This window comes from Cryptosporangium aurantiacum (assembly GCF_900143005.1).
In the GTDB taxonomy this organism is placed as follows: Bacteria; Actinomycetota; Actinomycetes; order Mycobacteriales; family Cryptosporangiaceae; genus Cryptosporangium; species Cryptosporangium aurantiacum.
In genome coordinates this window covers 507274-563763 of record NZ_FRCS01000003.1, presented here as the reverse complement: position 1 = coordinate 563763, position 56490 = coordinate 507274, and the positions used below count along the sequence as shown (strand labels likewise).

50 protein-coding genes and 2 pseudogenes (2 of these 52 cut by a window edge) are annotated in these 56490 nt (G+C 71.5%); 37 read left to right on the top strand and 15 right to left on the bottom strand.

Annotated features, from left to right (window positions below; genetic code table 11):
• Positions 1-506: the 5' portion of an NADP-dependent oxidoreductase gene (locus tag BUB75_RS13515; protein WP_073256684.1), read on the bottom strand. Its footprint begins 445 nt before the window's first position; only the first 506 of its 951 coding nucleotides appear in the window; it begins with the start codon at positions 504-506; its stop codon lies off the left edge, out of view.
• A gap of 67 nt (positions 507-573) precedes the next feature.
• The gene (locus BUB75_RS13510; protein ID WP_073256681.1) at positions 574-1320 is read right to left on the bottom strand and encodes an SDR family NAD(P)-dependent oxidoreductase; all 747 of its coding nucleotides are present in this window, start codon (positions 1318-1320) and stop codon (positions 574-576) included.
• Positions 1321-1537: 217 nt separating this feature from the next.
• Between BUB75_RS13510 and BUB75_RS13505 the strand changes: the two genes are divergently transcribed.
• Positions 1538-2140 carry a TetR/AcrR family transcriptional regulator gene (locus BUB75_RS13505; RefSeq protein WP_084740976.1) on the top strand — a complete coding sequence of 201 codons (603 nt, stop codon included), beginning with the start codon at positions 1538-1540 and terminating at the stop codon, positions 2138-2140.
• 4 nt (positions 2141-2144) lie between these two features.
• Here the strand turns inward: BUB75_RS13505 and BUB75_RS13500 are convergent, their stop codons facing one another.
• A complete protein-coding gene (locus BUB75_RS13500; RefSeq protein ID WP_073256678.1) occupies positions 2145-2996 on the bottom strand; it encodes a patatin-like phospholipase family protein in 852 nt (283 codons plus the stop codon).
• A gap of 209 nt (positions 2997-3205) precedes the next feature.
• On the opposite strand from BUB75_RS13500, the gene BUB75_RS13495 reads away from it, so the two are divergent.
• Positions 3206-4372, top strand: coding sequence for an amidohydrolase family protein (locus tag BUB75_RS13495; protein WP_073256675.1), 1167 nt, complete (start codon positions 3206-3208; stop codon positions 4370-4372).
• Complete coding sequence (locus BUB75_RS13490) at positions 4372-4950, top strand: cysteine hydrolase family protein (RefSeq protein WP_073256672.1); 579 nt, start codon at positions 4372-4374, stop codon at positions 4948-4950. Before BUB75_RS13495 ends, BUB75_RS13490 begins: the two co-directional genes overlap by 1 nt.
• Positions 4951-5001: 51 nt before the next feature.
• Here BUB75_RS13490 and BUB75_RS13485 read toward each other — a convergent pair.
• A pseudogene (locus BUB75_RS13485) lies at positions 5002-5991 on the bottom strand (Rieske 2Fe-2S domain-containing protein).
• A 186-nt stretch (positions 5992-6177) separates the two neighbouring features.
• Between BUB75_RS13485 and BUB75_RS13480 the strand changes: the two are divergent.
• From BUB75_RS13480 to BUB75_RS13460, 5 genes are all read left to right on the top strand, one after another.
• A complete protein-coding gene (locus tag BUB75_RS13480; RefSeq protein ID WP_073256670.1) occupies positions 6178-7389 on the top strand; it encodes an amidohydrolase family protein in 1212 nt (403 codons plus the stop codon).
• Between the two features lie 86 nt (positions 7390-7475).
• Entirely contained in the window at positions 7476-7904 is a 429-nt protein-coding gene (locus BUB75_RS13475; RefSeq protein ID WP_073256668.1) for a Zn-ribbon domain-containing OB-fold protein, read from the top strand.
• Complete coding sequence (locus BUB75_RS13470) at positions 7901-9091, top strand: thiolase family protein (RefSeq protein ID WP_073256665.1); 1191 nt, start codon at positions 7901-7903, stop codon at positions 9089-9091. Before BUB75_RS13475 ends, BUB75_RS13470 begins: the two co-directional genes overlap by 4 nt.
• Before the next feature lie 8 nt (positions 9092-9099).
• Positions 9100-9570 carry a MaoC family dehydratase gene (locus BUB75_RS13465; RefSeq protein ID WP_073256663.1) on the top strand — a complete coding sequence of 157 codons (471 nt, stop codon included), beginning with the start codon at positions 9100-9102 and terminating at the stop codon, positions 9568-9570.
• 27 nt (positions 9571-9597) lie between these two features.
• Complete coding sequence (locus BUB75_RS13460; protein WP_073256660.1) at positions 9598-11166, top strand: class I adenylate-forming enzyme family protein; 1569 nt, start codon at positions 9598-9600, stop codon at positions 11164-11166.
• Positions 11167-11204: 38 nt separating this feature from the next.
• On the opposite strand, the gene BUB75_RS13455 is transcribed toward BUB75_RS13460, so the two are convergent.
• The gene (locus BUB75_RS13455) at positions 11205-11891 is read right to left on the bottom strand and encodes a TetR/AcrR family transcriptional regulator (RefSeq protein WP_218617482.1); all 687 of its coding nucleotides are present in this window, start codon (positions 11889-11891) and stop codon (positions 11205-11207) included.
• A gap of 107 nt (positions 11892-11998) precedes the next feature.
• Positions 11999-13213 (bottom strand): CaiB/BaiF CoA transferase family protein, encoded by a 1215-nt coding sequence (locus tag BUB75_RS13450; RefSeq protein ID WP_073256657.1) that lies wholly within the window; start codon positions 13211-13213, stop codon positions 11999-12001.
• Between the two features lie 185 nt (positions 13214-13398).
• On the opposite strand from BUB75_RS13450, the gene BUB75_RS13445 reads away from it, so the two are divergent.
• From BUB75_RS13445 to BUB75_RS13405, 9 genes are read left to right on the top strand one after another with little or no spacing between them, the layout of a single operon-like run.
• Positions 13399-14559 (top strand): acyl-CoA dehydrogenase family protein, encoded by a 1161-nt coding sequence (locus BUB75_RS13445; RefSeq protein WP_084740973.1) that lies wholly within the window; start codon positions 13399-13401, stop codon positions 14557-14559.
• Entirely contained in the window at positions 14556-15626 is a 1071-nt protein-coding gene (locus tag BUB75_RS13440; RefSeq protein WP_073256654.1) for an acyl-CoA dehydrogenase family protein, read from the top strand. The genes BUB75_RS13445 and BUB75_RS13440 overlap by 4 nt, the downstream gene beginning before the upstream one ends.
• Positions 15623-16486: an SDR family oxidoreductase gene (locus tag BUB75_RS13435; RefSeq protein WP_073256651.1), complete on the top strand. Its 864-nt coding sequence runs from the start codon at positions 15623-15625 to the stop codon at positions 16484-16486. The genes BUB75_RS13440 and BUB75_RS13435 overlap by 4 nt, the downstream gene beginning before the upstream one ends.
• The gene (locus BUB75_RS13430; protein ID WP_073256648.1) at positions 16483-17385 is read left to right on the top strand and encodes a VOC family protein; all 903 of its coding nucleotides are present in this window, start codon (positions 16483-16485) and stop codon (positions 17383-17385) included. The genes BUB75_RS13435 and BUB75_RS13430 overlap by 4 nt, the downstream gene beginning before the upstream one ends.
• Positions 17382-18500: an acyl-CoA dehydrogenase family protein gene (locus BUB75_RS13425; protein ID WP_073256645.1), complete on the top strand. Its 1119-nt coding sequence runs from the start codon at positions 17382-17384 to the stop codon at positions 18498-18500. The genes BUB75_RS13430 and BUB75_RS13425 overlap by 4 nt, the downstream gene beginning before the upstream one ends.
• A complete protein-coding gene (locus BUB75_RS13420; protein ID WP_073256642.1) occupies positions 18500-18949 on the top strand; it encodes a Zn-ribbon domain-containing OB-fold protein in 450 nt (149 codons plus the stop codon). The genes BUB75_RS13425 and BUB75_RS13420 overlap by 1 nt, the downstream gene beginning before the upstream one ends.
• Positions 18936-20084, top strand: a complete 1149-nt coding sequence (locus tag BUB75_RS13415; protein WP_073256639.1) for a thiolase family protein — start codon at positions 18936-18938, stop codon at positions 20082-20084. The genes BUB75_RS13420 and BUB75_RS13415 overlap by 14 nt, the downstream gene beginning before the upstream one ends.
• The gene (locus tag BUB75_RS13410; protein WP_073256636.1) at positions 20081-21202 is read left to right on the top strand and encodes an acyl-CoA dehydrogenase family protein; all 1122 of its coding nucleotides are present in this window, start codon (positions 20081-20083) and stop codon (positions 21200-21202) included. Before BUB75_RS13415 ends, BUB75_RS13410 begins: the two co-directional genes overlap by 4 nt.
• Positions 21199-22329 carry an acetyl-CoA hydrolase/transferase C-terminal domain-containing protein gene (locus BUB75_RS13405; protein ID WP_073256634.1) on the top strand — a complete coding sequence of 377 codons (1131 nt, stop codon included), beginning with the start codon at positions 21199-21201 and terminating at the stop codon, positions 22327-22329. The genes BUB75_RS13410 and BUB75_RS13405 overlap by 4 nt, the downstream gene beginning before the upstream one ends.
• 9 nt (positions 22330-22338) lie before the next feature.
• Here BUB75_RS13405 and BUB75_RS13400 read toward each other — a convergent pair whose 3' ends face one another.
• The 5 genes and pseudogenes from BUB75_RS13400 to BUB75_RS48485 form a co-directional block, all read right to left on the bottom strand.
• A complete protein-coding gene (locus BUB75_RS13400; RefSeq protein WP_073256631.1) occupies positions 22339-23460 on the bottom strand; it encodes an acyl-CoA dehydrogenase family protein in 1122 nt (373 codons plus the stop codon).
• On the bottom strand, positions 23457-24725 hold the full coding sequence (locus BUB75_RS13395) for an acyl-CoA dehydrogenase family protein (protein WP_073256628.1): 1269 nt from the start codon (positions 24723-24725) through the stop codon (positions 23457-23459). Before BUB75_RS13395 ends, BUB75_RS13400 begins: the two co-directional genes overlap by 4 nt.
• The gene (locus tag BUB75_RS13390) at positions 24722-25669 is read right to left on the bottom strand and encodes an acyl-CoA dehydrogenase family protein (protein ID WP_073256625.1); all 948 of its coding nucleotides are present in this window, start codon (positions 25667-25669) and stop codon (positions 24722-24724) included. Before BUB75_RS13390 ends, BUB75_RS13395 begins: the two co-directional genes overlap by 4 nt.
• Entirely contained in the window at positions 25666-26832 is a 1167-nt protein-coding gene (locus BUB75_RS13385) for an acyl-CoA dehydrogenase family protein (RefSeq protein ID WP_073256622.1), read from the bottom strand. The genes BUB75_RS13390 and BUB75_RS13385 overlap by 4 nt, the downstream gene beginning before the upstream one ends.
• Positions 26829-27641 (bottom strand): annotated as a pseudogene (locus tag BUB75_RS48485) (enoyl-CoA hydratase/isomerase family protein). Before BUB75_RS48485 ends, BUB75_RS13385 begins: the two are co-directional and overlap by 4 nt.
• Before the next feature lie 185 nt (positions 27642-27826).
• Between BUB75_RS48485 and BUB75_RS13375 the strand changes: the two are divergent.
• From BUB75_RS13375 to BUB75_RS13365, 3 genes are read left to right on the top strand one after another with little or no spacing between them, the layout of a single operon-like run.
• Positions 27827-29047 (top strand): Zn-ribbon domain-containing OB-fold protein, encoded by a 1221-nt coding sequence (locus BUB75_RS13375; protein ID WP_073256619.1) that lies wholly within the window; start codon positions 27827-27829, stop codon positions 29045-29047.
• Positions 29044-30204: a thiolase family protein gene (locus tag BUB75_RS13370; RefSeq protein WP_073256616.1), complete on the top strand. Its 1161-nt coding sequence runs from the start codon at positions 29044-29046 to the stop codon at positions 30202-30204. Before BUB75_RS13375 ends, BUB75_RS13370 begins: the two co-directional genes overlap by 4 nt.
• A complete protein-coding gene (locus BUB75_RS13365) occupies positions 30201-31280 on the top strand; it encodes a Gfo/Idh/MocA family protein (RefSeq protein ID WP_073256613.1) in 1080 nt (359 codons plus the stop codon). Before BUB75_RS13370 ends, BUB75_RS13365 begins: the two co-directional genes overlap by 4 nt.
• On the opposite strand, the gene BUB75_RS13360 is transcribed toward BUB75_RS13365, so the two are convergent.
• Complete coding sequence (locus BUB75_RS13360; RefSeq protein WP_073256610.1) at positions 31266-32921, bottom strand: APC family permease; 1656 nt, start codon at positions 32919-32921, stop codon at positions 31266-31268. The genes BUB75_RS13365 and BUB75_RS13360 overlap by 15 nt on opposite strands.
• Positions 32922-33217: 296 nt before the next feature.
• Between BUB75_RS13360 and BUB75_RS13355 the strand changes: the two genes are divergently transcribed.
• The 7 genes from BUB75_RS13355 (at position 33218) to BUB75_RS13325 (ending at position 42019) form a co-directional block, all read left to right on the top strand.
• The gene (locus tag BUB75_RS13355; protein WP_073256607.1) at positions 33218-34819 is read left to right on the top strand and encodes a flavin-containing monooxygenase; all 1602 of its coding nucleotides are present in this window, start codon (positions 33218-33220) and stop codon (positions 34817-34819) included.
• A 12-nt stretch (positions 34820-34831) separates the two neighbouring features.
• The gene (locus tag BUB75_RS13350) at positions 34832-35482 is read left to right on the top strand and encodes a cysteine hydrolase family protein (RefSeq protein ID WP_073256604.1); all 651 of its coding nucleotides are present in this window, start codon (positions 34832-34834) and stop codon (positions 35480-35482) included.
• 96 nt (positions 35483-35578) lie between these two features.
• On the top strand, positions 35579-36439 hold the full coding sequence (locus BUB75_RS13345; protein WP_073257221.1) for a 3-carboxyethylcatechol 2,3-dioxygenase: 861 nt from the start codon (positions 35579-35581) through the stop codon (positions 36437-36439).
• A 54-nt stretch (positions 36440-36493) separates the two neighbouring features.
• Positions 36494-38113: an FAD-dependent oxidoreductase gene (locus BUB75_RS13340; protein WP_073256601.1), complete on the top strand. Its 1620-nt coding sequence runs from the start codon at positions 36494-36496 to the stop codon at positions 38111-38113.
• A complete protein-coding gene (locus BUB75_RS13335) occupies positions 38110-39642 on the top strand; it encodes a class I adenylate-forming enzyme family protein (RefSeq protein ID WP_073256598.1) in 1533 nt (510 codons plus the stop codon). The genes BUB75_RS13340 and BUB75_RS13335 overlap by 4 nt, the downstream gene beginning before the upstream one ends.
• A gap of 9 nt (positions 39643-39651) precedes the next feature.
• Entirely contained in the window at positions 39652-41121 is a 1470-nt protein-coding gene (locus tag BUB75_RS13330; protein WP_073256595.1) for an aldehyde dehydrogenase family protein, read from the top strand.
• A 31-nt stretch (positions 41122-41152) separates the two neighbouring features.
• Positions 41153-42019, top strand: coding sequence for a mycofactocin-coupled SDR family oxidoreductase (locus tag BUB75_RS13325; protein ID WP_073256592.1), 867 nt, complete (start codon positions 41153-41155; stop codon positions 42017-42019).
• A 158-nt stretch (positions 42020-42177) separates the two neighbouring features.
• Here the strand turns inward: BUB75_RS13325 and BUB75_RS13320 are convergent, their stop codons facing one another.
• Entirely contained in the window at positions 42178-43347 is a 1170-nt protein-coding gene (locus tag BUB75_RS13320; RefSeq protein WP_073256589.1) for an amidohydrolase family protein, read from the bottom strand.
• A gap of 99 nt (positions 43348-43446) precedes the next feature.
• Between BUB75_RS13320 and BUB75_RS13315 the strand changes: the two genes are divergently transcribed.
• Positions 43447-43773: an acyl-CoA synthase gene (locus tag BUB75_RS13315; protein WP_143175171.1), complete on the top strand. Its 327-nt coding sequence runs from the start codon at positions 43447-43449 to the stop codon at positions 43771-43773.
• 4 nt (positions 43774-43777) lie between these two features.
• Here the strand turns inward: BUB75_RS13315 and BUB75_RS13310 are convergent, their stop codons facing one another.
• Positions 43778-44692 (bottom strand): TIGR03619 family F420-dependent LLM class oxidoreductase, encoded by a 915-nt coding sequence (locus BUB75_RS13310; RefSeq protein WP_073256586.1) that lies wholly within the window; start codon positions 44690-44692, stop codon positions 43778-43780.
• Positions 44693-44860: 168 nt separating this feature from the next.
• Between BUB75_RS13310 and BUB75_RS13305 the strand changes: the two genes are divergently transcribed.
• Positions 44861-45487, top strand: coding sequence for a nuclear transport factor 2 family protein (locus BUB75_RS13305; RefSeq protein WP_073256583.1), 627 nt, complete (start codon positions 44861-44863; stop codon positions 45485-45487).
• A gap of 45 nt (positions 45488-45532) precedes the next feature.
• Positions 45533-47143 carry a bifunctional 3-(3-hydroxy-phenyl)propionate/3-hydroxycinnamic acid hydroxylase gene (locus BUB75_RS13300; RefSeq protein WP_073256580.1) on the top strand — a complete coding sequence of 537 codons (1611 nt, stop codon included), beginning with the start codon at positions 45533-45535 and terminating at the stop codon, positions 47141-47143.
• A gap of 61 nt (positions 47144-47204) precedes the next feature.
• On the opposite strand, the gene BUB75_RS13295 is transcribed toward BUB75_RS13300, so the two are convergent.
• Positions 47205-49460, bottom strand: coding sequence for an acyl-CoA dehydrogenase family protein (locus tag BUB75_RS13295; RefSeq protein ID WP_073256577.1), 2256 nt, complete (start codon positions 49458-49460; stop codon positions 47205-47207).
• A gap of 176 nt (positions 49461-49636) precedes the next feature.
• Here BUB75_RS13295 and BUB75_RS13290 point away from each other — a divergent pair, with 176 nt between their 5' ends.
• The 7 genes in view from BUB75_RS13290 to BUB75_RS13260 are tightly spaced (at most 53 nt apart) and all read left to right on the top strand, a layout consistent with a single transcriptional unit that may run on beyond the window.
• Complete coding sequence (locus tag BUB75_RS13290) at positions 49637-50521, top strand: alpha/beta fold hydrolase (protein WP_143175170.1); 885 nt, start codon at positions 49637-49639, stop codon at positions 50519-50521.
• Positions 50521-51351 carry a 2-oxo-hept-4-ene-1,7-dioate hydratase gene (gene hpaH, locus BUB75_RS13285; RefSeq protein WP_073256571.1) on the top strand — a complete coding sequence of 277 codons (831 nt, stop codon included), beginning with the start codon at positions 50521-50523 and terminating at the stop codon, positions 51349-51351. Before BUB75_RS13290 ends, hpaH begins: the two co-directional genes overlap by 1 nt.
• A 41-nt stretch (positions 51352-51392) precedes the next feature.
• A complete protein-coding gene (locus BUB75_RS13280) occupies positions 51393-52106 on the top strand; it encodes an aldolase/citrate lyase family protein (RefSeq protein ID WP_073256567.1) in 714 nt (237 codons plus the stop codon).
• Positions 52106-53275, top strand: coding sequence for an acyl-CoA dehydrogenase family protein (locus tag BUB75_RS13275; RefSeq protein ID WP_073256563.1), 1170 nt, complete (start codon positions 52106-52108; stop codon positions 53273-53275). Before BUB75_RS13280 ends, BUB75_RS13275 begins: the two co-directional genes overlap by 1 nt.
• 27 nt (positions 53276-53302) lie before the next feature.
• Positions 53303-54328, top strand: a complete 1026-nt coding sequence (locus BUB75_RS13270) for an acyl-CoA dehydrogenase family protein (RefSeq protein ID WP_073256561.1) — start codon at positions 53303-53305, stop codon at positions 54326-54328.
• 53 nt (positions 54329-54381) lie between these two features.
• The gene (locus tag BUB75_RS13265) at positions 54382-55485 is read left to right on the top strand and encodes an acetyl-CoA acetyltransferase (RefSeq protein ID WP_073257216.1); all 1104 of its coding nucleotides are present in this window, start codon (positions 54382-54384) and stop codon (positions 55483-55485) included.
• A protein-coding gene (locus BUB75_RS13260) for a class I adenylate-forming enzyme family protein (protein ID WP_073256558.1) crosses the window boundary here: on the top strand, positions 55482-56490 show its 5' portion. Its footprint extends 506 nt past the window's final position; only the first 1009 of its 1515 coding nucleotides appear in the window; it begins with the start codon at positions 55482-55484; its stop codon lies off the right edge, out of view. Before BUB75_RS13265 ends, BUB75_RS13260 begins: the two co-directional genes overlap by 4 nt.

Sequence of the window (56490 nt, the reverse complement as noted above, 5' to 3'; positions counted from 1 at the left end):
GTGCCGATGACGAACGCCCCACGGGCGAGCGCGAACTGCGCCGCGGACAGGCCGACGCCACCCGCCGCCCCGTTGACCACCAGGGTCTCGCCGGCGGAGACGGCCAGGAGGTCGACGGCGCGGAGTCCGGTCTCGACGGCAGAGGGGAGGGCGGCCGCGTCCGCCCAGGACAGCTCGGCGGGCTTGTGCGCGTAGGCGGCCATCACCGCGTACTCGGCCGAGGCGCCGGTCGCGGTGGAGCCGAAGACCTCGTCGCCAACCCGGACGTCCGCCACGTCGGCACCGACCTCGTCGACGATGCCCGCGGCGTCGAAACCGGGGATGTGGGGGAACACGATCTGGTGGAACGCTGCGGACGCACCGCTGCGGATCTTCCAGTCGACCGGGTTGACGCCGGCCGCACGCACGGCGATCCGGACCTGTCCGGGGCCTGCGTGCGGCTCCGGGGCGTCGGCGATGTGCAGTACGTCCGGTGGGCCGTACTGGTCGAACACGAGCGCACGCATGGGTCTCCTTCACTCGATGTCGGCGGACCGGGGCCGGCGACCGGAGTCGACCGTCGGCGAAACCTGGTCAGTCGAACATCAGGCCGCCGTCGATGAGCAGGCCGACGCCGGTGATGAAGGCGGCCTGGTCGGACAGCAGGTAGGCCACCGCCTGGGCGACCTCCTCCGGCGTGCCGAGGCGGCCGAGCGGAATCAGCTCGGCCCACTCGCGCTGGTTCTCCTCGGGGAAGGCCGCTAGGCCGGGCGTGAGGATGGTGCCCGGGCAGACCGCGTTGACGCGAATGTTGCGGCGGGCGTACTGCAGCGCCGCGTTCTTCGTCAGGCCGACGACGCCGTGCTTGGCGGCGGTGTACGCGGCCATGAACGGAGCGTTCTTCACCCCGGCGTTCGACGCCATGTTGACGATGCTGCCGTGGCCCGCGTCGACCATGACCGTCAGCTCGGCCCGCAGGCAGAGGAACGTTCCGCGCAGGTCGATGCCCATCACCTGGTCCCAGGTCTCGATCGGCATCTCGTGCAGGTCGCCCGGCTGGTGACCGATACCGGCGTTGTTCACCGCGAGGTCGAGGCCGCCGAGGTACTCCACCGAGCGGGCGATCAACTCGTCGACGCTGTCGGCGTTCGAGACGTCCGCCTGCACGAAGGTCGCCGCACCGCCGGCGGCACGAATCGTCTCGACGGTCTGCTCCCCGCCGTCCTCGCTCACGTCCGAGACGACAACCTTCGCGCCGAGCGACGCCAGGTGGATCGCCGTCGCCTGACCGATGCCGGCACCTGCGCCGGTCACCACTACACCCGCACCGTCGAATGTCATGGCGTTCTCTTTCTCGAGAGTCGACGGACGGACCGTCGGCGTATCTCGGATCCGTCGACTGGCGGGTCCGTCCGTCCCCGATCGTCGGCCCCGCGTCGCCGGAGAACGCTCCTGAGCTGCGGGTATCCATTTATGCGACCGTTTCGGTGACGTTAATCGACGATAACCCCGTCTCGCCGCTTTATGCAACCGGCCCGGTGACGTATATCCTCGGCCCATGACGGCGCACCCGGGCAGCGGATCGCGTGGACGCCCGCGCGACCTCGCGGTGGACGATCGCATCGTCCGGGCTGCGGTGGAGGAGCTGGCCGAGGCGGGAGTCGCGACGTTCAGCCTGAACTCGGTCGCGGTGCGAGCGCGGGTGGCCAAGCGCAGCATCTACAGCCGCTGGCCGGACCGCGACGACCTGATCATGGCCGGTCTCGCGTCGCTCTCCGTCGGCATGGCCCCGCCCCGCACCGGCACGCTCGACGGCGACCTGGCGATGCTGTTCGACCAGATCGCGGACGTGCTCGCCGAACCGCGCCGGTCCGTGCTGGCGCGCTGCGCGGCCGAACTCTCCGCCTATCCCGAGCTGTATGCCGTGTTCAAGCGGGACGTGATCGACCAGAGCATGGCGGTGATCGAGGACGCCTTGGTCGACGCCCGCGCGCGGGGCGAGATTCGGTCGGACGACTCGCTCGCCTTGGTCGCCGAGGTCTTCGTCAGCGCGATCTTCGGCCGGAGCACGTACGCGCCGCATACTCAGCCCGGTGGCGTCTCGGAGATGAAAAGCGGGCTGATCGCCCTGACACTGCACACGCTCACCGTTCGCGGTTAGGACGTTAGGCCGCGTTCCAGAATCGGGAGATCCGCTCGGCGTTCGCGGATCCGACGACCCGGCCGGCCCGGGCAGCCGGTCCGCGCGTCGTCGGCGACAGCGGGTTCGGGCCGAACGCCGCCGCGGAGTCCGCGTCGGCGTGGACGACCTGGACCTGAGCCGGCTTCAGCTGGTTGATCTCCTCGTCGAGGCTGCCCCACGGCGCCGGCGTTCCGGGCAGTGAAGGACTGAGGATGAGGATCCGGTCCTGTCCGGTGGCGAGATCGGTATTGGTGGCCGACGGAATACCGCCGTCGTAGTAGCGGCGGCCGTTGATGGTCACCGGGGGCCACACGCCCGGGACCGCGCAGCTCGCGGCCACCGCGTCGACGAGTCCGACGCCCGAGTCGCGTGTGAAGACGGTCATCTCGCCGGTCTCCGCGTCGATGGCCGGGATGAGCAGCGCTCGATCGGCCCAGGTGGCGACGGGCAGCCGTGCGGCGATGGCGGTTCGCCGCACGCTCTCCTCGACAGTCTCGGTGGCGAGGGCGAGTGTCCCCACGCGCTGCCGCAGGTCGGTAAGGGAGGTGGCCGCGGTCGTGGCGGCGATGAAGCGGGCCATCAGGTCGGCGAGGTCGAGATCCACCTCGATCTCCGCGGACGCCTCGTTCAGCTGCGCGGCGTAGAGCTCCGCGAGGGAGGTGCCGCCGGCGATCTGCGCGGCGACGGTCGCGCCCGCGGACGTGCCGAGCAGGAGATCCGCGGCGAGCAGCTGGTCCGCCAGCTTCGGATCGGTCTCCTGGATGCCGTGGAGAACTCCGAGTTCCCAGGCGATACCGGCGACACCGCCACCGGCCAGAACGAGGGCGCGCTTCATGGGGGTTTCCCTTCGTACACCGATTGACTTCAGCGTCAGACGACCGGGTCGTTCGCTGGCCGGCTAGAGCCTAGTTCATTCCCTCAGACGGGATAAATAGGGGTTTGTCCGAGTGGCTGTACCGATTGAGTCTGCAAACGGGGATGTTAACGAAAGCGTCAAGTCGCGGTAGCGTGCGGTGAAGCGCGTCACATCGACGAGGAGGCGCCATGCCGTTGCAGGATCACCACCAGATCGTTTCGGTGGACGACCATCTGATCGAGCACCCGCGAGTCTGGCAGGACCGCTTACCCGCGGCGTATCGCGAGCGCGGACCGCAGATCATCGAGGCCGACGGGAATCACGTCTGGCTCTATGACGGCGTGGTGTTCCCGACCATCGGCCTCAACGCGGTGGCGGGCAAACCCCCGGAGCAGTGGGGCATGGACCCGGTGCGGTACGAGGACATGATTCCCGGCTGCTACGACCCGGCGGCCCGCGTCAAGGACATGGACCTCGACGGTATCCAGGCCGCGATGTGTTTCCCTTCGTTCCCCGGCTTCGGCGGGGGAGTATTCCAGCGTGCGCAGGACAAGGACCTCGCGTTGCTGTGCGTCCAGGCCTGGAACGACTTCCACATCCAGGAGTGGTGCGCGACCGCGCCCGATCGGTTGATCCCGCTGGCGATCGTGCCGACCTGGGACGCCGAGCTGGCCGCCGCCGAGATCCGTCGCACCGCGGCGATGGGCGCGCGCACGGTGTCCTTCCCGGACAGCCCGGTGCCGCTCGGCCTGCCGAGCTTCCACAACGCGCACTGGGAGCCGGTCTGGGAGGCGTGCGAAGAGACCGGCACGGTTCTCTCGCTGCACTTCGGCTCCGGATCCTTCGTTCCGGGCTTCTCCTTCGCGGCGACCCGCGCGATCCCCGGCGAGATGGTGATGCCGGACGCGCCGTTCGCGGTCGCGATCACGATCTTCTCCACCACTCTGATGTGGAGCGCGACCGATCTGATGTTCTCCGGAGTGCTGCAGCGCCACCCGAAGCTCCAGTTCTCGCTGGCGGAGGGCGGCATCGGATGGATTCCGTACATCCTCGAGCGAGCCGACTTCGTGTGGGAGCGCCACCGCTACTACCAGTCGATCGACTTCGATACGCGGCCCTCGGACCTGTTCCGCAAGCACTTCTGGGGCTGCTTCATCGATGACGAGTTCGGCGTGCGCAACCGCCACGACGTCGGTATCGACCGGATCATGCTCGAGATCGACTATCCGCACTCGGACTCCAACTGGCCCAACAGCCGCAAGCGGGCAGCCGAGGTGCTGGCCGAGGTCCCCGACGACGAGGTCACCAAGATCACCGAGACCAACGCGCGGACCATGCTCCGCTTCCCCCGGTAGTGGCGGTTCGCACCGCGGTCGTCTGCGTGGAGTGCCAGGACGGAGTGCTCGGCGAGCACTCCGTCCTGCCGGCGCTCGGGTCCGACGCCGCTCCACTGGTGAAGAACATCGTGCGCTTGGCCGACGGGGCGCGCGCGGCGGGAATCCGGGTCGTTCACGCCACGTTCGGCGGTCTGCTCGGCGCACCGACCGGCACGGCCCCGATCTGGCGACGGTTGGCACCGGCGACCGCCGACTGGGCACCGGGTCACCCCGCGGTGGCCGTGGTGCCCGAGCTGAGTCACGCCGACGATCTGGTGTTACCCCGCAGGCACGGGCTCTCTCCGACGTGGCGGACCGAGCTGCTTCCGGTGCTGCGCGGCCTCGATATCGACACGATCGTCCTGACCGGCGTCTCACTGAACCTGGCGCTGCCGATGGCCGCCGCGGAGGCCTGCCACGACGGTTTCACGGTCGTCGTGCCGCGGGACGCGGTCGCCGGGACCCCCGCCGCCTACGGGGAGGCCGTCCTGGCCAATACGATGCGCATGCTCGCCCGGATCACCACGACGGACGAGCTGCTCGACGACTGGCGCTAGCTGAACCGGGTGGTCGACCGGGGCTTCCCCGGCCGACCACCTGACACCGCATCAGGCCCTGCGAGCGGCGGCGGAGGGTGGCGCGTCCGGATAGAAACTGCTCGCCCAGCGACGCAACCGACGGAAGCCGGCCCCCTCGGACGTCGCCAGCGCCGGCGGGTCGAGGTAGATCTGGTGATTCCAGATCTCGAGATCCTGGGGGAGTGCGCGTTTGATCTCCTCCAGCCGCCGGGTCCGGTCGGCCGACCGCTGTCCCGGGGCGTCCTCCAGCCAGTAGGTGCCGAACACCTCGGTCGACTCGTCGTCGACGGGCGTGGTCGCGATCAGGACCACGCGTCAGCCGTCCGGCGTGTGCTCCGCGTTGTATGCGAAACCGATCCCGACCCAGTGGATAGTGATCGTGCTGCGACGGTCGCCCGGCCGGTCGACGCCGTCGGCCCACCGGCGTCCGAACCCCGCCACCGAGTGCCAGGTCGTCTCGGTGACCTCCTCGCGCAGGATCACGGGGCTACGGCCGGTTCCGTGCACGAATTGGAAGTGGTGCACGTCAACGGCGTTCTCGACGACGAACTGAGGGTGTACCCGCATGCCCGGATAGTGCGAGACGCCGTCCGGGAGCGCCGGCTGGAGCGTCAACCCGGTCAGGTCCGGCGAGACGTCGGTGGTCAGATCGGGTACCTCGAAGTACGGCGCTCGGCCCTGGGCGTCGTGCCACAGGAATAGCACCTCGTCGCGTTCGACCACGGGCCAGGAACGGATACGGCGGGCTCGGTTCGGCCGGTCTTGATACGGGATGGCGACGTTGCGACCGTCGGAGTTCCAGGTCCAGCCATGGAACGGGCATTGGATGCCCCGCTCGGTGACGCGTCCGCCGTGGGCGAGGTTCGCGCCGAGGTGCTGGCAGTAGGCGTCCAGAACACGGACGACACCTCGCCCGTCGCGCCACGCCACGAGGTCCTGGCCGAAGTAACGCAGTGGGATGACGCCGGACGGGGGCACGGTCGAGGACCAGCCGATCTGGAACCAGCCGGTCGGCCGCATGCTCAAGGTAGTCCGCATTGTCGACCCTCCGGGGAGGGCATAGCCCTCGATTGACGTGTCTGTCATAGATAGTTATCACTGTTCGGAAGGCAGGTCGCTTCGCTATGACCCCACCAATTGACACTATCGTCAGACACGCTTAGCGTGAAGCGTACTCAGTCGATTGCAGCCGGAGGGCAGCCCCCCGTGACCCAGTTCACCGACGCGCCGATCTTCGACGCGGACCAGCACATGTACGAGACTCCGGACGCGTTGACCCGCTACCTGCCGGAGAAGTACCGGCGGGCAGTGCAGTTCGTCCAGGTCGGCGGGCGCACCCGGATCGCGATCCTGGGTCGGATCACCGAGTACATCCCCAACCCGACGTTCGACCGGGTCGCTGCGCCGGGGGCGTACGAGAAGTTCTTCTCCGGGCAGAACACCGAGGGCAAGTCGCTGCGCGAACTGGGTGGCAAGGGCATCGACGCGATCCCGGCGTTCCGTGGCCCGGAGCCGCGGATCGCGGTGATGGACGAGCAGGGCGTCGACGAGGCTCTGTGCTACCCGACGCTGGCCAACCTCGTCGAGCACTCGGCGGCCGAGGACCCGGAACTGGTCGTGTCGATGATCCACGCGCTCAACCGCTGGATGCTGGAGACCTGGGGATACACGTACGAGAACCGGCTCTACATGACGCCGGTGATCAGCTGCGCGCTGGTGGACGACGCGCGCCGCGAATTGCAGTACGTGCTGGAGAACGGCGCGAAGGCGGTGCTGATCAAGCCCGCGCCGGTCAAGGGCCTCAAGGGCTGGCGCTCGCCGGCGCTCCCGGAGTTCGACTCGTTCTGGGCCGACGTCGAGGCGGCCGGCATCCCGGTCGTACTGCACGCCAGCCAGCCCCCGTTGGACAGCTACATCAACCAGTGGGAGCCGCCGGAGACGAATAACTTCACCGAGATGAGCGCGTTCCGCTGGGTGGCGCTCGGTCACCGGGAGATCGCCGACATGCTCACCAGCCTGATCTGCCACGGCACGCTGACCCGGTTCCCGAAGCTGCGGATCGCCAGCGTGGAGAACGGCAGTTCCTGGATCAAGCCGCTCTTCGACGAACTGGAGGCGACCTACGGCAAGATGCCGCAGGCCTTCCTCGAACACCCCGTGGACGTGTTCCGGCGGAACGTCTGGGTCAGCCCGTTCTGGGAGGGCTCGGTGGAGGACGTCGTGCAGACGGTCGGCTGGGACCGCGTGCTGTTCGGGTCGGACTACCCGCACCCGGAGGGCCTCACGGAACCTCGCGGCTACTACCGCTATGCCGAGGGCATGAGCGAGAAGCGCACCCGTGACTTCATGGGCGACAACGCCCGCCGGTTGATGGGCCTGCCGGTGCGTAATCCGGCCGAGGTTCCAGTCCTCGCCTAGCGTTGACGATTGTGTCAAGTCGGCCCTAGGGTCACCGTGCCGGCTTCCGACGCCGGCACCACACCGAAGTGACCAACGGAGGTCGCGTGCTCCCCTACGCCCGACCGGCGCAGCGACTGCTGCCCGTCCCGACCACGGAGTCCCGCGCCTTCTGGACCGGCGGCGAGCGAGGACACCTGCTCATCCACCGCTGCCGGTCCTGCGGACGGTGGTTCCACCCGCCGGCGCCGGCCTGCTTCCGCTGCCGGAGTCTCGACGTGGGGCCGGAGCCGGTATCCGGCCGTGGACGAATCGCTGCGTTCACCGTCAACCGGCAGCCGTGGATTCCCACGCTCCCGCCGCCGTACCTGATCGCGATGGTCGAGATCGCCGAGGAGCCGGATGTCCGGCTGACGAGCAACGTGGTGGATCTGCCGCTCGAGGACGCGGCGGTCGGGCTGGAGGTCGCGGTGTTCTTCGAGCAGTGGGACGACGTCTGGCTTCCCCTCTTCCGTCCGGCCGGGAGCGGACGGTGAGCCGCGGCGGCCCGTTCGAGGGTCGGGCGGTACTCACCGGGGCGGGCAAGTCACAGGTCGGGCGCCGGCTCGGGCGGACCGGCCTGGAGCTGACGATCGAGGCGGCGCTGCGTGCGATCGCGGATGCCGGACTGACTCCGGACGACATCGACGGGGTGGCCAGTTATCCGGGGCCGGGAGTGCCCGACCGGGGCTTCTCCGGCGCGTCGGTGCACGAGCTGCGCAACGCACTCGGTCTGCGCAGCCGCTGGTACCTGAGCAGCACGGAGACCGCCGCGCAGATCGGCCCGGCGATCGAGGCGTGCATGGCGGTGGCGCTCGGCCTCGCCGACCACGTGCTGGTGTTCCGCTCGGTCTGGGAGTCCACCGCCCAGGCGACCGGTGGTCGGGCCTCGGTGTTGCTCGGCGACGGGCAACAGCTCCCGGCGCACCTGGAGTGGACCGGTCCGTTCGGCGCGGTGTCGGCGGCCAACTGGCTGGCGATGCCCGCTCAGCGCTACATGCACGATTTCGGCCTGACCCGGGAGCAGCTCGGCTGGATCGCGCTCAACGCCCGGCGCAACGCGGGCGTGAACCCGGACGCGGTCTACCGGGCGCCCATGACGATGGACGAGTACCTGGCCGCCCGGATGATCTCCGAGCCGCTCTGTCTCTACGACTGCGACGTGCCGTGCGACGGTGCGACCGCGGTCATCGTGTCCCGGCGGGAGGCCGCAGCCGGGCTGCGCCGTGACCCGCTCACGGTGGAGTCGGTCGGCACCGGCATGTTCGAGCGAGCGACCTGGGACCAGCGGACCGACCTCACCACGATGGCCGCACACGACGCCGCGGCGACGCTGTGGGAGCGGACGACCCTCCGGCCGGGCGACGTCGACGTGGCTCAGCTCTACGACGGTTTCAGCTTCCTCACCGTGATGTGGCTGGAGGCGCTCGGCTTCTGCGAACGGGGCAAGGTCGGCGCGTTCGTGGAGGGCGGAGAGCGGATCGCGCTCGACGGTTCGCTGCCGCTGAACACCAGCGGGGGCCAGCTGTCCGGTGGCCGTCTGCACGGCATGGGATTCCTGCACGAGGCGTGCGTTCAGCTGTGGCAGGAGGGCGGAGAACGCCAGGCCGGTAGCCCGAGCGTCGCCGCGGTCGGCGTCGGTGGGGGACCGGTGGCCGGCGCGATGCTGCTCAGCCGCGACTAGGAGCGAGCGTGGAGATCTTCCGGAGCATCGCCGAGCTGGAGAAGGCGCTCGGCCGGGAACTCGGCCCGACCGACTGGTTCCCGGTAGAGCAGCCCCGAGTGGACGGGTTCGCCGACGTCACCGAGGACCACCAGTGGATCCACGTCGACCCGGAGCGGGGCGCCGCCGGCCCATTCGGCGCAACCGTCGCGCACGGCTTCCTCACCGTCTCCCTGATCCCGTACTTCGCCGCACGGCTGCGCCGGATCGAGGGTGCGCGAATGGGCGTCAACTACGGGCTCAACCGGGTCCGGTTTCCGGCGCCGGTACGCGTCGGCAGCCGGGTCCGGGCCCGCTGCACGATGACCGAGCTCGAACGGGTCGACGCGACCACGGTGCAGCTGGTGCTGCACACGGTGATCGAGGTCGACGGCGAACGCAAACCGGCCTGCGTCGCCGACCTGGTCAGCCGGTACTACTTCCCCGCCGACGCCGGCTGAGACCGCGTCGTTCCCTGGAGGTCGACGATGATTGCCGACAACGCTCCCTGGTTGCTGACCGCGTCCACGTTCGCCGATCTGATCGACGCCCGGGCCGACGCCACTCCGGACGCCCCGCTGCTGATCGAGGCCGACGGCACGACCGTGACCTGCGCGCAGTTCGCGGACCGATCACGACGGGTCGCAGCCGCGCTGTCCGCCGAGGGCATCGGGCCGGGCACCCGGGTGGCCTGGCAACTGCCGACCCGGACCAGCACGCTGCTGGTGATGGCCGCGCTCCGTCGCCTCGGCGCGGTCCAGGCACCGATCATTCCGCTGTACCGGGAGCGCGAGGTGTCGGCGGCACTGGCGGGGAGTGGCGCCGAGGTGTTCCTCGTCCCGGGGATCTGGCGGGGAACGGACTACGTCGAGCTGGCGGCACGCGTCGCCGCGGCCGGAGGCCCGTCACCCCGGACGGTGGTGATCGACGCCAGTGCGCCGGAAGCAGCGCCGGTCGGCCTGGCGGCGCAGCCGGCGGATCCGGATCAGGTGGCCTGGATCTACTTCACCTCCGGGTCGACCGGCGCGCCGAAGGGCGCCCAGCACACCGACGCGACCCTGCTCTCGACCGGGCTCGGGTTCGCCGGCCACGGGGAACTCGGGCGGACCGACGGTGAGGTGGCCGCGATCGGCTTCCCGGTCGCGCACGTCGGCGGCGTCGAGTACCTGATCGCGATGCTCGCCGGTGGGTTCCCGGCGCTGCTCCTGGAGGCGTTCGTCCCGGCCGAGGCGGTCCCGCTGTTCCGGCGGTACGGCGTCACCACCACCGGGGGCGCGCCGCCGTTCTACAGCGCGCTGGTCGCGGTGGCGCGGGCGAATCCGGGAGAGCCGGTGCTGCCGACCCTGCGGACGCTCAAGGGCGGCGGCGCGCCGTGCTCCCCGGCGCTCTTCGGCGAGGTCCGGGACGTGTTGGACGCAGTGCTCGCGCACGACTACGGGATGACCGAGGTACCGATGATCGCCGTCGCCCGGCCCAGCGATCCACCGGACGTGCTGGCCGCGACCGACGGCCGGGTGCTGCCGGGCAACACCGTCCGGCTGGTCGACGCCGACGGAACGCCGGTCGCGCCGGGACAGATCGGTGAGGTGCAGGTCAGCGGTGCCGGGGTCTGCCGCGGCTACACCGACCCGGCGGAGACCGCGGCCGCGTTCACCGACGACGGGTGGTTCCGGACCGGCGACCTCGGACGATTCCACCCGGACGGGCCGATCGAAGTCGTCGGCCGGGTCAAGGACCTGATCATCCGCAACGCCGAGAACATCGCCCCGCAGGAGATCGAGCAGCTGCTCGCCTCCCACCCGGCCGTAGCCGAGGTCGCGGTGATCGGCGTGCCCGACGCCGTGCGCGGCGAACGCGTCTGCGCGGTGGTCGCCCCGCCCGCGGGCCACCCCGACCCCGACCTGGCGACGCTCAACGCCTGGCTGCTGGACGCGGGGCTGATGAAGCAGAAGCTGCCCGAGCAGCTCGAGGTCGTCGACGCGTTGCCGCGTACCGGCCTGGCCAAGGTTGCCAAGTCCGAGCTCCGCCGCCGCTACGCCACGTCCGGCCCGGTCTGACGCCGAGCGGTACGGCCCCCGTCCGGGGCCGTACCGTCTCAGTCGGTCGTTGTGCTGGTCAGCGTGCCGAGGATCGTGGTCGCCAGCGTCCGCACCATGTCGTTCTCGTCCACCGGCAGCCTCTGGCCCCGGCAGAAGTACCACGCACGGTCGAGCATCGCGTTGACGGTCAGCCCGAGTGCCTCCGGGGCGTCGGTGGGCACGACCTGCCGGCCGCGCAGGCTCATCCCGATCATCCAGGCGACGCGCATCTGCAGGCGGGCCGTGCTGTTCCGGAACTCCTCGTCGTCGGGAGCTGACTGCGCCGAGGAGAAGATGAACGCGCCGTGGACGTCCATGAAATCGAAGTACTGCCGGACCCAGGCTGACACCTCCGCGACGCCGCACGGCTGCGGGAGCCGCTCCAGCTCACCGACCACGAGCAGGATGTCGCGGAAGGTCTGCTCGCCGAGGACGGTGAACACCTCCCGCTTGTCCCGGAAGTACGTGTAGAACCCGGCGCGGGAGATGCCGCACGCGTCGGTGATGTTGTTGATCCGGGTCCCGGCGTAACCCTTGTCGAGGAAAAGCTTGCGGGTCGCCTCGAGGATCGCGGTGCGGGTCCGGGCGGCTCGTTCGCCGAGCGCCGCGTCGTCGGCCGTGAGGACGCCGCCGCCGAGGGCAGTCTCCTCGGCGGCGGTTCCCGGGATGTCGTCGGACAGTTGCGCGTCGATGGTGCCCTCCACGGCGGCTGACCTGGACCGCCTGTGCAGGCAGTGTTCCTCTCCCGGCGGCGACGGCGAGCGAGATTCTTATTCGACGCCGGATTGACGACTATGTCAAGTTAACGGGCTCACGTGGTGGCGTTCGCCGCCTTCATCGCGGCGATCTGCTCCCAGTCGTACCCGAGCTCCAGCAGGATCTCCTCGGTGTGCTGCCCGTGTTCCGGTGCGGGCGTCAGCGTCGGAGACTGCTCGTCGAACTGGACCGGATTGGCCGCCAGTGCGAACGTCGCACCGTTCCCGTTCGTCACCTGCGGCAGGTACCCGTTCGCGACCACCTGCGGATCGTCGTGGAGCTCCGGTGCCGTCCGGAACACGTCCCAGACGCCCTCGAAGTCGGCGAGAGCCTTCTCCCAGTGCGCGAGCGGCTGCGCGCCGAACGTCGCTCGCAGCTCGGCGACGCAGGCCCCCCGGTTCGCGAACCGGACCCGCGCGTCGGCGAAGCGCTCGTCGTCGATGAGGTCCGCACGGCCGAGCCGCTGGCAGACGTCTGCCCAGAACCGGTCGGCCTGCAGCACGACCAGCGCGAGGTACCGGTCGTCGCTGGTCCGGTAGATGCTGGCCAGGGGATTGGGCATCTCGGCCAGGTCGTACTTCGGGATCGCCGCGCCGGTGATGCCGGCCCCGACGATGTCCGGGGCGAGCTGCCAGACCGCCGCGCCGAGCAGCGACACGTCGACGATCGAGGTCTCACCGGTGCGCTGCCGCCGGTAGAGGGCGGCCGCGATGCCGCCGGCGATCGCGAAGCCGGCGTAGACGTCGCCGAACGCCGGTCGCTGGATCGGCGGATAGCCGCCCTCACGCGCGATGAACGAGTCGCCGAGGCCACCGCGCGCCCAGTACGCGGCCAGGTCGAAACCGCCGCGGTCGGCCTGCGCGCCGCGGGCGCCGTACCCATGCCCGCGGGCGTAGATGATGTCCGGGTTGTGGGCGCGGATATCGTTGACGTCCACACCGGACCGCTCGCGCGAGCCCGGTAAGAGGTTCGTGATGAACACGTCGGACTGCGCGGCGAGCTTGTAGAGCACCTCGCGCCCCGGCTCGGAACCGATGTCCAGCCCGAGGCTCCGCTTGCCCCGGTTGGGCTGCTCGATGAAGTGGTTGACGCCGTCGGCGCCGGTGACCATCCCGGAGCTGATCAGGCCACGCTGGGGGTCGCCGGTCACCGGGTGCTCGATCTTGATCACGTCCGCGCCCCAGTCGGCGAGTACCGCGCCCGCCGAGGGAACGAACGTCCAGGCGGCGAGTTCGATAACCCGCACGCCCTCCAGGATCGTCTGCTTCATGCCGTCTCCGCCTCTCTGCGACCGACGTCTGAACCGACGGGTTGCTCCGGTCGATTGGCGGTTCAGCCTAGGGATGGGCCTTGAACTTGACAATAGTGTCGACCGGGCGGTCCGAGCGGGCGGTTGACTCCATACGATGCTGCTGGCTAACGTTCTGACAGTTTCGTCAAGTCGATCGGAGAGGTATGCACTCTGCAGTAGCCCACCCATCCGGTCGGCGACGATCTGACGTCCGTGACGACGATCTGGCCGCACTCCGGCGAGAGGTCCGTGCGTTCCTGAGCGCGGCCTCGTTCACGCCGCGCTGCGACAACTGGATGCGCGGCGTCGATTCGGGCTTCACGGCCGCGGTGGCCGCTCAGGGCTGGATCGGAATGACGTGGCCGCAGGAGTACGGCGGTGGCGGGCGTTCAAACGTGGCCCGGCTCGCGGTGACCGAGGAACTGCTCCGGGCCGGTGCCCCGGTCGGGGCGCACTGGACCGCCGACCGGCAGATCGGTCCGGTGATCCTCCGCCACGGCACCGAGCGATTGCGGCGGGAGTTCCTGCCGGCGATCTGCCGCGGTGAGGTCCTCGTCTGCCTCGGCCTCAGCGAGACCGAGGCCGGTTCCGATCTCGCGGCGGTCCGCACCCGCGCGGTGCCCGCGCCGGGTGGGTGGTCGATCAGCGGCGCCAAGACCTGGACCACCTCGGCTCACCTGGCCACTCACGCGTACGTGCTGGCCCGGACCGGACCGGCCGACCCCCGCCACGAGGGGCTGACCGAGTTCCTGGTCGACATGGACACGCCGGGGATCACCGTCCGGCCGATCCTGGACCTCGTCGGCGAACACCACTTCAACGAGGTGTTCCTCGACGAGGTATTCGTGCCCGAGCATCGGGTGCTGGGAACGGTCGGCGCCGGATGGAAACAGGTGACCGAGCAGCTCGCGTTCGAACGCGGCGGCCCGGAGCGGTATCTGAGCACCTATCCGCTGCTGGCCGCACTCGTCGACGCCGTCCGCAGGCACCCCGACCGGGCCGCCGTCGAGCGGCTCGGAGCGTTGACCGGCCGGCTGGCCGGGCTCCGTGCGCTGTCCACCGCGCTGGCCGCGGCGATCGACGTCGGTGCGGCCCCCACCCGGGAGGCCGCGGCTCTCAAGGTCCTCGGTGCGCAGTTCGAGAAGGACGTCGTCGAGGAGGGCCGGTACGTGCTCGACGTGACCGGTGGGCTCGAGGACGCGACGGCCGCCGCCCTGCTGGTCGACGCCGTCACCGCGGTCCCCGCCGGCTCAGTCCGCGGCGGAGCGTCCGACGTGCTCCGGACCGTGCTCGGCCGCGCCGAATCCACCGGAGGTACCCGATGACTCCCTACCGCGCCGAGGTACGACAGGTGGTGGACGACGTCCTCGCACCGCATTTCGGCAGCGGCACGCCGCCGGAGACGCTCTGGACGACCGTCAGCGGACTCGGCTGGCCGTTCGTGGGGGTCCCCGAATCGGCCGGCGGCTCCGGCGGTGACCTCGCCGACGGCGCCGAGATCGCCGCCGGTGTGGGACGTCACGCGTGCGCGCTGCCCCTTGTCCGCACCGGCCTCGCCGGGTGGACGCTGGCGCGACTCGGCCGTCCGATCGACGTCGTCCGGGACGGCGTAGCGATGGCGGTAGCCGGTCGCGGCCGGCTCACCGTCCGCCCGGCGTCACACGGCTGGGAACTCTCCGGTGCGGTGCCGGCCGTCTCCTGGCTGCCGGGCGCACCGTTGCTCGTGGTCGCCACGGTCGAGGTGGACGCCGCGCCGTGGACCGCGGTGACGCTGCTGGACGCCGACCGGGTGCGTGCGTCGGTGGCGGGCGGCGCGGACCTCGCCGGAGCACCGCGCGGTCGCCTGTCGTTCGACCGCGTGTCGGTGACCGACCTGATGCTCGGGCCGGCCGACCTCCTTCGTGCCGTGGCCGACCGTGGCGCGATATTGCGGGCGGCCGCGATCGGCGGTGCGCTCGAGCGGGCGTGCATGCTGCTCACCGAACACGTCGCCGTCCGGCACCAGTTCGGCCGGCCGCTGCGAGCCTTCCAGTCCGTGGCGCACCGGACCGCCGATGCCCTCCTCGAACGGGACCTGGCACTGGCCGCGGTCGCTTCGGCGATCGCGACCGCGGACGGCCCCAGCGTCGCGGCCCGCTCGGCGACCGCTGCGGCGGCCCGCGCGGTGACGGCCCGGGCCGCAGGCGTCGTCGCGGAGATCGCCCACCAGCTGCACGGCGCGATCGGCATCACTCAGGAGCACCCCCTCCACCTCGTCACCCGCCGGTTGTGGGCGTGGCGGGACGAGGACGGAAGCCAGCGCCACTGGGAGCGGCGTCTCGGCAGTGCGACCTTGCGGGGCGAGGACGACGTCGCGCTCTGGGCACTGACCACGACGGGAGCGCAGCTGTGACCGACGGTGCGCTGGCCGGCCGCACCGCCCTGGTCACCGGCGCCAGCCGGGGCATCGGCGCGGCGATCGCCCGCCGCTTCGCCGCGGAGGGCGCGGCGGTGACGATCCTGGCCACGACCTCCGAGCCGAAGCCCCGGATCGCCGGCACCGTCCACACCGTCGCGACGGAGATCCGCACGGCAGGCGGTCGGGCGCTCGCGGTGGCCGGTGACCTCCGCTCCGACGCGGACGTCGAACGGGCGGTGGAGCAGACCGTGACGACATTCGGCGGCCTCGATCTGGTGGTGAACAACGCCGCCGCGTTCGACACCACACCGACCCGGCGGATCACGATGCGGCGCTACGACCTACTGCACGCGGTCAACGCCCGCGGCAGCTTCCTGGTCAGCCGGGCGGCCCTCCCGCATCTGGAGAAGTCCCCGGCCGCGCACATCCTGTCGATCTCACCGCCGCTCACGCTCGACCCGCGGTGGACCGGCGCGCACCTGGCTTACACCGCCTCGAAATACGCGGTGAGCCTGATGACGCTCGGCCTCGCGGCGGAGCTGGCCGACGCCGGTATCGCGGCGAACTCGCTCTGGCCGAGCACGGCCGTGGCCACCGAGGGCATCCGGGCGATCCTCGGCGAGGAGACAGCGAGTCTGCGGGCCCGCCGGGTCGACGTGATGGCCGACGCGGCTCTGGCGATCGTCCGCCGCGATCCGCGGCGATACACCGGACAGCTGGTCACCGACGAGGACGTACTCCGTGCCGAGGGCGTGGACCTGTCCCGGTACCTCCTGGGTCCGGACGAGCGCGCGTTGCAACCGAGCTTCTTCCTGCCCGCTGCGGCAACCGGGACAGCGAAGGTCGCCCCGTGAGCGTTCTGACCGATACGCGGGCGGTGCTGGCGCACGCCGCGCTGCACTGCAACCTCAACACCGTCGACCTACCGGCAGCCGAGGCCTTCTACACCGAGGCCCTCGGCCTGCTGGCCCGGATGCGCTCGGTGAGCACCAGCACCGACGCCACACCGATGGGGCTCGGCACCGACACCGCCAGCACGACCGTCTTCCTCTACGACCACCGCGGACCGCGGGCTGCCCCGGCGCTGGAGCTGGTCGGCTGGGAACGGCCGGCCACGGCGATGGCCGGCCCGGTCGAGCGGGGGTTCGTCGCGCTCGGGTTCCGCGTCGACGCGCTCCCGGCCACCGTGGCCCGCCTGCAAGCCCTCGGCCACACCGCCGAGGAGATCGCGCCGGTGCGGGTACAGGGCGTCGCCCGGTCGGCCGTGCGCCTCGTCGACCCGGACGGCGTTCCCGTCGAGGTCGTGGCGATCCCCGCCGGGGGAACCAGTGACACGGACGGCGCCGCCCTCGCGTACACCCGCCTCGCCTGCGCCGACCTGGAACGCACGATCCGGTGGTATCGGGGCGTCGGCTTCGAGGTCCGGGCGCGGGCCCGCGCCACCGCGGCGCTGGTGCTGCCGGAGGATCCGACGTTCTCGCTGGAGCTGACCGAGCGGCCCGCGCCGACCGGGACCGCACGGGCGGCCAACTCCCAGGGCCTCTATCGACTCGCGCTCGCCGTCGAAGACGTGACCGCGGCTCACGCGCTGCTCGCGGCGCGCGGTGCGGTGCCGGATCCGGTGTTCATCCCGATGCCGGACACGCCGACCGGCGGTTTCACGGTCCTGTTCCTGGCTGACCCGGACGGGACGGTCGTCGAGTTCGTCGAGCGTCCACGATCCGCGGTACGACGTCCGGCGTCGCCGGTATGAGCGGGCTCACCGCGGAGCAGCGCGAGCTGCGAACCGTCGTCCGCGGGTTACTGGAGAAGGAGTCGCCGGAGGCGACGGTCCGCGCCGTGATGGCGACCGACACCGGGTTCGACCCGGAGCTCCTGGCCGGCCTGGCCGGGATGGGACTTCCCGGCCTCGCCGTCCCGGAGGAGCAGGGAGGGGCGGGCGCCGGCTGGGTGGAGCAGGGCGTGGTCTTCGAAGAACTCGGACGAGCCCTGGCCTGCGTGCCCTATCTCTCGACCGTCGGGTTGGCGATACCCGCGCTCCTGGCTGCCGGTGACCGGTCGGCGATCGATCGGTGGTTGCCGGGGCTGGCGTCCGGTGAGCGGACCGCGACCGTCGCGCTGCCCGAGCAGGCGGCGCGGTGGACCACCGGCGGTGAAGCGCTCACCGCGACCGGCGCGGGACCGGAGTGGGAGGTCACCGGCGTCGCCGCGCACGTCCTCGACGGAGCGACCGCCCACCTGCTCCTGGTGGTAGCCGTGACCGACGGCGGGCCGACGCTGTTCGCGGTCGACCCCGCCCACCCCGGCGTGCAGCGGACCGCGACCACCACGTCCGACCACACCCGCCGGTTCGCGCACCTGGAGTTCCGGGGAGCCCCCGCGGTACCGGTGGGAACGGTCGGCGCCGCCGGCGGCGTAGTCGGCCTAGCGCTCGCACACGGCCGGGTGGCACTCGCCTGCGAACAGGTCGGCGGCGCGGCCCGGGTGCTGGAGCTCGCGGTCGAGCACGCGCGGACCCGGGTCCAGTTCGCCCGGCCGATCGGATCGTTCCAGGCGGTCAAGCACCGCTGTGCGGACATGCTCGTCGCGGTCGAGACGGCTCGCTCGGCGGCGTGGGCCGCTGTCCGCGCGGTCGGGACGGAAGAGCTGCACCTCGTGTCCGCGGTGGCGGCGGCGGTCTGCGCGGACGCGTACACCACCTGCGCGTCGGGTTTCGTCCAGATCGCCGGCGGCCTCGGTTACACCTGGGAGCACTCGGCCCACCTGTACGTGAAGCGGTCCCGGGGCTCTGCGGTCCTCTTCGGCACCCCCCATCAGCATCGTCGGCTCGTCGCCGACCTCGCGTCGATCCGGGAAGGACGTTCCTGATGACTGACCAGGTACCCCTCGCTGAGGGCCTCTTCACCTGGCCCTCCGAGGACCCCGCGCTGCTCGGCGGCCTGGCCTCGGACGGCACGCTGGTCTTTCCGTACCGTCCGTACAAGCTGGTCGGTGGCGTCCGCGAGGAGCTGGAGAAGGTCGAACTCCCGCGCCGGGGAACGCTGTGGACGTTCACCACCCAGCGCTTCCGGCCACCGTCCCCGCCCTACGCCGGAGACGACGACGCGGACTCCTTCGAGCCGTTCGCGGTGGGTTACGTCGAACTACCCGGTGCGCTGCGGGTGGAGGCCCGGCTGACCGAGCCGGACCCGGCCAAGCTGCGGATCGGCCAGGAGATGGAACTGCGGATCGTGCCGTTCGGCACCGATGCCACCGGCAACCAGACCGTTCTCTACGCGTTCGCCCCGGTCGAGGAGGCATCTGATGGCACCGAGTGACGTCGCGATCATCGGCGTCGGGCTGCACCCGTTCGGCCGCTACCCCGGCAAGTCCGCCTTACAGATGGGCGAGGACGCGGTCGTCGAAGCTCTCGGAGACGCCGGGATCGAGTGGTCGGCGATCCAGGCCCTCTACGCGGGCAGCATGGAGGTGAAGAACCCGGAGGCGATCGTCGGGCTGCTGGGGCTCACCGGAGTGCCCGGCCGCGCGGTGTTCACCGGCTGCGCGACCGGTGCGACGTCGCTGGCGATGGCCGCCAACGCGATCCGGCTGGGCGACGCCGACGTCGCGATCGCGATCGGCCTGGACAAACACCCGCGTGGCGCGTTCTCCGACCATCCGTCGGTCTCCGGCCTGCCGGACTGGTACGGCGAGGCCGGGCTGTTCCTCACCACCCACTTCTTCGGCATGAAGGCCAACCGGTACCTGCACGACCACGGCATCCCGGTCGAAACGCTGGCGCAGGTCGCGGCCAAGGCGTTCGGCAACGGCGCGCGGAACCCGAACGCGTGGCGACGCAAGCCGATCTCGGTGGAGGAGGTGCTGGCCTCCCCGGTGCTCAACTACCCGCTGACCCAGTACATGTACTGCGGGCCGGACGAAGGGGCGGCCGCGGCGATCCTGTGCCGCGCCGAGGATGCCCACCGCTACACCGCCCAGCCGGTCTATCTGCGGGCAAGCACGCTACGCTCCCGCCGGGAGGGCGCGTTCGAACTGCTCACCCCGTCCCTGCCGCTCACGGCCGCGCCCAGCGTCACCGTGGATGCCTCGCGGGAGGCGTACGAGCAAGCCGGTCTCGGCCCCGAGGACGTCGACGTGATCCAACTGCAGGACACCGACGCTGGATCCGAGGTCATCCACATGGCCGAGAACGGCTTCTGTGCGGACGGAGAGCAGGTCGCGCTCGTGGCGGCCGGCGAGACCGAGATCGGTGGGCGCCTGCCGATCAACACCGACGGCGGCCTGCTGGCCAACGGCGAACCGGTCGGCGCGTCCGGGCTGCGGCAGATCTACGAGCTGGTCAACCAATTACGGGGACGTGCCGGCGACCGGCAGGTGCCGGGCGCCCGGGTCGGGTACGCCCAGCTCTACGGCGCACCGGGCACTGCCGCTGTCACGATCCTGTCCACATGAGTTTCCGGGACGACGTCCGGGCGTGGCTGGCGACCACGCCGCGCCCGGACGGCCTGCACGACTACGGGCCGACCCCCACGGTCGACGACGTTCCCGCCGGACGGGCCTGGCAGCGGATCCTCGCCGACGCCGGGTACGCCTGCCTGCACTGGCCGGCCCGCTGGGGTGGCCGGGATGCCACGGTGGCCGAGCAAGCGGCGTTCGCCGAGGAGACGGCGCGGGCCGGCGTCCCCCGGCAGTTGAACATCGTCGGCCCCGACCTCGTCGGCCCGGTGCTGATGACCTACGGGACGGCCGCGCAGCAGGAGCGGTATCTGCCCCCGATCCGGACCGGCGACGACCTCTGGTGTCAGCTGTTCAGCGAACCGGACGCCGGGTCCGATCTCGCCGCCGTGCGCACGCGGGCCGTGCGCGTGGACGACGGCTGGGTGGTCGACGGGCAGAAGGTCTGGACGAGCGGCGGCGCGGACGCGGAGTACGGGCTGCTACTGGCTCGCACCGGCGGTCCGGGCTACGCGGGTCTGTCGGTGTTCGTGGTGCCCATGACCGCGCCGGGCGTGATCGTCCGTCCGCTGCTCCAGATGGACGGCGAGAGCAAGTTCAACGAGGTGTTCCTCACCGGTGTGGCGCTGCCTGCGGAGGCGCTGGTCGGCGTCGAGGGCGGCGGCTGGGCGGTCGCTACGGCCACGCTCGGGCGGGAACGTCTGTCGCTGGGGGCCAACGCGGTCTCGATGTTCCGGGCACTGGACGACCTGGTCGACGCGGCCGCCGTGCGGGGCCGGTTCGACGAGCACCTGCGCGACCGGGTCACCGATCTCTGGATCCGGGTGTGGTTGCTGCGCGCCACCTGGGAGCGCGCGATCGCCGAGGGCGCCGAGCCGGGCGCCCCCGCGTTCTCGGTGCTCAAGCTGCTCAGCTCGGAGACCCAGCGGGACATCGGCGACGCCGGGATCGAGGCGCTCGGGCTGGACGCGCTGTGGTCGGAGGACGAGGAGCCGCTCGTCCACCGGATGCTGGTCGGGCACGCGCAGACGATCCTCGGCGGGACCAGCGAGATCCAGCGCAACATCGTGGCCGAACGGATCCTCGGGCTTCCGCGCGACCCTTACCGGCCATGACGAGGTTGGGGCGCCTGCTGCGGCCAGGCATGCGGGTCGCGATCGGAGACGGCCTGGGCGCGCCACGCTCGGCGTCCCGGGAGCTCTCGGTGGCGGCCCGGGAAGTCGGCGACATCCGGTTGCTGCTCGGCTGGGTGCCGGTCGCCGACCCGGAGCTGGATCTGACCGCGTTCGCCGACGTGCGGACGGTGATGTCGGGGTGGGGGTTGCGGCGTCCGATCGAGGCAGGGCTGGTGCACGCGGTCCCGGCACGGCTCTCGGCGGTACCCGCACTACTGGCCGGGCCGCTCCGGCCGGACGTGCTGCTCGCGACCGTCGTACCGCGGTCCGACGGCGGGTACGGCTTCCGGAGCGAGGTGTCCTGGCAGCCGGCGGCGGTGGACGCCGGGGCACTGGTCGCCGGAGTGGTGGCGCCGCCGTTCCCCCGTGCGGACGCCGGACCGCCGCTGCCGTCCGACCGTCTGGTGCTGGTGGGGGAGTCCTCGGACCCGCCGCTGACGCTCGCGACGGCGTCGCCCGGCCCCGAGCACCGCGCGATCGCCGAACGCGTGGCCGGGCTGCTGCCGCCCGGCGCCCGGCTCCAGGTCGGCCCGGGAGCGCTGGGCCTCGCCGTGCTGGACGCCGTCCGCACGCCCGTCCGGGTCGAGTCCGGTCTGCTGCCCGACGCCGTGGTCGGTCTCGACCGGCGCGGGCTGCTCCTCGCACCGCCGATCGCGACCTACCTCGCTGGCGGCGCGGAGCTGTTCGAGTGGGCCGATGGCAAGCCGTTGCTGCACCGCATTGAGCACACCCACGACCTCGGTCGGCTGTCGTCCGGTGATCCGTTCGTCGCGGTCAACACCGCCCTCGAGCTCGACGCCCAGGGTCAGGTCAACGTCGAAGCGGTGCCCGGCGCCGCGATCGGTGGCATCGGGGGCCACCCGGACTACGCGGCCGCCGCCACCCGCTCCGTCGGCGGGCTCAGCATCGTGGCGGTGTCCCGGCGTAGTGCGTTCGTGTCCGCGCTCTCGGGCCCGGTGAGCACGCAGGGGCACGACGTCGACGTGGTGGTCACCGAGGACGGCGTCGCGGACCTGCGCGGTCTCGACCGGGTCGAGCGTGCCGCCGCAATCGCCGCCCTGCGGTAGGTAGGCCGCTCAGACCCCGGTGGCCCGGAGCAGCCGCTCGTAGTAGACCCCGGGGCCGCCGAACAGCAACTGGGATGCCGTGGCGCGCCGGTAGTACAGGTGCGCCGGGTGCTCCCAGGTGAACCCGATTCCGCCGTGCACCTGGATGTTCTCCGCGGCGGCGAACAGATAGGCCTCGGAGCAGACGATGTGGGCGACCGCCGCGGCCGTCCGGAGCGCGGCGGCGCCATCGGCGGCGACGTTCGCTGCCTCGGTCGCGGCGGCATCGGCCAGCTGGACCCGGGTGAACATGTCGGCGCACTTGTGCTTCACCGCCTGGAACGACCCGATCGCCCGGCCGAACTGCACCCGCTCGCGGGCGTAGGACGCACTGGCCTCGAGGCAGGCGCGGGCGCCGCCGACCTGCTCGGCCGCCAGCGCGGTGGTGGCCAGGTCGACTACCCGGTCCACGACGTCGGTAGCGCCGCCGACGGAGCCGACCAGCCGCGCCGGGACGTGTGCGAACTCCACGCGGGCCAGCGGACGCGTCCCGTCCAGCACGGCGAGCGGCGTGCGGGTCAGGCCCGGAGCGGTCGCCGGAACGGCGAACAGCGAGGGACCGTCCGGCGTCGTGGCCACGACCAGCAGGAGGTCGGCGGTGGCGCCGTCGAGCACCAGGCCGTGCGCGCCGGTCAGCGTCCAGCCGCTGCTGTCCGCCGCCGCTACCCCGATGCCGTCCGGACTCCAGTTCTCGCTCACCGCGAGCGTCGCGGTGCGGGTACCCGCCGCGATCGCCGGCAGGTGCTCCGCGCAGGCGACGTCGTCCTCGGAGGCCAGCAGCGCCGACGCGGCGAGGACGACCGTGGCGAGGAACGGGCTCGGCGTCAGTGCCCTGCCGAGCTCCTCGAACACGACGTGGAGCTCGGCGAAGCTGTAGCCGTCGCCGCCGTAGGCGGCCGGTAACGCCAGCGAGACGACGCCCAGCTCGGTGGCGAGCCCGGACCAGACGGCCGGGTCGTAGACACCGGCGTCGATGGTCCGGCGCACGACCTGCTCGTCGCTGCGTTCGGCCAGGTAGCTCCGGACGGCGGCGCGGAGTTCGTCGCGCTCGGCGGCGCTCGTGCGGACGCGATCGGTGGACAGCGCGGTCATCGGGCCCCTCCCGAGCGGCGCAGCTCGCGGAACGGCGTCGTACTGTCGATGCCCGGCTCCTTCGGCAGCCCGAGCACGCGCTCGGCCAGGATGTTCTTCATGATCTCCTCGGTTCCGCCGAGAATCCGCAGCGCCGGTGTGGACAGCAGCAGCTCGGTCCAGGAGTACGCGCCCCAGGCGCCGGTGTCGGCGATCAGCTTCGGCCCGAGCACCTCGGCCGCCAGGCGTGCGCCCCGGGTGAGGTTCTGCGCGTACAGCAGCTTCGAGACCGACGCCTCCGGGCCGGGCTGTACACCGGCTTGCGCCCGCCCGATCGCCTGGCGGTTGAGGGCCTCCGTCGCGGCTTGGTCGGCGTAGAGCCGCGCGAGTTCGCGTCGGACCGCCGGATCGCCGCGGCGTCCGTTCTGCTCCAGCAGCGCGGTGAGGAACGGCAGCGAGACGGCTCGGGCCGCCGGTCCGACACCTTCTCCGCCGACGGTGGCGCGCTCGTTCATCAGCGTCGTGAGCGCGGTGCGCCAGCCGCCGTCGACCGGGCCGAGCCGGTGGTCGTCGGGCACCCGGACGTCGGTCAGGAAGACCTCGTTGAAGTCGGCGCCGCCGGTCATCTGGCGTAGCGGCCGGACCTCGACGCCGGGAGCGGCCATGTCCACCAGGAAGGCGGTGATTCCACGGTGCTTGGGGGCGTCCGGATTCGTCCGGCAGAGCGCCATGCCGATTCCGGCGTGCTGGGCGATCGACGTCCAGACCTTCTGCCCGGTGAGGACCCACTCGTCACCGTCGCGGACCGCGCGGGTGGTCAGGCTGGCCAGGTCGGACCCGGCGCCCGGTTCGCTGAACAGCTGGCAGGCGATCACGTCGCCGGAGTACATCGCCGGGAGGTAGCGCTGTTTGATGTGCGGTTCGGCGTGCGCGAGGATCGTCGGCCCGATCATGCCGAGCCCGATCACGGCGAGCACGCCGGTGTCCGGCACGTCGTAGTCGGCTTCGATGCCGTCGTAGACCAGGTCGTGCAGCGTCGAGAGTCCGCGGCCGCCGTGCTCGGTCGGCCCGCTGATCCAGCCGAAACCCGCCTCGTAGCGGCGCCGCTGCCAGGCCCGCGCCGCGGCGACCTTCGCCGCGTCGACGTCCGGCGGATCCGTGCTGAAGTACGCGATCCGGTCCTCGCCGACTCCCCAGTCGACCGTCGTGGCCGGTGGCCGCCGCTCGGCGTTGGCGTCCAGGAACACCCGGACCTCGTCGGCGAACGTGCCCAGGTCCTCGCTCACGCGTCCTCCATCGTCACCACGGGGTGCAGTTCCGCGCCGGAGAGCAGAGCAGCACCGAGAGATGCGGTCAGCGACCGGTGGCCGCCGAGCAGCGCGTCGAGTGCGGCGCCCCGCGCGACGTACGCGTGGACGGGTCCTTCGCCGGCCACACCCATGGCCCCGCACACCTGGACCGCCGTGCGGAGCGTCCCTGCCTGGGCCAGCCCGGCCGCCCGCTTGGCGAGCGCCGCGGACCAGGGCGTCCCGTCCGCCTCGGCGGCGTCCAGCGTTGACCGCGCGGCCTCCAGGGCGACGTAGGCCTCCGCGAGGCGGTGCCGGACCGCCTGGAAGGAACCGATCGGCCGTCCGAACTGCGTGCGGCTCGTGGTGTGCTCCACGGCGAGGGACAGCGCGGAGTCGGTGACCCCGATCAGCTCGGCGGCGAGCGCGCGGCGCGCGGCCGCGATCGCCCGGTCCGGCGGTGGCCCGGCCGGTGGAGTCGTGTCCGGCCAGGGCACTTCGTCGACGACGAGCCAGCGCGACGTGCGGTCGAACCCGGAGGCGGGGGCGGCGGCGCGAGCCACCGCGTCGGCCGGAAGGCGCACCGGAGCCGCGTACTCCGTCAGGACGACCACCTCGTCGATCCCGTCCAGAGGTCCGAGGAGGACGCCCCGCCGGCCCGGGAGTCCGCCGCCGTCCGGATACGGGTAGAGGACAGCCCGACGTGCCGCCGACACCGGCGGAATCTCGTCGAGTACGACGCCGTCGAGCAGCCGGGACGTCGCCAACGCACGACCGTGCGCGGTGAACAGCAGCCGGGTCGCGGCGACCGGATCGGCGGCGCGGACGTCGTCCCAGCCCAGGTCGGTCAGCGCCGTCTCGGGGTGCTCGGGGGCAGCGGTGAAGACCGCGTGCAGGGAGGCGGTGAGCTGCTCCGCGGTGTCCCGGTCGAGGCCGGTGCTCATGCGGTGCGCTCGCGGGGGAGGCCGAGTACGTGGTCGGCGAGGATCGTCCGCTGCACCTCGGCGGAGCCGCCCATGATCGTGGCGGCGCGGCTGTACCACCAGTCCGCCCGCCAGGTGTCGGCGTCGGGATCGGGCCGCAGCAGGAATCCGGTTCCCGGGATGTCCCGCGCCAGGTCGTGCAGGTCGGTCTCCAGCTGTCCGAGGAGAATCTTGTCGACGCTCGCCTCCGGGCCGACCGGCTCACCGGCCGCGAGGCGCCGGACGGTGGCCGCGCTCCGGGATCGCAGCGCGATCAGGTCCGCGTAGCAGGCCCCGAACCGGCTCGTCGCACCGTCCGGCAGCGGGGACTGCGTCGCTTGTGCGCGGAGTTCCCGGAGGCGGCGCAGCGCCACCGCGGCCGACAGCCACGCGAACATCGCGCGCTCGAACTGGAGCAGGTACATCGCCACCGCCCAGCCCTGGCCCTCCGCGCCGATCAGCCGGTTCGTCGGGACCTGGACGTCGTCGAGAAAGATCTCTGCCAGCTCGTTGCGGCCGCTGGCCAGCCCGATCGGCCGGACGGAGACGCCGGGCGCGTCCGTGTCGACCATGAGCATCGTCAGCCCGCGATGCCGTTCGGCCGGGGTGCCGGTGCGGACCAGGCAGACCAGCCGCCGGGCGGTCGCACCGTGCGACGTCCAGATCTTCTGCCCTTCGACCCGGTAGACGTCCCCGTCCCGCGTGGCCCGGGTGCGCAGACCGGCCAGGTCGCTACCGGCGTCGGGCTCGGAGAACCCCTGCCCCCACCACTCCTCGCCGCGCAGGTAGGCCGGCACCACCTCGGCTGCGAGCGCGGGCGCGAACCGCAGCAGCGGCGGCCCGAGCGTCTCCAGCATCAGGTACGGCTCCGGTACCGGGAGCCCGGCGGCGGACAGCGCGTCGTACAGAACGGCGCGATGCCGCTCGTCGCCGCCCAGCCCACCCGCGTCGACCGGCCATCCGTACCGGTTCCACCCGGCGCGGTACAGCTCGCCGATCAGCCGCGCGTGGGAGGTGATCCGATCCTCGGTGGTGCCGTGGTGGAGGCCGCGCCAGCGGTCGAGATCCGGTGTGGACGCCAGATACTCCCGCACGCCCGCGGAGTACGCCAGGAGGTTGTCGGCCTCGATCAGGCCCGCGGTCATGCCCGGGTGCCCGGAGTACGGGACGCGGCCCGCGCCCGGGCGTTCTCCAGAAACGCGGTCACCAGGGCGCGGTGCTCCGGGGTGTCGAACGACTGGAACTCCTCGGCGAGCGCGTACTCGATCACCCCGGCGACCGCCCGCTTCAGGTGCAGGTTCAGCGCCCGCTTGGTGCTCTGCACCGCCTGTGGGGGCAGCGCCGCGAGCTTCGTCGCCAGCGTGACAGCCGCCTCCAGCGCCTCCCCGTCCGGAACGACCCGGTTGGCCAGGCCGAGCGCGACCGCCTAATCGGCCGGGATCCGCTCCCCGGTCAACAGGTACTCCTTGGCGCGCAGCATGCCCATCAGCAGCGGCCACGCCGGTGCGCCGCCGTCCGCCGCGGTCAGCCCGACCCCGACGTGCGGGTCGGCGATGTAGGCACTCTCGGCGATCAGGACGATGTCGCTGCAGCAGGCGAGGCTGCACCCGAGTCCGACGGCCGGGCCGTTGACCGCCGCGACGATCGGCAACGGGAAGTCGAGCATCTCGGCGACGAGCCGCCCGGCGTCGTCGATCTCCCGCCGGCGGGCGGCGCGGTCGTCCCAGAGGTCGACGAAGTGCTGCAGGTCGCCGCCCGCGCTGAACGCGCGGCCGGCGCCGGTGAGGACCACCGCCCTGGCCTCGGGGTCGGCCGCGAGGTGGTGCCAGACCTCGATGAGCGCCGTGTGTAGTGCCTCGTTGGTCGCGTTCAACGCCTCCGGCCGGTTGAGCGTCACTACGCGGACGGCGCCCCGGGACTCGACCAGCAGCTCCGGCCCGAACGGATCGCCCATGAACCTCTCCTCGTGTCGGCCGCTGTCGATAAAACCGTCATCACGGTCTAGGTGCTCGAATAAGCAGCTCGGATGAGAGCAGCTGGCTCCCGATCGCCCTTCATCCCACAAGTCTTTGACGAAACTGTCAAGTTCTCCTAACGTCGGGCCGCATCCGGTCTTCCCCGCCAGCGAAGGAGCGCCGAATGGGGCAGTTGAGCGCGGTCGGGACCTACCTCCCGCCGTGGGGGAGTCACACGGTTCGGGTCGCGGGCCGGGACGAAGACGTGGTCACGATGGGTGTCGCCGCAGGCAGGGCCGCGCTGAGCGGTCGGTCGGAGACGGTCGGCCGGGTCGTCCTCGTCAGCCGGGACCTGCCGCTGCTCGACGGGGGCAACGGGGCGGCGCTTCTCGCCGGGCTGGGACTTCCCTCCGACGTGCCGGTCGTGGAGCAGGTCGGAGGTGCGCCTGCCGCACTGGACGCCGTGGCGGGCGCCGCGCCGGGCACGCTGGTCATCGCGGCGGACCTCGCGCCGGCTGGTGCGGCGGCGGTCCTGGTGGACACGGTCGGCCCGGAGGTGGAGCCGGTGGCACGCGTGACCCGCAGCCTTCCGGTTCGCGCGCGGGGCCGCGACGGTGTGACCCGCGACTACGACGATCCCCGGCTGGAGCGGGATCGCGGGGCCGGCGTGGCCGTGGATCGTCTAGCGCTGCCGTCCAAGCCCGCGGTCGTGGCCGGGCTGGCGGCGCGGCAGGCCTCCGCGCTGGCTGAGGGCCGTCCACCGGCGTTGCCCACGACCGGAGCGAGCGCCGCGTTGTTCGCGCTGGCGGCACTGACCGGGGCCGGCCTCGTGCTCGCGGTGGAACAGGCGAGTGCCGCCGCCGTGACCGTGGACGGCCTGCCTGCGGTGGTCCGCCGGGACGAACGGTCCGCGGCGCCGATGGACGTTCAGCGGGAGACGCCGGGGCCCGAGATCGCACTGCCGCTCGCCGCCTACGAGCGGGCGTTCACCCCGAAGCTCCGGTGGGAGGCGGCGGCCTGCGCCGCCTGCGGAACGCTCGCGTTTCCGCCCCGGTACCGCTGCCTGGGGTGCGGCGCCGAGGGGCGCTGGGCGGCCGTGCCGTTGCCGCGTACCGGTGAGGTCTACACCGCGGTGACCGTCCACGTCCCCGTGCCCGGGATCGCGACGCCGTACTCGCTGGTGATCGTCGAGCTCGACGACGTCGGCGTGCGGGCGCTGGTACCGGTGACCGGCGTGCGGGCCGGGACCGCGGGGATCGGGGACCGCGGCCGGTTGGTCTTCCGCCGGATGGCGGTTCGGACCGGAATCCCCGACTACGGGTACGCGCTGCTGCCCGAGCGTCCGGACGAGGTTGACGGCTGGGTAACGACGGCGGGTTCGCCCGCGACGGAGGGTGGGCGATGAGGCGGGTCGCGGTCGTGGGAGCCGGCATGACGGCCTTCGGCGAGCACTTCGGGCTCGGGCTGAAGGACCTGGTGCCGATGGCGGTCACCGAGATGGCCGACAGCGTCGAGAAGGGACTGGACCGGGCCGATATCCAGGCCGCCTGGTTCGGGGAGCTGACCACCACCGACGGGTTTCCGTCCGGCATCCTGGCCGACTCGTGCGGCCTGCTCGACATTCCGGTGACCCGGGTGGAGAACGCGTGCGCGACCGGCAACGACGCGGTCCGCAACGCGACGTACGCGGTCGGCTCGGGCGTGGTGGACGTCGCCCTGGTGGTCGGTGCCGACAAGGTGCGCGAGTCCTCGGCCCGCAGCACGTTCTGGGAGTGGGCGGCGTTGACCCGCGACATGGCCTGGGACTACCCGCTGGGCCTGGTCGCACCGGCGAACTTCGCGCTGCACGTCGCCCGCTACCTCCACGAGTCGCCGGCCACCCGGGAGCACATGGCGATGGTGGCCGTGAAGAACCACCGGCACGCCGTGAGCAACCCGAAGGCGCAGCTGCGCTTCGAGATCACGGTCGAGCAGGCGCTGGCCGCGCCGATGGTCGTCGCACCGTTCGGCCTGTACGACTGCACGCCGCAGAGCGACGGGGCCGCCGCGCTGCTGCTCGTCGCCGAGGACGTCGTCGACCGGTACACCGATCGGCCGGTCTGGGTACGGGGCGTCGGGCTCGGCCTCGACCGGGTGATGCACCAGCACAAGACCGACATGACGACGTTCCCGCCGACGGTGAAGGCCGCGCGGGCCGCGTACACGATGGCGGGGCTCGGGCCGGACGACATCGACGTGGCCGAGGTGCACGACTGCTTCACCGGCGTGGAGATGATCTCGTACGAGGACCTCGGCTTCGCGCCCCGACTCGGTGCGTATCGGCTGGTGGAGGACGGCGTGACGAGCGTTGGCGGCGCCAAGCCGGTCAACCCCAGCGGCGGGCTGAAGGCGAAGGGGCATCCGCCGGGCGCGACCGGTGTGGCTCAGTGCGTGGAGTTGTTCGAGCAGCTCCGCGGTGAGTCGCACAACCAGGTGGACGGCGCCCGGAACGCCCTGGCGCACAACGTCGGTGGCCCGACCGCCGTCTCCGCGGTCACCGTGCTCTCGGTGGACCGCGGATGATCCGGGTTGGGATCGTCGGCGTCGGCTGGGGCGCCCGCGTGCAGGCGCCGGCGTTCCAGGCGGTGCCGGGCTACGAATTGGTCGGGCTCTGCGCCCGCACGCCCGAGCGGCTGGCGAAGGCGGCCGGGAAGCTGGGGGTCAGCGACGTCTCGACCGACTGGCGGTCGTTCGTGGAGCGGAACGACCTGGACCTGATCTCGGTCGCGACGCCGACCGGATCGCACCGGGAGATCACGCTCGCCGCGCTGGCCGCCGGCAAGGCCGTGCTCTGCGAGAAACCGCTGGCACTCGACGCCGCCGGTGCGGACGAACTGGTCCGGGCGGCCGCCGCGAGCGACCGCCCGGCAGCCTGCTGCTTCGAGAGCCGATGGCTACCGGACCGGCTGGCCCTGTGGGACGCCGTCCGCGGCGGTTATCTCGGGACGCCGTACTACGCGCAGGTCAACCGGAGCGCGTCGTACTGGCATCCGAGCCACCCGCTCCAGGCGACCTGGATGTACGACCGCGACCAGGGCGGCGGCTACCTGTCCGGGATCCTGGTGCACGACCTCGACCTGATCTGCACACTGCTCGGTGATCCGGTCGCCGTCTGCGCCGAGGTCCGGACGACGGTGCCGCGCCGGGAGCTCCCGGACGGCGGCACCCTCGCCGTGACCGCGGACGACACCGCGGCGCTGCTGCTGCGGCTGGCCTCCGGAGCGCTGGCCGTGCTGAGCGTCTCGGTGATGGGTGCGCACGCCGACCACGTCGGGCTGGAGCTGTTCGGCAGTAACGGCACGATCGTCGGGTCGGGCACGATCCGTGGGGCGGAGCTGCGGGCCGCCCGCGCCGAGGATCCGGGGCTCGCGCCGCTGCCGCTGTCCGACCGGCGCCCGCCCGGCGACGCGGAGTTGCCGGGTGGCCTGGCCGGGTCGGCGATCCGGGCGACGGCGCTGATGCTCGCCGACTGGCTGCCGGCGTTCGACGGTCAGCCGACCGACGTCCCCACGTTCGCGGACGGAGCGCGAGCGATCGCCGTCACCGACGCCGCCCGGCGCTCCGCCGAGGGTGCCGGCTGGGTCTCACTCCGGCGCTGACGGTTCGGAGCGGCCGACGCGTGCCAGCACCTCGGGGCGGGTGGTTCGCAGGACCAGCGCCCAGACCACCCCGCCGACGAAGGCACCGCCGAGACTCACCGGGAACAGCCAGCCGACCGCCGGGGCTACGTCCGCCAGGACGCTCGGCAGCCGGATGAGCGCGTAGACGAAGACGAAGCCGGTCACGACCATCGCGAAGGCCCCCGCGACCAGGTGGCCCTCCCACCCGAGGAAGCCGGTGTCGTCTTCCTCCGCGCCGCGCAGGAAGTACACGACCGCGGCGAGCGACGTCAGCGTGAGCACGGCGACGATGCCCAGGCCGCCCAGAACTCCGACCACCAGCGCCACCGCGGTGTTGTCGACCGACACCGCGACCAGCGCCAGCGGGCCGGCGATGAGCGGTGCGAGCCATCCGGCTCGCACCGGGGTACCACCGTGACGGCGGGTGCCCAGCGAAGCCGGGAGGACACCGTCCCGGGCGAGACCGGCGATCTGCCGGGCGACACTGTGGTGGATCGACGCCGACGCGCCCAGGGCGCCGAGGACCAGCGCCGCGGTGAACAGGTGCACCACGGTGATCACGTGCTCGGGGCCGACGAGGCGGCCGACCACCACGAGGACCAGCGGTTGGCCGTTGCCTCCGGTCTGGGACTCGTAGCTGCCCTGCGCGATCGACACCGCGTTCTCCGGTCCGGTCGCCACGCTGATCGCCCATCCGCTGACCAGCAGCACGACCGCCGCGACCGCGTAGGAGACGATCGTGGCCCTGGGCACCGTGCGCTGGGGGTCGGTCACCTCGTCGGCGTACGTGGCGCCGGTCTCCGAGCCCATGAACGACGTCAACGCGAAACACAGAGCCAGGCTGACCGACCCGCCCAGGAGCCAGGCCGGATCGATCGCGTCGTAGGAGATCCGGCCCTGGTCGGGTGTCGTGACCGCGCCGAAGTCGATCCAGAGGACGGCGATCGCCTGGCTGGCCGCCAGACCGAGGTACACCCGGCTCAGCGTCCGCAGCTGGAGCCGGCCGAGGCCGACCACCGCCGCGACCGCGATCACCAGGCTGACCTGCAGTGAGATGTGGACGTCGAACAGACCCTCGACGAACGAGGTGAGCACTCCGGCGAGCAGGACGAGGACGCCGCCGAGAAGAACGCTGTAGGACAGGACGGCCAGCACCGCGACTCCGAGGCCGATCGTCGGCCCGAGCCCGTGGGTCACGAACGCGTAGAGACCACCGCTGTGCCGGATCCGCCGGGCCAGGCCGCCGTAGGCGATCGCGAAGACCAGCAGCACCCCGCCGCCGAGGCCGAAGACGAGGGGCGTCGCCACGACACCACTGAACTGGTAGGTCGTGGGCATGACGCTCCACAGCATCACCAGCGGCGCATGCGTCATCGTCGTGATCAGCACCAGCTCCGGTATGCCGACCGGTTTGGCCCGGGGGCGCCGGCGCGGCCGGCCGATCGCGCCGGTGCTGGGTGCCGTGGGGTAGGCCGGCGGCAGAGCGTCGACCCGGCCCCGCGCCCCACCGGCCGGGACCCGCTGTGCCGGAGCCCACGGTGGGGGTGCCGCCGTGGCGGGCGCGTTGCCCCAGCCGGGGGATCCGGAGCCGGTGATGCGGTCAGGCGCGTCGTCGCGCATGAGCGGTACTCCCAGAGTCGGAAAGACGGGTCGCGGCGACGGGCGGCGGCGAGCGGCCGGCCGCGGGCTGGGGCGACTCTGACATCACGTCTACTGATTGGCAAGAGGTGAGGCTCATGGGATTTGAGGTATTGCCTGGGGATAGCCGCGCTGAAGCGCCCACCCATGGCCGACCCACCGCCATATTCTGACCTGACGTCTTCGTGTGGCCCCGGGAGGGCTCCCGCGCAGGCAATCGTAGACGCTGCGTCAGATTCTGCTTAGAGTGCGCAGGTAATTCTGCGAGTGGAGGCAGTGTGGCTTCTGACGTCGGGTTCGAGCACGTCGACGTGGTGGTCGTCGGCGCCGGGTTCGCCGGTCTGTACGCGGTGCACCGCTTGCGGGAACTGGGTTTCTCGGTGCGGGCGTTCGAGGCCGGAGGCGACGTCGGCGGTACGTGGTATTGGAATCGCTACCCCGGCGCGCGGTGCGACATCGAGAGCCTTGAGTACTCCTACTCGTTCTCTCCCGCGCTCCAGCAGGAGTGGGTGTGGAGCCGCCGCTATCCGGAGCAACCGGAGATGCTGCGCTACGCCCAGCACGTGGCCGACCGGTTCGCGCTGCGCGAGGCGATCACGTTCGGAACCCGCGTGACCTCGGCGGAGTTCGACACCGACCACTGGGCGATCCGGACCGACGCCGGCCACCAGATCCAGACGCGCTTCTGCGTGCTGGCCACCGGATGCCTCTCGGCGGCCCAGATCCCCGAGATCGCCGGACGCGAGTCCTTCGCCGGAGCGACCTATCACACGGCGCGGTGGCCGCAGGAGGGCGTGGACTTCGCCGGGCAGCGGGTGGCAGTGATCGGCACCGGCGCGTCCGGCATCCAGGCGGTCCCGCTCATCGCGGAGCAGGCCGACCACCTCACGGTCTTCCAGCGCACCGCCAACTTCAGCGTCGCCGGGTCGAACGAGCCCCTTCCGAGGGACGAGATGCGCGAACGTCAGGCGCACTACGCCGAGTTCCGGGAGCGTGCCCGCCGGTCGTTCGGAGGTGTCCTCCTGCGTCAGAACCGGGTGTCCGCTCTGGCGGTTTCGGAGGTGGAGCGGGCGGCGGAGTTCGCATCCCGGTGGGGGACCGGTGGCTTCTCCTTCATGGCCGCGTTCGACGACCTGATCTTCGACCCGGCCGCGAACGAGCACGCCGCGGAGTTCGTCCGGCAGAAGATCCGCGACATCGTGACCGACCCGGCGACGGCCGACCTGCTGACACCGCGCGACCACCCGATCGGAACGAAGCGGATCTGTGTCGACAGCGGCTATTACGCGACGTTTAACCGGAACAACGTGACGCTCGTCGACCTCCGCGCGACGCCGATCGAGCGCCTCACGCCCGGCGGTCTCCGCGTCGGCGGCCAGGAGTACGCGGTGGACAGCATCGTGTTCGCCACCGGCTTCGACGCGATGACCGGGGCGGTGCTGCGCATGGACATCCGCGGTCGGGACGCCCGGACGATCCAGGAGAAGTGGAGCGGCGGACCGACGACCTATCTGGGCCTCGCCGTCGCGGGGTTTCCCAACCTGTTCCTGATCGCCGGACCGGGGAGCCCGTCGGTGATCAGCAATGCCTTCCTCTCGATCGAGCAGCACGTCGACTGGATCGGCGACTGCCTGGTCATGATGCGCGATCAGGGTCTGGCGACGATCGAGGCCGAGCCCGAGGCCGAGGCCGCCTGGGTGGATCACGTCAACGAGGTCGCCGACCGGACGCTCTACGTCAAGGCCGACTCCTGGTACCTCGGCGCCAACGTCCCCGGCAAGCCTCGGATGTTCATGCCCTACATCGGCGGCGTGAGCCGGTACCGCAAGCGGTGCGATGCCGTCGCGGCAACCGACTACGAGGGTTTCACCACGTCCTAGGAGGCCGCTGCGATGCCCATCGATCTGTCCTTGCTCGGCGACCCGGCCCGGGTCGCCGTGGTGATCTCGGAGATGCAGCGGGGGATCGTCGGTGACCTGGCCCGGCCACCGATGGCGGCGATGCGCGACGCGCTCGTCGAACACGGCACGATCAGCGCGCTCGCCCGGCTGGTGGCCGGGGCGCGGGCCGCCGACGTCGCGGTGGTGCACGCGACGCTCCAGTACCGGCGCGACCGCCTCGGCCTGACCGTCAACACCCCGTTGATGGCCGTCATGACCGCCGACCCCGAGTACCTCGTCGCCGGGACGCCGGACACCGAGGTGATCCCCGAACTGGCGCCGGAACCGCGTGATCTGGTCGCCGCCCGGTACCACGGGCTGTCCGCGTTCACCGGCACCGAGCTCGACGCTCTTCTCCGGGCGATGGGCGTGGAGACGCTCGTGCTCGGCGGCGTCTCGCTCAACGAGGCGGTGATCGGGATGGCGATCGAGGCGGCCAACCTGGGCTACCGCGTGGTGATCCCGTCCGACGCGGTCATGGGCCTGCCGTACGAGTTCGGTCAGGACGTACTCCGCTACGCGATGCGCCTGTTGGGGCCGGTCGTTTCGGTGGAGACGATCCTGGCGATCTGGGATCGGAAGTCTTGCCAATTCTCCGATTGATCTGACAGTGTGTCTACTAATTACCGGCCGAGAAACCGCAGAGTAGTGACTGTTCTGACGCGCTGCGTGGCAGATGTGCGGGTCGAGGAGGACACGATGGCCGAGCAGCGGCGACTAGTGGTGTGTGCTAGCCACAGCCCAGGAATGGAGCGCGACACCGAGCGGGTCGAAGGCACCGAGTTCCGCGCCGGCCTGGCCCGCGCCCGCGACCTGGTGACCGAGTTCGACCCCGAGCTGGTGGTCCTCTTCGGCGGCGACCACCGCCGCGCGTTCCGCACCGTGGTCCCGTCGTTCGCCGTCTCCCTCTCGGCCGGGATCATCGCCGAGGGCAACCACGGCCCCGCAGCCCTCGACGTTCCGTACGGCACCGCCCGGAACCTGACCGAGCATCTGCTCACCGCCGGCATCGACATCGCCGTCTGCCGCGACGTCGACCTCGACCACGCGTTCGCGCAGCCGCTGCGCGATCTGCTCGGCGCGGTGGACGCGCGGCCGGTCATCCCGGTGGCCGTCAACTGCGCGACGGCGCCGCTTCCCCGAGCAGGCCGTGTCCTGGCGCTCGGCCGGGCGGTCGCCAACTTCCTCGACGACGTGGGCGCGCGGGTGCTCGTCATCGGCACCGGTGGCCTGTCCCACTCGCCACCGAGCCTGGAGGTCGACGCCTACGAACTGGACGACGACGAGCGCGCCAGGCTCATCGCCGAGGGCTCGGAGGCCGCGCGCACCAAGATCCGGCCCGACTGGGACCGGGCGTTCCTGACCGCGATGGCGTCCTGGGACACCGACCGCCTGACGGAGCTGACCGACCACGCGCACCAGGACGCCGGCGCCGGTGCGAACGAGGTACGCACCTGGCTGGCCGCGGGCGCCGCCGGTGGTGGCCGATCGCTGCGGCAGCTGGTGTACCAGCCCGTGCCGGAGTGGATCACCGGTATGGCCGCGGTCGCGTCGGCCTGAACCCCTTCCGTAGTCCCTCCCAGCCGTCCGCACTCGCGTCCGAAGGTGTTCGTCATGGCGGAGAAGTTTGATGTGGTCGTGCTCGGCAGTGGAGCCGCGGGGCTCACGGCGGCGTTCACCGCGGCCGCGTCCGGCCTGTCGGTCGGCGTGTTCGAGAAGGCCGCGGAGGTCGGCGGCACCACCGCGTGGTCGGGGGGCAACGTCTGGATACCGAACAACCCGCTGATGGCCGGGGTCGGCGTCCACGACAGCGACGACGAGGCGTTCACGTACCTCATGTCGCTCTCCCGCGGCCTGCTCTCCGAGCCGCTGGTCCGGGCCTACCTGCAGGCCGGCCCGGAGATGGTCGAATTCCTGGACGCCAGGGCCGGTACCGAGTTCTACGTCGCCGAGGGCTTCCCGGACTACCACCCCGAGCATCCGGGCGGGAAGCCCGAGGGCGGCCGCACGCTCGAGACGCCGCTGTTCCCGTTCGACGAGCTCGGCGCCTGGCACCACCGGGTGACGCCCGGCCCGTACTTCGCCGAACTGCACCTCGTCCAGCGGGAGACGCCGATCGGAGCGGCGGTGCCCCAGCCGCCGTCGGCCGAGGAACTCGCGCGGCGGCGGATCCGGGACGAACGCGGACGCGGCCAGTCCCTGGTGGGCCGCCTGCTCAAGGCATGCCTGGACAGCGGGGTGGTGGTGCGCACCGACCACCGCGCCACCGAGCTGGTGGTCCGCGACGGCCGGGTGAGTGGTGTGCGCTTCGACGGATCCGCCGAGGTCGACGCCTCCCGCGGGGTGGTACTCGCCACCGGTGGCTTCGAGTGGAACGAGGAGTACAAGAAGGCGTTCCTGCGGGGTCCGCTGACCCACCCGGTCACGATGCCGACGTCCGAGGGCGACGGCCTGCGGATGGCGATGAAGGTCGGCGTCTCCCTGGGCAACATGCGCGAGGCCTGGTGGAGCCCGGTCGCGGTACTGCCCGACGGGGTCAATCCGATGAACCGCGTCATGGTCAACGCGGACCGCACCCGCCCGCGTTCGATCATCGTCAACCGCAGCGGGCGGCGCTTCACGAACGAGGCTGCCAACTACAACGCGTTCGGCGGTGCGTTCCACGCCGAGGACGTCACGACGTTCGACTACGCGAACCTGCCGTGCTGGCTGGTGTTCGACCAGGAGTACCTGCGCCGGTACGGAACCGTCGGCCCCTACCCGCCGAATGAGGAACCGCCGCCGTGGCTGATCACCGGGGCCTCGCTCGGAGAGCTGGCCGACCGCCTCGGTGTGCCCGCCGACGAGTTCGAGCGCACGGTGACCCGCTGGAACGGGCACGCCGCGGCCGGACACGACCCGGACTTCCGCCGGGGCGAGAGCGCGCACGACCGCTGGTGGGGCGATCCGTACCTCAAGGGCAAGCCCGAGGCGACGCTTGGCCCGCTCGACGAACCGCCGTTCTACGCGGTTCCGCTGGTCAGCGGCGCGCTGGGCACCAAGGGCGGTCCGCAGACCGACGCTGAGGCCCGAGTGCTCGACCTCGACGGGGTGCCGATCGAGGGCTTCTACGCGGCCGGCAACGTGATGGCCTCCCCGTTCGGGATGACCTATGGCGGTGCGGGCGGGACGCTCGGCCCGGCGATGGTCTACGGGTACATCGCGGGACGCCACCTGGCCGGGCGTCCCGCGTGACCGACCTACTCTACGACCTGGTCGCCGCTCGCGCCGAAGCGACACCGGACGCGCTGCTCGTCGTCGACGAGCGCCGTCGGCGGATGACGTTCGGCCAGTTCCGGGACGCGGTCGAGCGAACCGCCGCGGGATTGGTCGGGCGTGGCGTCGGAGCGGGCACGGTCGTGTCCTGGCAGCTGCCGAGCTGGATCGAGACGATCGTGCTCACGTTCGCGCTGTCCCGGCTGGGCGCCGTCCAGAACCCGCTGATCATGATGCTGCGCGAGCCGGAGGTGGAGTTCATCTGCCGGCAGGTGGGCGCCGACCTGCTGATCGTGCCGCCGGCGTTCCGGGGCCACGACCACGCGGTGATGGCCCGGAACGTCGCCGCGCGCGTCCCCGGGCTCGACGTGTTGGTCACCGACGGCGCGCTGCCGTCCGGCGACCCGGAACTGCTGCCGGCCGAAGCGTCCGGGCCGGTGAACCGGTGGGCGTTCTACACCTCCGGCACCACGTCCGCGCCGAAGGGCGCCCGGCACACCGACGCCGGGTTGATCGCCGCCGCACGTGTCTTCTGCCAACGGATCGCGCCGGAGCCGGACGACCGGATCGCCGCGCTCGCGCCGCTCGCACACGTCGGCGGCGTCCTCCACGTCGTCGCGGCGCTGATGTCCGGGGCCGGTCTGATCATCACCGACGTCTTCGAACCCGCCGCGACCGCCCGGCTGCTCGCCGAGGAGGGCGTCACCTACGGAGGCAACGGCACCCCGTTCGTGCGCGCGTTCCTGGCCGAGCAGCGCACACGGCCGGACGTGCCGCTGTTCCCCCGGCTGAAGTGTTTCCTGATCGGCGGCGCTCCCCGCCCGCGCGACCTGCACCAGCAGGTCCGCGGTGAACTCGGCGGCACCGGCATCGCGTCCGGCTTCGGTCTGACCGAGTGCCCGTTCTTCGCCTGGGCCTCACCGCTCGCCGACGACGCGACGATGGCGACCACCGAGGGACCGCCCGGCCCGGACTGCGCGGCGTTGATCGTGCGCGACGACGGCACACGTGCCCCGACCGGGGAGGCCGGTGAGCTGCGGCTGAAAGGCCCCCAGCTCACCGTCGGCTACGTCGACCCCGCCCTGGACGCCGACGCGTTCGACGCCGAGGGCTGGTTCAAGACCGGCGACCTGGCGTTTCTCGACGCCGCAGGCAACCTCACGATCACCGGCCGGCTCAAGGACGTGATCATCCGCAACATGGAGAACATCTCGGCGCGCGAGGTCGAAGACCTGCTCGCCGGGTGTCCCGGGCTGGCGGACTGGACCGTGATCGGACTGCCCGACCCGCGGACCGGCGAGCGCGTCTGCGCGGTGGTCGTCGGTGAGCCGGGCGGACCGCTGCCGACGCTGGAGGCCGTGTGCGCCTACCTGCGCTCGCAGGGTCTCAACCTGCGCAAGTTACCGGTGCAGCTCGAGGTCGTCGACGAGGTGCCCCGCAACGCCATGGGCAAGGTCGCCAAGGCGGCCCTCGCCCGACGCTTCGATCATTTCCAGCCCGCACAGTGAGGTGCTCCCGTGACGCTGCCCGCCTTCACCCCTGAACCACGCCTACTCATCGACGGGAAGCTCGTCGAATCCTCCGACGGCTCGACGTTCGACAACGTCAACCCCGCGACCGAGGAGGTGCTCGGCCAGGTCGCGAACGGCACCAAGGCCGACATGCAGCGCGCGATCGGGGCCGCGCGCCGCGCCTTCGACGAGGGGGTGTGGGCCACTGACCGGGCATTCCGGCGGCGCTGCCTCGAGCAGCTGCAAACCGCCCTGGAATCCGAGCGGGAACAACTCCGGGCCGAGCTGGTGGCCGAGGCGGGCACCCCGGTCGCGCTCACCTACGCGGCGCAGCTGGACTGGCCGCTCGCCGATGCGCTCACCTGGCCGGCCGCGATGATCGACGAGTTCGAGTGGGAGCGCGAACTGCCCGACGGCAACCTGATGGGGCGGGCCAAGCGGGCGGTCCGCAAGGAGCCGATCGGCGCGATCGGTGCGGTGGTGCCGTGGAACTTCCCGTTCGAGGTGACCGTCAACAAGCTGGGGCCGATCCTCGCGATGGGCAACACCGTCGTCCTCAAACCCGCGCCGGACACCCCCTGGAACGCCACCCGCCTCGGCCGGTTGATCGCCGAGCACACCGAGATCCCGGCCGGCGTTGTCAACGTCGTCGCCTCCGCCGACCACCTGGTGGGGGAGGAGCTCACGCTCGACCCCCGGATCGACCTGATCTCGTTCACCGGCTCCACGACCACCGGGAAGCGCATCATGGAGCGCGGCGCGGCGACCTTGAAGCGGGTGTTCCTCGAGCTGGGCGGCAAGTCCGCGATGATCGTCTGCGACGACGCCGACTTCGCCGCGGTACTGCCCGGCGCCGGTATCGCCTGCATGCACGCCGGACAGGGGTGTGCGCTGCAGACCAGGATCCTGCTGCCGCGGTCCCGGTACGCGGAGGGCGTGGAGATCCTCACCCAGGTCGTCGCCGGCATCCCCTACGGCGACCCGACCGATCTCGGGACGCTGTCCGGCCCGCAGGTCAGCGCCCTGCAGCGTGACCGCGTGCAGGCCCACATCGACCGGGCGATCGCGGACGGCGCCCGGCTGGTCGTCGGCGGTGGGCGCCCCGCACACCTCACCCGCGGCTGGTTCATCGAACCGACCCTGTTCGTGGACGTCGACAACTCCTCGGCGCTGGCTCAGCAGGAGGTGTTCGGGCCGGTACTGGCCGTCATCCCCTACGACGACGACGCCGACGCGGTGCGGATCGCCAACGACAGCCCATACGGCTTGTCCGGCGGTGTGTACTCCGCGTCCACCGAGCGGGCACTCCGCCTCGCCGGGCAGATCCGGACCGGCTCGATCGGCGTCAACGGTGGTCTCTGGTACGGCGCCGATGCTCCTTACGGGGGGTACCGTTCAAGCGGTATAGGGCGTCAGAACGGGATCGAAGGCCTGGAGATGTACACCGAGACGAAACTGCTCGGTTGGCCCGCCTGAGTAGCCTCGCCACAACGGAAGAAGGACTGAAATGTCTGATCGTCTCGCCGGGAGAGTCGCGCTGGTCACCGGCGCTGCCCGAGGTCAGGGCCGTAGTCATGCGCTACGGCTGGCTGAGGAGGGCGCCGACATCATCGCCGTCGACATCTGCCAGGACATCGAGACCAACCACTACCCGCTCTCGACGCTCGACGATCTGGCGGAGACTGCGCGTCAGATTGAGAAGCTGGACCGCCGGGTGGTCACGCGCCAGGCCGACGTTCGGGAGCGCTCCGCGCTGGCCGCCGCGGTCGACGCGGGCGTGGCCGAACTCGGGCGGCTCGACATCGTCGTCGCCAACGCGGGGATCTGCCCGCTCGGCCCCGACGTGCCGCCGCAGGGCTTCCTCGACGCGGTCTCGGTCGACCTGGTCGGGGTGATCAACGCGGTCGACGTGGCGCTGCGACACCTCACCGCCGGTGCGTCGATCATCGCCACCGGCTCGGTCGCCGGCCTGCTGCCGGGCAGCGTCGACAACCCGGCGAACGGACCCGGGGGAGCTGGCTACGGCCACGCCAAGCGGGGGGTCGCCCGGTTCGTCCACGACCTCGCGCTCCAACTCGCGCCGCACTCGATCCGGGTCAACGCCGTGCACCCGACGAACGTCAACACCGACATGCTCAACAGCGCGCCGATGTACAAGATCTTCCGCCCCGACCTGGAGAACCCCACCCGCGAGGACGCCGTGCCCGCGTTCGGGGCGATGCAGCCGATGCCGATCGGGTTCGTCGAACCGCAGGACATCAGCAACGCGGTCCTCTTCCTCGCCTCCGACGAAGCGCGATACGTCACCGGGCTTCAGCTGAAGGTCGACGCGGGTGCGCTGCTCGCCGCCACCTCGTCCGGCGCCCCCGGCTGAGCCGAGCGCGTGCGTTGACGCGAACCCGGGCTGTAGGCGCGACTTAGAGCCCGGTTTTGCGTGTATCCGCGCCGGGCTGCGGCCTGCGAGTCTCTGACGGTCTGTCACCATAACGAAAGGGCTCCGGGCCAACATGGCCCGGAGCCCTTTGCGCGCTGTCAGCCCAGGCGAGGGAAGCGCAGCATCCGGCGGGCGTTGGTCTCGACGATCATCTCGACCTCGTCGTCCGGAACGTCGGCCAGCACCTCAGCGGCCCGCTTGCGGCTGTTGGGCCAGTTCGAGTCCGAGTGCGGGTAGTCGATCTCCAGCGTGAGCCGGTCGACGCCGATCGTGTGGCGGTTGAGTACCCCGTGCTCATCGTCGATGAAGCAGCCCCAGAAGTGCTTCCGGAACAGGTCGCTCGGGCGCGTCTCTTTATCGATGTCCTGGTACCAGCGGTGCCGGTCCCAGGCGAAGTCGGAGCGCTCCAGGATGTAGGGCAGCCAGCCGATGCCGCCTTCGGCGAGCGAGAACTGCAGCTTCGGGAACCGCTGGAGGGCGCCGGAGAACAGCAGGTCGACGGTGCTCCACATCAGGTTGCAGCCGAACAGGATGATCGGCACCACGAACGGCACGTTCTCGGCCGCCATCTCCGGCCCCGGCGCCTTTCCGGAGAAGGAGAAGCCGGGCACGAACGAGCCGGAGCCGAAGTGCAGCGAGATCGGCACCTCGGCATCCGACGCCACCTGCCACAACGGGTCCCAGTGCCGGCTGTGGAAGGACGGCAGCCCCAGCGGCACCGGGCTGTCCGGGAAGGAGAACGTCCGGGCGCCCTTGGCGGCCGTGCGCTGTGCTTCCTTGACCGTCAGGCCGATGTCCCAGACCGGCAGGATGGCCATCGGAACGAACCGGTCGGGCGCGGTCGCGCACCACTCGTCGATGTAGAAGTCGTTCCAGGCCTGCACGCAGAGCAGCGCCAAGTCCTTGTCCTTGGCGCGGAAGAACGTGCCGCCGCCGAAGCCGGGGAAGGACGGGAAGCACAGGGCGGCCTGCACTCCGTCGAGGTCCATGTCCTTGACCCGCGCGACCGGGTCATAGCAGCCGGGGATCATGTCCTCGTAGCGGACCGGATCCATACCCCACTCCTTGGGGTCCTTCCCGGCGACGGCGTTCAGCCCGATGGTGGGGAACACGTTCCCGTCGTAGTGCCAGACGTGCTTGCCGTTCGCCTCGACGATCCTCGGCGCGGCCTCCCGGTACCGCTCCGGAATGCGGTCCTGCCAGACGCGGGGATGCTCCACGAGGTGGTCATCGACCGAGACGATCTGGTGGTGTTCTTGCAGTGGCATCGGTGCCTCCCGAGATAGCGCACAACTTTCTGACGCGCCGTACACGAAAAACTGTATATGCTGTGTGCGCTGCATCACCAGAGTCCCGGAGGATTCGCCATGACGGAGACGCGCAACGACGCGGTCGACGGTCCGGCCGACGACGAAGCCCTCGAGGCCGTAGAGCGTCCGGAGGAGGACGACTACGACCTGCTGACGTTCGGCGAAGCCGGTGCGCGGCTGGAGATCGAGATTCGATCCATGCGCCGGACGGTCGCCGAACTCGAGCGGGCGGGCAGCGTCGACGAGGCCGCGCTGGCCAGCGCCAGGGCCCGGCTGGCCGCCCTGGAAGAAGGTCAGCAGCGCAACCGGGCCCAACCGATCAACGACGAGAACTTCCAGCGCTTCTTCGGCTACGCCGGAAAGGCCCGCCGCAACACGGTGTAGGACCTCAGGCGGAGATCGCTGCGGCGCCATAGTCGCGCACCGCGGCCAGCGCGTTCTCGAGACTGTCGGCCGGTACGTGCACCAGCGCCGACGTCACTCCGGCCTTCGCGTAGTCCTGCAGCGTCTCGCGGTGCGCCGCCGGATCGGCGGGCCCGCCGGCTTCGGCCGGAGTCGGCGCTTCCAGCTGGATCTCCACCTCGTCCGGCTGGCGTCCGGCGTCCCGGAGCTGGGCGTGGAGGTCGGTGACCGCGGCGGCCAGCTCCTCGATCGAGTCGATCGGGGGCGTCCGGAGGGACGGCGCGTGCCGGCCGGCGGTGAGCATCGGAGACCAGCCGCGGCCGTAGCGCACCACGCGTCGCCGGGTCAGTGGGCTGTTGCCGCCGATCCAGAGTGGTGGATGCGGCTGCTGGAGCGGTCGTGGTCGCAGGACCTGGTCGACGGCTCGGAAGTGGCGGCCCTGGTAGGCGTAGGCGTCGCCGGACCAGGCGGTGGTGATCGCCGCGACCGCCTCGTCGAACAGCGTGTTGCGCTGGTCGAAGTCGACGCCGACGGCCGCGAACTCCGAGCGCAGGTACCCGGTCCCTGCCACGACGACGAGTCGGCCGCGGGACAGGATGTCGACAGTGGCCAGCGTCTTCGCGACCTGGAGCGGGTTGTGGTATGGCAAGACCAGCAAGTGCGTCATCAGCCGGATCCGGCTGGTCGCGGCGGCACAGAACGCGAGCGCGGCCAGCGGATCGAACGTGTCGTGCCCGCCGGCCTCGATCCACTTGCGGGACGGAGCGGGGTGCTCGCTGAACGCGATCGCGTCGAAGCCCGCGGCCTCGGCGGTGCGCGCGAATTCGGCCAGTGCGTCGGGGTCGAGGAACTCGGGCGCGTACGGGCCGCGCTCGATCGGGTACTCCACCGTGAATTTCACTGATCTCCCTTGATCGGTGTTCGGCTGCACCGATGCTCGCCGCGCAGCGTCCAGTGCGTCAACGTTTTGTCAGAACCAGCATCGAGAAACGATCTCTTTACCTGCACGAGCGAGTGACGCTAACGTCAGATAGACGGACGTTCGGAGTCGAGAGGTGGAGGCGATCCCATGAGCGGAACGGGCAACGAGGCCCCGGAGGTCGGCCGGGACGAGGTGGAGGCCGCGTTTCGGCACTACTTCCTGACCGGACCGGTCGGCGAGGACTGGGTGGCGTGGTCGCAGCTGTTCACCGAGGACGCCACCTACAACGACCACTTCTGGGGGACGTTCCACGGGCCGGCGGAGATCCAGCAGTTCCTCGAAGGCACGATGTCGTTCGCCGCGCACGTCTACTCCCCGCTCGTCTGGTACGTCATCGACGGCCGGCAGATCGTCTACAAGGTGCTGAACCGGGCCGACAACCCGGTGCCGGGCGCCCCGGCGCTGGAGTTTCCCTCGCTGCAGGTCATCCAGTACGCCGGTGACGGGAAGTGGGCCAGCGAGGACGACTGGTGGACCGTGCAGGAGATGAAGCTGTTCAACCAGCGCTACGCCGCCGCCCGGGACGAAGCCGGCGCGGAGGCCACCGATCCGCTGTCGCGGGCGGACTGGGGTCCGATCGAGTGGGCAAAGCCGCCGACCGGACACACCGCCAAGCCGTCGTGGCTGGGTAAGGACGTGCCACCGATCGGCAGCCTCCGCGAGATGACGTTCGGGACACGACACCCGCGCCCGGCCTCGACCCGCCGGGCCTGACCGGCCCCGGTACCGGACAACTCACGAGCACGAAGGGCAGGATCGGTGGACATCGACGTCGAGGTGGCGGTCGTCGGAGCGGGGCCGTGCGGGATCACGCTGGCCAACCTGCTGGGAACCTACGGGGTGCGGACGGCGGTGCTCGACCGCGAGCCCGACGTCACCCCGTACCCACGGGCGGTGGCCATCGACGACGAGTCGCTGCGCACGTTCCAGACGGCCGGCGTGATCGACGACGTGCTTCCCGACCTGATCCTCAACGCCCCGATCCGGTACCACAGCTCGACCGGTAGGCGGCTCGCGCACGTCGGGCCGAGCGGCCGTCCCTACGGCTGGCCGCGGCGCAACCTCTTCCTCCAACCGGTGACGGAAGCGTCGTTGCGCCGCGGCCTGGAGCGGTTCGACCAGGTCACCCTGTACCCGGGCGCGGAGGTCACCGGCCTGGACGTCGGGCCCGACGGGGTAGCGCTGGAGGCCAAGACCGCCGGGGGAGGGCTCGCCGTGCGGGCTCGCTACGTGGTGGGGGCCGACGGCGGGCGCAGCTTCGTCCGCGAGCGGCTCGGGATCCCCTTGGTCGGGGAGACGGCGGCGTCGCGCTGGCTGGTGATCGACGTCGCCGACGACAGCCTGCAGACGCTGTATTCGGCGGTCTACTGCGACCCCGACCGGCCGGCGATGACGATCCCGCTGCCCTACGCGCACCGGCGGTTCGAGTTCAAGCTGCTGCCCGGCGAGGACGAACAGCGGGTCGTCACCGACGAGTTCGTCACCGGCCTGCTCCGGCCGTTCTACCCCTCGTTGCCGCTGCCGACGATCCAGGGCCGGCGGGTGTACTGGCACCACTCACGGATCGCCGAGCGCTTCCGGTCCGGCCCCGTGTTCCTCGGTGGCGACGCCGCCCACCTGCAACCGCCGTTCTTCGGCCAGGGCATGAACTCCGGGATCCGGGACGCGACGAACCTGGCGTGGAAGCTGGCCGCGGTGACCGCGGGCCGGGCCGGCGAGGGTCTGCTGGACACCTACGACACCGAGCGGCGGCACCACGCGTCGGCGATGGTCTCGTTCGCCACCCGGGTCGGGCGGATGTACCAACCGCGTAATCGGGCCACCGAGATCGTCCGGGACGGGCTGTTCCGGGGTGTGCAGCGCGTGCCGGGTGCCCGGGACTACATCCTGCAGATGAAGTACAAGCCGGCGCCCCGGTACGAGCGTGGTGTCGTGGTGCCCCCGGCTCGGCCGGACGCGGCGTCGCCGGTGGGGCGCCTGCTCGGCCAGCCGTTCGTCACCGATGCCGAGGGTGCGCGACGGCGGCTCGACGACGTCCTCGGCCCGGTGTTCGCCGTGATCGGACTCGACGGGGACCCCGGTCGTGGCCTGTCCGCCGATGCCCGGACGCTACTGACGCGAATGGACGCCCGGCTCTGGCGCGTCCTGCCCGCCGCTCCAGGGCGTCGCCACGGCGTCGACCGGGATCTCGTGGACGGCACCGGCGTGCTGATCGACGACGAAGGCGGATTCCGCGACCTGCTCCTGGCCAGGCCGGCCGAGCGGATCCTCGTCGTCCGGCCGGACCGCTACGTCGCGGCGGCCTGTGGGCCGGACGCGCTGCCCGAGATCCTGACCCGCCTCGCGGCGGCACTCGACCTTCCGTACTGAGGTCGCCCTGACCACGGAGACGAGTTTGGCCGGGCTCGCGCGCGAGCCCGGCCCACTCGTGTCAGCGGGGCATGCCCAGCACGCGCTCGGCCAGGATGTTGCGCATGATGTCGGTCGTGCCCCCGGCGATCGTCGACGCGCGACTGAGCAGGTAGCCGTGGCGTGCGGCCCGGCCTACCGGGGCGGTCACGGCGTCCGGACCGAGGGCCGCCAACCGGGTCTCGCCCAGATGCGTCGACGCCAGCGACCACGCCAGCTTGATCACCGAGTGTTCCGGCCCGGGCGCGCCCCCGGCGGCGATGCGTCCGAGCGCCCGTTCGCCGAGCGCACCGAGTAGCCGGGCCTCGACCAGACGATCGGTCAGCGCCAGCCGGACACCGGACGGCAGATCGCGACCGGATAGTTCGTCGACCGCCTCGCGCACCTCCTGTTCGAGCCGGCCGGCCATCATGATCACGCCGGACCGCTCGAAGGCGAGCGTCGTCATCGTCACGGTCCAGCCGCCGTGCAGTGGCCCGAGCAGCCGCGAGTACGGAGCCCGCACCTCGTCGAAGAAGAGTTCCGCGAAACCGCCCTCACCGGTGATCTGCGTGATCGGACGGCGAGTGATGCCAGGGAGGTCGAGCGGAACGAGCAGCGCGGAGATGCCCTTGTGCGGGCGCGCGTCCGGGTCGGTGCGGACGAGCAGCAGGCAGTAGTCGGCCTCCATGCCCTCCGACGTCCAGATCTTCTGTCCGGTGACCACGAATTCCCGGTCGTCGCCCTCACCGACGAGCACCGCCTTGGTGCGCAGGGACGCCAGGTCGCTCCCGGCGCCGGGCTCGGAGAAGCCCTGGCACCAGACCTCGGTGCCGGCCTGGATCCCCGCGAGGTGCTGCTGTTGCTCGGGCGTGCCCCAGTGCATCAGGGTCGGTGCGACGTTGTTGACGCCGAGCACGCCGGCGAGTGCGGGGGCGCCGCGGACCGCCAGGACGTTGTCGCACCGCACTTGGTCGACGATGTCCAAGCCCTTGCCACCGAACTCGGTCGGCCACTGCGGTGCGATCCACCCGACCGCGTGGAGGGTGCGCTGCCAGTCCAGACGCGCGGCGAACGAGTCGTCGTCGCCCCACTTCGCGCGGTGCGCGGGAAGCAGTGCGTCTACCTGGGCCGCGAGTTCGGCGGCGGGGCCGGTGAACGTCGGCGGCTTCGCCGCGCCGGCCGCAACAGGGTCCAGGCGGGCCAGGTGGGCGTCGGCCCCGCCGAAGAACGCCGCCGAGGCGCCGGAGCGGCGGAAGTACAGGTGCGCCTCGTGCTCCCAGGTGAACCCGACGCCGCCCAGAGTCTGGATGTAGCCGTTGGACGCCTCGTGCAGTGCGCGTCCGGCCTGCAGCAGCGCGAGCGCGACCGCGTCGTCGAGTGCGTCCGGATCGGCCCCGGCGTCGTCCAGTAACGCGGTGACCGCGCGAGCGGCGGCCCGGGCCAGCTCGAGCGCGGCGAGCACGTCGGCGCAGCGGTGTTTGACGGCCTGGAACGCGCCGATCGGCCGGCCGAACTGCTCCCGGTCGGCGGCGTAGGAGACCGCACCGGCCAGGCAGTGCGCGACGGCGCCGACGAGCTCATTGGCGAGGGCGGCGCCACCGGCGACCCGGCTGCGGCGCTCGGCGGCCACCGCGGTCTCACCCGCGGCCAGCACGGTGGCGAGAGCGCCCCGCAGGATGAGCGTGCCGGTCGGTCGGGTGAGGTCCAGTCCGTCGTGTCGCTGGACCGTGACGCCCTCGGCGTTCGTCTCGACGGCGACCAGCAGCGGCCCCTCGCCGGACGTGGCGAGCAGAATCACGGTGTCGGCTTCGGGAGTCAGTAGCAGGTCGCGGCCGCCGGTCACGAGGACCGTGTTGCCCTGGGCGCCCGCGCCGTCGGTCCTGGCCTCGACCGGCTCGGCGGTCTCGTCCGCCCAAGCGACGGTGGCGATCGTCGCGCCGGTGACCAGGCCGGTGCGCAGCCGTGCCGCGTCGGTGCCGCTGCGCTGTTCGAGGGCGCCGAGCGCGCCGGCCACGCCGACGGCGGGGGTCGGGGCGAGCACGGCGCCGGCGGCCTCGAGCGCGACGCCGAGGTCGCTCCAGGTTCCGCCGGAGCCACCCAGGTCCTCCGGCACGGGGAGGCCGGGGACACCCAGCTCCGTGAGCGTCGCCCACAGCGGGCGTTCGGTCACCGAGGCGGGATCGCTGATCCTCTTCTGCCGCTCGTCGCTGGTCCACTGGCGAGCCAGTGCGCGCCGGACGGCGTCAGCGAGGGCGGCCTGCTCGTCGTTGTCCGCGACGCCAACCTCGATGTTCATCGTCGGTAACCTCCGGCCTAGTTGTATGGGGTGTCAGACCGGACGCCGACCGCGTCACACCACGGAAGCCCGGCAGGCATGATCGTGGCATACACTGCGTCAGAAAATCACCCCGAACCCCGGGTCTAAGCATAGACTGACTGTCAGAAACTAGTCCCGCCGCTGAAGGGCCAATGATGACCGAAGAGCGCGCCGCGACGCCGTACCGGAGTATCTGGACCCACCTGCGAACCGTGGAGTTCCGCCAGGGTTTCCTGGACGCCGCCGGCGTCCGCACCCGGTTCGTCGAGGCCGGGAACCCGGCGGCACCGCCGGTGGTGTTACTCCACGGCACCGGCGGTCACTGGGAGACGTTCGCGCCCAACCTCGGGCCGCTGGCCGAGCACTTCCACTGCGTGGCGATCGACATGGTCGGCAACGGGTTCTCGGCCAAGCCGGACTACGACTACGAGATCCAGGAGTATCTCGCGCAGGTGGTCGCGGTGCTCGACCACTTCGAGATGGAGCGCGCCGCCGTCGTCGGCATGTCGCTGGGTGCCTGGGTGGCCGCGAAGCTGGCAGTCGACCACCCGGCGCGGGTCGAGCGGTTGATCCTGATGTCCCCGGCCGGCCTCCTCGCCACCGCGTCGAACATGGCCCGGATCCGCGCCGAGCGCACCCGGGCGGTCGAGAACCCCGACTGGGACTCGATCAAGGCGATGTTCGACCACCTCATCGCGGACGAGCGCAACCGGATCCCGGACGTCATCGCACTCCGGCAGGCCATCTACCGGCTCCCGGACACCCGGGCCACGATCGACCACCTGCTGATCCTCCAGGACGAGCAGGCCAGGGAGCGCAACCTCATCCCCGAGGCGGACTGGAAGGCGATCGCGGCGCCCACGCTGGTCGTGGCGTCCGGCCGCGACCACGGCGAGTACCAGAGCACCGCGCGCCGGGTCGCCGAGCTCATCCCCGACGCGAGTGTCCTGGAGATGCCGGAGACCAAACACTGGCCGCACTTCGAGGACCCCGACGTGTTCAACGCGGCCGCGCTGGACTTCCTGCGCCGGGAGGTGTGATGGAGCCCGAGGTGATCGCCGAGCTGGCCCGGAGGTTGGACGCCGCCGAACGCGACCGGACGCCGATCCGCCAGCTCTCCCTGCAGCACCCGGAGATGACGATCGCGGACGCCTACGCCGTGCAGCACGAGTGGGTCGCGGCCAAACTCGCGGCCGGACGGGTGCTGCGCGGTCGCAAGATCGGCCTGACGTCGCGGGCGATGCAGCAGGCCGTCTCGATCACCGAGCCGGACTACGGCGCGCTCTTCGACGATATGTTCTTCGAGGACTCCGCGACCGTGCCGTACGACCGGTTCATCCGTCCGCGGGTCGAGGTCGAGCTGGCGTTCGTGCTCGGCACGACCCTCAAGGGGCCGGGTGTCACGCTGTTCGACGTCCTCCGCGCCACCGAGTACGTGACCCCGGCGCTGGAGATCCTCGACGCCCGAGTGCAGATGTCGGATCCGGAGACCGGGCACCTGCGAACGATCGTCGACACGATCGCCGACAACGCGGCCGACGCCGGGCTGGTCCTCGGTGGCCGGCCGGTGCGGCCGATGGACGTCGACCTGCGCTGGGTCAGCGCGTTGCTCTACCGCAATGGTGTGATCGAGGAGTCCGGTGTGGCCGCGGCCGTACTCAACCACCCCGGGAACGGGGTGGCCTGGCTGGCCAACCGGCTCGCCCCGTACGGCGTCGGACTGGAACCCGGTCACGTCATCCTCGCCGGGTCCTTCACGCGGCCCGTGCACGCCGAGGACGGTGACGTATTCCTTGCCGACTACGGGCCGCTCGGCACGGTGGGCTGCCGGTTCGCGCGAACCGCCCCTCGAGCTCGGGGCGCGTCGTGAGTCTGACGGCCGCCTTCCGTGGCCCGGAGCCCCTGATCGGTATGTGGGTCGCCTCCGGCAGCGCCTACAACGCGGAGATCTGCGCCGGCGGCGGCCTCGACTGGCTCCTGATCGACTGCGAGCACGCGCCGAACGTTCTCACCACGGTGCTGCCCCAGCTGCAGGCCGTCGCGCCGTACCCGGTCGAGGTGATGGTGCGCGTTCCGGTCGCCGACCCGGTCGTCATCAAACAATTCCTGGACGCCGGCGTGACCAACCTGATGGTGCCGATGATCGAGTCGGCGGACGACGCCCGCGCGGTCGTCGCCGCGACCCGCTACCCGCCGCACGGCGTTCGCGGGGTGGGTGCCGCGTTCGCGCGTGCCTCCCGCTGGGGTCGCGTCCCGGACTACCTCGCCACCGCCGACCAGGGGCTCTGCGTCGTCGTGCAGGTCGAATCGCGGGCCGGCCTGGATGCCCTCGACGACGTCGTCGCGGTGGACGGCGTGGACGGCGTGTTCCTCGGACCGGCCGACCTCGCCGCCTCGCTCGGCCACCTGGGGCGCCCCGATCATCCCGACGTCGTCGCGGCGATCGAGAAGGCGATCACCACCGTGGCCGGCCGCGGTAAGGCCGTCGGCGTCAACGCGTTCGCCGAGCCCCTCGCGCGCCGGTACCTGGGCCTCGGCGCCCGGTTCGTGCTCGTCGGCGCGGACGTCGTCCTGCTGGCCCGGGGCAGCGAAGAGCTCGCGGCCCGCTACCTGAAGGATCGCTGATGGATCTCGACTTCACCCCGGAGCAACACCAGTTCCGGGACGAGGTGCGCACCTGGCTCGCCGAGCACGCGCCGTCCGAACCGCGCCCGCACGATGCGGCGGCCATGCGCGAGTACGACCTGGCCTGGCAGCGGGCACAGTGGGAGGGCGGCTGGGCGGGTATCGCCTGGCCGAAGGAGTACGGCGGCAGCGGCCTGAGCACGGTGCAGCAACTGATCTGGTACGAGGAGTACGCGCGGGCCGGGCTCCCGGCCATCGATGCGTGTTTCGTCGGCCTCAACCACGCCGGCCCGACGCTCATCGCGCGGGCCGACGAGGAACAGAAGTCCTCTCACCTGCCTCGCATCCTGCGCGGCGAGGTCGTGTGGTGCCAGGGCTTCTCGGAGCCGGAGGCCGGCTCCGACCTCGCCGCGCTCTCCACGCGCGGTGAGGTCGACGGCGATGAACTCGTGGTCACCGGCCAGAAGATCTGGACCAGCTTCGCGAACATCGCCGACTATCAGGAGCTGCTGGTCCGGACCGATCGTGAGGGCTCCAAGCACCACGGCATCACCTGGGTGATCGCCGACATGCGCAGCCCCGGGATCGAGGTCCGGCCGATCGAGACGATCGACGGCGGCGCGGAGTTCTGCGAGGTCTTCTACGACAACGTCCGGATCCCGCTGTCCAACGTGGTCGGGCAGCGCGACGACGGGTGGCAGGTCGCGATGTCGACGCTGTCGTTCGAGCGGGGCACCGCCTACACGGCCAGCCAGGTGCGGCTGTCGAAGGTCGTCGAGAACCTCGTCCAGCTCGCGGGTGAGCGCACCGGCCCGAACGGCCGCCCGATCATCACCGACGACGAAGTGGCGCGGCGGCTGGCCACGGCGCGCGCCGAGGTGGCGTCGCTGCGAGCGATGACGTACGCGGGCATCTGTCGCAACCTGCGCTCGGCGACTCCGGGGCCGGAAGGCTCGATGCTCAAGCTCTACTACTCCGACATCGCCAAGCGCGTCGCCCGGCTGGCGATGGACGTGCTGGGGCCGGACGGCCTGCACTTCGTCAGCCGCTGGGTCCCGGGCGGCTGGTCGGGCAACTACTTCTACTCGTTCTCCGCCTCCATCGGGGGCGGCACCTCGGAGATCCAGCGCAACATCATCGGCGAGCGCGTCCTGGGCCTGCCCCGCTGACCCTCGACCGTTTCGGAAGGACATCCCGTGGATCTACTGCCCTCCGCCGAGCAGCTCGAACTGACGAGCGCCGCCGCCGAATTCTTCGCCGAGCAGATTCCGATCAGCACGATCCGGGAACGGCGCGACGAGCCGACCGCGATCGCGGCCAAGCTCTGGGCCGCGGGCGCCGAACTCGGCCTGCTCGGGTTGTCCGCGCCGGAGGCCGTCGGTGGCGCTGGCCGCGACCTCCCCGACGAGGCGCTGCTGTTCCGCGAGGTGGGGCGCGCGCTCGTTCCCGGGCCGTTCGTCACCACCGTGCTGGGGGCCCGCCTCGCGGCGTCGACCGGCGACCACGAACTGGCCACGGGCATCGTCGAGGGGCGCTGCACGGTGGCCGCCGGCCTGCTGGACGCCGCCCGGCTGACCCCCGAGCGCCTCTCCGGCCGGGTCCGCGTGGTCGACCCCGGCGGCACCGGCTACGTCCTCGTCGTCGGTGCGGACGGTGCCGGGCTGGTCGAGACGGCCGCGCTCACCGATCTGCGTCCGCTGGAGTCCATCGATCCCGGCTCACGGCTGGCCGACGCGACCGCCGACGACACGCCGGTGACCTGCTGGGTCGCCGCGAGCGACGACCCGATCCGGCTGCGGGGCGCGGTGCTCACCGCCGCGCAACTCGTCGGCATCGCCGAGGCCACCCGGGATCTGTCCACCGAGCATGCCAAGACGCGGGTGCAGTTCGGTCGGCCGATCGGCGTCCACCAGGCGGTGAAGCACCGCTGCGCGGACATGGCGGTTTATGCCGACGCCGCACTGCAGCAGACGCTGTTCGCCGCGGTCTGCCTCGCCACCGGCCGGGCCGACGCCACGTTCCAGGTGCTCGCCGCGAAGGTGGTCGCCGGACGCGCGGCGATCGACAACGCCGCCGAGTGCATCCAGATCCACGGTGGGATGGGCTACACCTACGAACACGACGCGCACCTCTACTTGAAACGCGCGCACGTCCTCGACCAGCTCTTCGGATCCCGGACCGACCATCTCACGCCCCTGCTGGCCGAGGCGGCCGCGCAGTGAGGACTGGGAGCGCTGGGAGCGCGGTCATCGCGGGCGTCGCGCTCGCCGATCCGATGAAGGTCGCCACGAACCCGTACGGTCTGGTCGCGCAGGCCTCACTGCGGGCACTGGCCGACGCCGGCCTCAGCCCCGCCGAGGTGGACGGGCTTGCGTCCACCTCGCTCGGGACGCTGGCGCCGATCGAGGTGGGGGAGTATCTGGGCCTGCGGCCCCGATGGATCGACTCGACCGCGGTCGGCGGCGCCTCCTGGGAGGTGATGATCGCCCACGCGGCGGACGCGATCACCGCCGGCCACGCGGACGTCGTCCTGGTCACGTACGGCTCCACTGCGAAGTCCGACCTGCGTCGCGGACTGCGGACCGCGAACCTCAACTGGGGCTCGCGCGGGCCGCTGCAGTGGGAAGCCCCGTACGGGCACACGCTGATCGCGAAGTACGCGATGGCCGCCCGGCGTCATATGCACGAGTTCGGCACCACGATCGAGCAGCTCGCCGAGGTCGCGGTGTCGGCGCGGGCGAACGCGAAGGACAACCTGGAGGCCGCCTACCGCGACCCGATCACGGTGGACGAGGTGCTGTCCGGGCGGATGATCGCCGACCCGTTCACGAAGCTGCACTGCTGCCTGCGCTCCGACGGCGGCGCCGCCGCGGTGCTGGTCTCCGCCGAGCGCGCCCGCGACCTGCCGGGTCGGCCGGTCCACGTGCTCGGCACCGGGGAGAGCGTCTCGCACGTGTCCACGAGCCAGTGGGGCGACCTGACGTCCGGACCCGCCGCGGTCTCCGGTCGGCTGGCGTTCGAGCGCGCTGGTGTGCGTCCGGAGGACATCGACGTCTGCGAGATCTACGACGCGTTCACGTACATGCTGCTGATGACGCTGGAGGATCTGGGGTTCTGCAAGAAGGGCGAGGGCGGTCCGTTCGTCGCCGACGGTCGGCTCCGACTGGGCGGTGCGCTGCCGACCAACACCGACGGCGGCGGGCTCTCGGCGTGCCACCCCGGGCAGCGCGGTCTGTTCCTGGTGGTCGAGGCCGTGCGGCAGTTGCGCGGCGAGGCCGGTCCGCGGCAGGTCCCGGACGCGAAGCTGGCGTGCGTCAGCGGCACCGGGGGCTGGTTCTGTTCCAGCGGGACGTTGATCCTCGGCGCCGAGGCACCATGACGGCCTCGATCGACGACCTGCTGCGTGCGGCGGCCGGCCGGCACGGAGACCGGGAGGCCTACGTCGAGCCGGGCGGGGAGCGGCTCACGTTCGCCGAGTGGGACACCCGGTCCGATGCCTTGGCGGCCGCGTTGGTCGCCGGCGGCATTTCGACCGGCGACGTCGTGGCGTTGATGCTGCCGTCCGGTATCGACTACGCGATCTGCTACGCCGCTGTCGCCCGACTCGGCGCCGTCGCGACCGGCCTCAACGCGCGGCTCGGACCGCGCGAGGTGACCGCGATCCTCGACCGGGCGCGGCCCGCGCTGATCGTTCACGACCCGGTGAACGGGCCGCCGCTGCCGCGGATCGGTATGCCGGTCCTCACCCGGAACGAGCTGGCGGACCTGTACTCGCGCCCGGCACCGGGCAGTAGGCGCACCCCGCCGGATCCGTCGGCGCCGGTCGTCATCATCTGGACCAGCGGGACGACCGGCACGCCCAAGGGCGCGTGGTTCGACGTCCGCAATCTGTTGGCCTCCGCCGGGTCCTCCGGCGTGATGAGCGCGCCCGGCGACCGCCGGCTGGTGGCCACCCCGTTCGCCCATGCCGGGTACATGGCCAAGCTGGCCGATCAACTCGTCTGGGGCATCACGCTGGTCATCTCCCCGGTGCCTTGGTCGGCGGCCGGGATGGCGCGCATCATGCGGGAAGAACGGATCACGGTGGTCGGTGGCGTGCCGACGCAGTGGGCGAAGCTCCTGGACGAGCCGGACGCCACGCGCCTACCCGACCTGCGGGTCGGGATCGCCGCCACCGCTCCCGCGCCGCCCGACCTGGTCGAGGCGGTGGCCGCACGCCTCGGCGTCCCGCTGGTCGTGCGCTATGCGATGACGGAGTCGCCGACGATCTGCGGCACCGAGCCGTCCGATCCACCGGAGGTGCAGTTCCGCACGGTCGGGCGACCACAACTCGGCATGGAGGTGGCGGTGACGGATCCCGATGGGCGCCCCGTCCCGCCGGGCG

Bases quoted from the DNA above. Each gene is read 5' to 3' on its own strand.
- BUB75_RS13360 (WP_073256610.1), bottom strand. From the start codon at position 32,921: ATGCGCGACGACGCGCCTGACCGCATCACCGGCTCCGGATCCCCCGGC.
- BUB75_RS13275 (WP_073256563.1), top strand. From the start codon at position 52,106: ATGGATCTCGACTTCACCCCGGAGCAACACCAGTTCCGGGACGAGGTG.
- BUB75_RS13460 (WP_073256660.1), top strand. From the start codon at position 9,598: ATGATTGCCGACAACGCTCCCTGGTTGCTGACCGCGTCCACGTTCGCC.
- BUB75_RS13410 (WP_073256636.1), top strand. From the start codon at position 20,081: ATGAGTTTCCGGGACGACGTCCGGGCGTGGCTGGCGACCACGCCGCGC.
- BUB75_RS13495 (WP_073256675.1), top strand. From the start codon at position 3,206: ATGCCGTTGCAGGATCACCACCAGATCGTTTCGGTGGACGACCATCTG.
- BUB75_RS13510 (WP_073256681.1), bottom strand. From the start codon at position 1,320: ATGACATTCGACGGTGCGGGTGTAGTGGTGACCGGCGCAGGTGCCGGC.
- BUB75_RS13405 (WP_073256634.1), top strand. From the start codon at position 21,199: ATGACGAGGTTGGGGCGCCTGCTGCGGCCAGGCATGCGGGTCGCGATC.
- BUB75_RS13385 (WP_073256622.1), bottom strand. From the start codon at position 26,832: ATGACCGCGGGCCTGATCGAGGCCGACAACCTCCTGGCGTACTCCGCG.
- BUB75_RS13505 (WP_084740976.1), top strand. From the start codon at position 1,538: ATGACGGCGCACCCGGGCAGCGGATCGCGTGGACGCCCGCGCGACCTC.
- BUB75_RS13425 (WP_073256645.1), top strand. From the start codon at position 17,382: ATGAGCGGGCTCACCGCGGAGCAGCGCGAGCTGCGAACCGTCGTCCGC.
- BUB75_RS13305 (WP_073256583.1), top strand. From the start codon at position 44,861: ATGAGCGGAACGGGCAACGAGGCCCCGGAGGTCGGCCGGGACGAGGTG.
- BUB75_RS13445 (WP_084740973.1), top strand. From the start codon at position 13,399: ATGCACTCTGCAGTAGCCCACCCATCCGGTCGGCGACGATCTGACGTC.
- BUB75_RS13325 (WP_073256592.1), top strand. From the start codon at position 41,153: ATGTCTGATCGTCTCGCCGGGAGAGTCGCGCTGGTCACCGGCGCTGCC.
- BUB75_RS13320 (WP_073256589.1), bottom strand. From the start codon at position 43,347: ATGCCACTGCAAGAACACCACCAGATCGTCTCGGTCGATGACCACCTC.
- hpaH (WP_073256571.1), top strand. From the start codon at position 50,521: ATGGAGCCCGAGGTGATCGCCGAGCTGGCCCGGAGGTTGGACGCCGCC.
- BUB75_RS13375 (WP_073256619.1), top strand. From the start codon at position 27,827: ATGGGGCAGTTGAGCGCGGTCGGGACCTACCTCCCGCCGTGGGGGAGT.
- BUB75_RS13265 (WP_073257216.1), top strand. From the start codon at position 54,382: ATGAAGGTCGCCACGAACCCGTACGGTCTGGTCGCGCAGGCCTCACTG.
- BUB75_RS13295 (WP_073256577.1), bottom strand. From the start codon at position 49,460: ATGAACATCGAGGTTGGCGTCGCGGACAACGACGAGCAGGCCGCCCTC.
- BUB75_RS13370 (WP_073256616.1), top strand. From the start codon at position 29,044: ATGAGGCGGGTCGCGGTCGTGGGAGCCGGCATGACGGCCTTCGGCGAG.
- BUB75_RS13450 (WP_073256657.1), bottom strand. From the start codon at position 13,213: ATGAAGCAGACGATCCTGGAGGGCGTGCGGGTTATCGAACTCGCCGCC.
- BUB75_RS13280 (WP_073256567.1), top strand. From the start codon at position 51,393: ATGTGGGTCGCCTCCGGCAGCGCCTACAACGCGGAGATCTGCGCCGGC.
- BUB75_RS13365 (WP_073256613.1), top strand. From the start codon at position 30,201: ATGATCCGGGTTGGGATCGTCGGCGTCGGCTGGGGCGCCCGCGTGCAG.
- BUB75_RS13315 (WP_143175171.1), top strand. From the start codon at position 43,447: ATGACGGAGACGCGCAACGACGCGGTCGACGGTCCGGCCGACGACGAA.
- BUB75_RS13390 (WP_073256625.1), bottom strand. From the start codon at position 25,669: ATGAGCACCGGCCTCGACCGGGACACCGCGGAGCAGCTCACCGCCTCC.
- BUB75_RS13415 (WP_073256639.1), top strand. From the start codon at position 18,936: ATGGCACCGAGTGACGTCGCGATCATCGGCGTCGGGCTGCACCCGTTC.
- BUB75_RS13340 (WP_073256601.1), top strand. From the start codon at position 36,494: ATGGCGGAGAAGTTTGATGTGGTCGTGCTCGGCAGTGGAGCCGCGGGG.
- BUB75_RS13400 (WP_073256631.1), bottom strand. From the start codon at position 23,460: ATGACCGCGCTGTCCACCGATCGCGTCCGCACGAGCGCCGCCGAGCGC.
- BUB75_RS13350 (WP_073256604.1), top strand. From the start codon at position 34,832: ATGCCCATCGATCTGTCCTTGCTCGGCGACCCGGCCCGGGTCGCCGTG.
- BUB75_RS13440 (WP_073256654.1), top strand. From the start codon at position 14,556: ATGACTCCCTACCGCGCCGAGGTACGACAGGTGGTGGACGACGTCCTC.
- BUB75_RS13420 (WP_073256642.1), top strand. From the start codon at position 18,500: ATGACTGACCAGGTACCCCTCGCTGAGGGCCTCTTCACCTGGCCCTCC.
- BUB75_RS13345 (WP_073257221.1), top strand. From the start codon at position 35,579: ATGGCCGAGCAGCGGCGACTAGTGGTGTGTGCTAGCCACAGCCCAGGA.
- BUB75_RS13500 (WP_073256678.1), bottom strand. From the start codon at position 2,996: ATGAAGCGCGCCCTCGTTCTGGCCGGTGGCGGTGTCGCCGGTATCGCC.
- BUB75_RS13290 (WP_143175170.1), top strand. From the start codon at position 49,637: ATGACCGAAGAGCGCGCCGCGACGCCGTACCGGAGTATCTGGACCCAC.